The sequence below is a fragment of the Lelliottia sp. GFLA7 genome (assembly GCF_056490165.1).
Window position 1 is genome coordinate 57,040 of the sequence record NZ_JBWLAQ010000011.1, and the last position, 44,844, is coordinate 101,883.

30 protein-coding genes (1 of these 30 only partly in view) are annotated in these 44,844 nt (G+C 55.2%); 8 read left to right on the forward strand and 22 right to left on the reverse strand.

Translation table 11 applies throughout. The features are described from left to right. On the reverse strand, positions 1-1,572 hold the 5' portion of the coding sequence (locus AC07RN_RS19575; RefSeq protein WP_478337113.1) for an STY4199 family HEPN domain-containing protein. The gene continues 24 nt to the left of window position 1, outside the view; 1,572 of the gene's 1,596 nt are visible here — the first part of the coding sequence; the start codon lies at positions 1,570-1,572; its stop codon lies beyond the left edge, outside the window. 144 nt (positions 1,573-1,716) lie between these two features. Between AC07RN_RS19575 and AC07RN_RS19580 the strand changes: the two genes are divergently transcribed. Then, positions 1,717-2,256 carry a GNAT family N-acetyltransferase gene (locus AC07RN_RS19580; RefSeq protein ID WP_478337095.1) on the forward strand — a complete coding sequence of 180 codons (540 nt, stop codon included), beginning with the start codon at positions 1,717-1,719 and terminating at the stop codon, positions 2,254-2,256. Positions 2,257-2,259: 3 nt separating this feature from the next. On the opposite strand, the gene AC07RN_RS19585 is transcribed toward AC07RN_RS19580, so the two are convergent. Next, entirely contained in the window at positions 2,260-3,018 is a 759-nt protein-coding gene (locus tag AC07RN_RS19585; protein ID WP_478337096.1) for an SDR family NAD(P)-dependent oxidoreductase, read from the reverse strand. 119 nt (positions 3,019-3,137) lie between these two features. Here AC07RN_RS19585 and AC07RN_RS19590 point away from each other — a divergent pair, with 119 nt between their 5' ends. From AC07RN_RS19590 to AC07RN_RS19600, 3 genes are all read left to right on the forward strand, one after another. After that, the gene (locus AC07RN_RS19590; protein WP_015960878.1) at positions 3,138-4,037 is read left to right on the forward strand and encodes a LysR family transcriptional regulator; all 900 of its coding nucleotides are present in this window, start codon (positions 3,138-3,140) and stop codon (positions 4,035-4,037) included. 51 nt (positions 4,038-4,088) lie between these two features. Further along, complete coding sequence (gene yhjD, locus AC07RN_RS19595; RefSeq protein ID WP_407439095.1) at positions 4,089-5,114, forward strand: inner membrane protein YhjD; 1,026 nt, start codon at positions 4,089-4,091, stop codon at positions 5,112-5,114. Between the two features lie 273 nt (positions 5,115-5,387). Further along, positions 5,388-6,710, forward strand: a complete 1,323-nt coding sequence (locus AC07RN_RS19600) for an MFS transporter (RefSeq protein ID WP_407439097.1) — start codon at positions 5,388-5,390, stop codon at positions 6,708-6,710. A 435-nt stretch (positions 6,711-7,145) separates the two neighbouring features. On the opposite strand, the gene AC07RN_RS19605 is transcribed toward AC07RN_RS19600, so the two are convergent. Further along, complete coding sequence (locus AC07RN_RS19605; RefSeq protein WP_478337097.1) at positions 7,146-9,206, reverse strand: AsmA family protein; 2,061 nt, start codon at positions 9,204-9,206, stop codon at positions 7,146-7,148. Positions 9,207-9,329: 123 nt separating this feature from the next. After that, positions 9,330-10,103: a cyclic-guanylate-specific phosphodiesterase gene (gene pdeH / locus AC07RN_RS19610; protein ID WP_478337098.1), complete on the reverse strand. Its 774-nt coding sequence runs from the start codon at positions 10,101-10,103 to the stop codon at positions 9,330-9,332. A 231-nt stretch (positions 10,104-10,334) separates the two neighbouring features. Between pdeH and kdgK the strand changes: the two genes are divergently transcribed. Continuing rightward, on the forward strand, positions 10,335-11,264 hold the full coding sequence (gene kdgK, locus AC07RN_RS19615) for a 2-dehydro-3-deoxygluconokinase (RefSeq protein ID WP_478337099.1): 930 nt from the start codon (positions 10,335-10,337) through the stop codon (positions 11,262-11,264). A 77-nt stretch (positions 11,265-11,341) separates the two neighbouring features. Here the strand turns inward: kdgK and AC07RN_RS19620 are convergent, their stop codons facing one another. The 9 genes from AC07RN_RS19620 to bcsR all read right to left on the reverse strand — a co-directional run bounded on the left by AC07RN_RS19620 (position 11,342) and on the right by bcsR (position 27,218). Beyond that, on the reverse strand, positions 11,342-12,835 hold the full coding sequence (locus AC07RN_RS19620) for a M16 family metallopeptidase (RefSeq protein ID WP_235134264.1): 1,494 nt from the start codon (positions 12,833-12,835) through the stop codon (positions 11,342-11,344). Between the two features lie 224 nt (positions 12,836-13,059). Continuing rightward, positions 13,060-14,346: a dicarboxylate/amino acid:cation symporter gene (locus tag AC07RN_RS19625; protein WP_015960885.1), complete on the reverse strand. Its 1,287-nt coding sequence runs from the start codon at positions 14,344-14,346 to the stop codon at positions 13,060-13,062. Between the two features lie 159 nt (positions 14,347-14,505). Next, positions 14,506-16,512 (reverse strand): biofilm formation regulator HmsP, encoded by a 2,007-nt coding sequence (gene hmsP, locus AC07RN_RS19630; RefSeq protein ID WP_478337100.1) that lies wholly within the window; start codon positions 16,510-16,512, stop codon positions 14,506-14,508. Between the two features lie 118 nt (positions 16,513-16,630). Then, entirely contained in the window at positions 16,631-20,113 is a 3,483-nt protein-coding gene (gene bcsC / locus AC07RN_RS19635) for a cellulose synthase complex outer membrane protein BcsC (RefSeq protein ID WP_478337101.1), read from the reverse strand. Continuing rightward, the gene (gene bcsZ / locus AC07RN_RS19640; protein ID WP_478337102.1) at positions 20,095-21,201 is read right to left on the reverse strand and encodes a cellulose synthase complex periplasmic endoglucanase BcsZ; all 1,107 of its coding nucleotides are present in this window, start codon (positions 21,199-21,201) and stop codon (positions 20,095-20,097) included. The genes bcsC and bcsZ overlap by 19 nt, the downstream gene beginning before the upstream one ends. Before the next feature lie 6 nt (positions 21,202-21,207). Then, on the reverse strand, positions 21,208-23,640 hold the full coding sequence (gene bcsB / locus AC07RN_RS19645; protein WP_478337103.1) for a cellulose biosynthesis cyclic di-GMP-binding regulatory protein BcsB: 2,433 nt from the start codon (positions 23,638-23,640) through the stop codon (positions 21,208-21,210). A gap of 10 nt (positions 23,641-23,650) precedes the next feature. Next, positions 23,651-26,269, reverse strand: a complete 2,619-nt coding sequence (gene bcsA, locus AC07RN_RS19650) for a UDP-forming cellulose synthase catalytic subunit (RefSeq protein WP_015960890.1) — start codon at positions 26,267-26,269, stop codon at positions 23,651-23,653. After that, the gene (bcsQ, locus tag AC07RN_RS19655) at positions 26,266-27,018 is read right to left on the reverse strand and encodes a cellulose biosynthesis protein BcsQ (RefSeq protein WP_015960891.1); all 753 of its coding nucleotides are present in this window, start codon (positions 27,016-27,018) and stop codon (positions 26,266-26,268) included. The genes bcsA (AC07RN_RS19650) and bcsQ (AC07RN_RS19655) overlap by 4 nt, the downstream gene beginning before the upstream one ends. Positions 27,019-27,029: 11 nt before the next feature. Beyond that, the gene (bcsR, locus tag AC07RN_RS19660; protein ID WP_015960892.1) at positions 27,030-27,218 is read right to left on the reverse strand and encodes a cellulose biosynthesis protein BcsR; all 189 of its coding nucleotides are present in this window, start codon (positions 27,216-27,218) and stop codon (positions 27,030-27,032) included. Positions 27,219-27,393: 175 nt separating this feature from the next. Between bcsR and bcsE the strand changes: the two genes are divergently transcribed. The 3 genes from bcsE to bcsG are packed head-to-tail and all read left to right on the forward strand — an operon-like array spanning position 27,394 to position 30,819. Beyond that, the gene (gene bcsE, locus AC07RN_RS19665) at positions 27,394-28,956 is read left to right on the forward strand and encodes a cellulose biosynthesis c-di-GMP-binding protein BcsE (protein WP_478337104.1); all 1,563 of its coding nucleotides are present in this window, start codon (positions 27,394-27,396) and stop codon (positions 28,954-28,956) included. Continuing rightward, a complete protein-coding gene (gene bcsF, locus AC07RN_RS19670) occupies positions 28,950-29,147 on the forward strand; it encodes a cellulose biosynthesis protein BcsF (RefSeq protein WP_041689557.1) in 198 nt (65 codons plus the stop codon). Before bcsE ends, bcsF begins: the two co-directional genes overlap by 7 nt. Further along, the gene (gene bcsG / locus AC07RN_RS19675; RefSeq protein ID WP_478337105.1) at positions 29,140-30,819 is read left to right on the forward strand and encodes a cellulose biosynthesis protein BcsG; all 1,680 of its coding nucleotides are present in this window, start codon (positions 29,140-29,142) and stop codon (positions 30,817-30,819) included. The genes bcsF and bcsG overlap by 8 nt, the downstream gene beginning before the upstream one ends. A 139-nt stretch (positions 30,820-30,958) precedes the next feature. Here the strand turns inward: bcsG and AC07RN_RS19680 are convergent, their stop codons facing one another. The 9 genes from AC07RN_RS19680 to murB form a co-directional block, all read right to left on the reverse strand. After that, positions 30,959-31,951, reverse strand: coding sequence for a family 8 glycosyl hydrolase (locus AC07RN_RS19680; RefSeq protein ID WP_478337106.1), 993 nt, complete (start codon positions 31,949-31,951; stop codon positions 30,959-30,961). A 7-nt stretch (positions 31,952-31,958) separates the two neighbouring features. Next, complete coding sequence (bcsD, locus tag AC07RN_RS19685) at positions 31,959-32,438, reverse strand: cellulose biosynthesis protein BcsD (protein ID WP_015960897.1); 480 nt, start codon at positions 32,436-32,438, stop codon at positions 31,959-31,961. Then, positions 32,438-36,412, reverse strand: a complete 3,975-nt coding sequence (locus tag AC07RN_RS19690; RefSeq protein ID WP_478337107.1) for a cellulose biosynthesis protein BcsC — start codon at positions 36,410-36,412, stop codon at positions 32,438-32,440. Before AC07RN_RS19690 ends, bcsD begins: the two co-directional genes overlap by 1 nt. Further along, positions 36,409-38,691, reverse strand: coding sequence for a cellulose biosynthesis cyclic di-GMP-binding regulatory protein BcsB (gene bcsB / locus AC07RN_RS19695; RefSeq protein ID WP_478337108.1), 2,283 nt, complete (start codon positions 38,689-38,691; stop codon positions 36,409-36,411). The genes AC07RN_RS19690 and bcsB (AC07RN_RS19695) overlap by 4 nt, the downstream gene beginning before the upstream one ends. Continuing rightward, positions 38,688-40,787 (reverse strand): UDP-forming cellulose synthase catalytic subunit, encoded by a 2,100-nt coding sequence (bcsA, locus tag AC07RN_RS19700; protein WP_478337109.1) that lies wholly within the window; start codon positions 40,785-40,787, stop codon positions 38,688-38,690. Before bcsA (AC07RN_RS19700) ends, bcsB (AC07RN_RS19695) begins: the two co-directional genes overlap by 4 nt. Positions 40,788-40,805: 18 nt before the next feature. Continuing rightward, a complete protein-coding gene (gene bcsQ / locus AC07RN_RS19705) occupies positions 40,806-41,609 on the reverse strand; it encodes a cellulose biosynthesis protein BcsQ (protein ID WP_015960901.1) in 804 nt (267 codons plus the stop codon). Next, positions 41,600-42,106 carry a cellulose biosynthesis protein BcsO gene (bcsO, locus tag AC07RN_RS19710; protein ID WP_478337110.1) on the reverse strand — a complete coding sequence of 169 codons (507 nt, stop codon included), beginning with the start codon at positions 42,104-42,106 and terminating at the stop codon, positions 41,600-41,602. The genes bcsQ (AC07RN_RS19705) and bcsO overlap by 10 nt, the downstream gene beginning before the upstream one ends. A 533-nt stretch (positions 42,107-42,639) precedes the next feature. Continuing rightward, complete coding sequence (gene birA / locus AC07RN_RS19715; protein WP_478337111.1) at positions 42,640-43,602, reverse strand: bifunctional biotin--[acetyl-CoA-carboxylase] ligase/biotin operon repressor BirA; 963 nt, start codon at positions 43,600-43,602, stop codon at positions 42,640-42,642. Beyond that, on the reverse strand, positions 43,599-44,627 hold the full coding sequence (gene murB, locus AC07RN_RS19720; protein ID WP_478337112.1) for a UDP-N-acetylmuramate dehydrogenase: 1,029 nt from the start codon (positions 44,625-44,627) through the stop codon (positions 43,599-43,601). The genes birA and murB overlap by 4 nt, the downstream gene beginning before the upstream one ends. Positions 44,628-44,844: the final 217 nt, after the last annotated feature.

Sequence of the window (44,844 nt, forward strand, 5' to 3'; positions counted from 1 at the left end):
CGCCTGGATTGACTGCCAACGTTTGTTGATTTCATCCGGCTGCGCTTGTGCTCGCAGCGTCGCTTGCTCGACTTCACGTTTCTGGCGCTTCACGACCGCAGGCACGGTACAAAAAGCCGCCAGGAACTGTTTACGCACCGACGTGAGCGGTTCCCCGTTCGACATCGCATGGCTCAAGGTGCTGATGAAACGGCGGCACGGTTTTTCCTCCACCATTTTCTGCGGATAGCGCATCAGCACTTCCAGCACCTCGTCGTTTTTAGACGCCATCGCCTGCTCGGTCCACGACAGCTTCCAGTCCATGCCACTTTGCAGGAACAGCAGCGTCATACGCGTATCGTTGCGATCGATGGCGGAACGGAGGCTGTTTTCGTCCCATGTCACGCCCATACGCGTCAGTTTTTCTCGCGGCGACGGCTTGTCACGCGTCTCTGGCAACGGGGCCTGCACCTGTGCTGTCACTGTGGCCGCCGGAGCAGAAGGCATTTCACTCACCACCAGCCACACGCCGCCCGCAATAATCGCGAGAACCATCACGCCCACTGCCCCCCACAGCGTACCGGAGATCAGCTGATCGCGTTGCTCTGGCGTGCGCGGCGCGCGCTGGGTCGGCTTTTCGATGCTGTCGCGCACCTCAAAGAGATCGCCGCCGGTCTGCCTGTCCATTTTTTGCGCGTTTTCCCAGAAGCTGTGGAGCTCGCTGGCATCGACCGCCATCAGCCCCGTCGGGTTAATGCGCGTGCGCCCCTCTTCGAAAGCGCGCTGGATAGGCCGGGAGATCTGCCCATAGTAATTATCCAGCATCAGGAGTTGCGCGGAGGTTAAGGTTTGCTGAACGGTCAGGGCATTACGAATCTGGCGAATATCATCCAGGAAAATCTGCAGCGTTTTACGCGGCTCAACCAGCAGGGTGAGGTTGGTGCCATCGTTAAACAGACGCGAGTAATAGCGGCTGAACTCTTTTTTATCGACCAGCATCTGCGCCATTTCGCTGAACATCATGCCGCTAAGGATATCGTTACGCTCACCGAGTTTCAGCCAACGCCTGACGCGGTCGACATTAAATAAAGTTTTTAAATGGTTATTCAGCCGAACCTGATCGGGCCACGCCTGCATAATTAACGATCTAATGATCAGCTCAATGGCACGCACCTGCTTATGCGCCTGCAATTGCTGAGACTCATTTCCCGGCGCGAGGTCCGTGTTGTAGCTCAGCAGCGGCTGCTGCAAACGCAGATGTTCCAGCGAAGTGACAAAACGCACGGCAGCGATCAGCTGATTTTCACTCACATCCTGGCCGCTTTCATACTGCGGCACGCGCTGCTGCAAAAGCCGCAATTGCAGAGTGAAATCGGACATTTCGGCATCATTGAGATTCAGGCGCTTCGCCACCGGCCCCCATCCGCCCAGACCCAGGCGGGCCGTGTCGAGTTGTTCCAGGAACCAGCGGGGATCTTTCCCTTCAGAGACGCGTAGATCAAGTAACAGCAAGATCTCCACGGAGGCGAGCCGAATAATGCCGATGCATTGTTCAAATTGCCCACGAATGTGATGTGATGTGCTTGATGTCATCATTTACCTTAAGTACAGCAAAAAGGAGAAGTCGGCCGCAAAGGGCTAATTTTTTTAATTTATATGCCGTTAAACATAACCGAGAATATGGAGAAATAAAGTGACAATCCTATAATCATTGAAAATTGTTATAGGAGAAAGTGCATGCCGGTGATAACAACGCCCCGCCTGATTTGCTCACCTGTCGAGGAGCAAGACTGGCCGTTTTATCTGTCGCTCCAGCAGGATCCCGATGTGATGAAATTTGTTGCAAATCAGCGGCCAATTGCGGTGATCCGCGAGGCATTTGAACCGCGTCTTCAACACTGGTCGCCTGGCAGCGATCACTGGCTGTGTTTAACTGTGCGTGACGCCGTCAGCCAAAAACCGCTGGGAGCGATTGGATACATTCATAGAGAAAATGATTGCGCAGAAGTCGGGTTCTTATTCGCGCCGGAAGCTCAGGGTCAAGGCTATGGATATGAGTCGTTACGTGCGCTGTGTGATTTTGCGTTTGAGCAGGGCGGGATCCGTCGTCTGACCGCAACGGTAACGGCAGGCAACATCGCCTCCCGGCGCCTGCTGGAAAAAGCAGGCTTTGTGCTGGAAGGCGAGCTGCGAGAAAGCTTCTGGCTGTCTGGGGGCTGGCATAATGACTGGGTATTTGGCTTGCTCAAGCACGAGCATGTGGCGCAAACACGCTGAGGATTACAGGAACATTCCCCCTGACACCTCAATGCGCTGCGCATTCATCCAGCCCAGCTCATCGCTCAGCACTGCCGCGATCGCGTCACCGATATCATCCGGCAGACCGACGCGGCCCAGCGCCGTTTGCGAAGCAATCATCTGATTCAGTTGCTCATTGTCCCGCACGCGACCGCCGCCAAAATCAGTTTCGATAGCACCAGGGGCGATGACATTGACTGATATGCCGCGCGCGCCCAGCTCTTTTGCCTGATAGCGCGTGAGCACTTCCATTGCGCCTTTCATCGCCGCATACGCACTGGAACCCGGCTGGGCAAAACGCGCCAACCCGCTGGAGACGTTCAAAATGCGCCCGCCGTCTTTGATGACTGGCAACAGGCCCTGCGTCAGGAAGAAAGGTCCTTTAAAATGGATGTTCATCGCGTCATCAAATTGCGCTTCCGTGGTCTCTGCGTACGGAGCATATAAACCCGTTCCAGCATTGTTCAATAAATAATCGAACGAATCTCGTTGCCAGACATGTTTTAGCTGCGAGCGCACCTCGCTCACAAAACGTTCAAAGCTCGCGACGTCACCCACATTGAGCGGCAAAGCCACGGCCTTCACGCCTTTCTCTTCAATCTGATGGACCACATCACGCGCTTCTTTCTGGCTGCTGTGGTAAGTCAGGATGATTCCCGTTCCCTTTGCTGCCAGCTTCAACGCCGCGTTTTTACCCAGTCCGCGACTCCCACCCGTCACTAATGCGATACGTTCACTCATGGAAAACCCCGTTTCGGCTGTTATGGAGATTGAGTAAGAGCTTATTAGGTGATAGAAAATCAATAAAGATGGCAAAAAACGCTTCACTGTTTCAATGACAACAATAATGAGCGCAGCCTATGGATAAAATTCACGCAATGCAGCTCTTTATCCGCGTGGCGGAACTGGAGAGTTTTTCTCGCGCCGCGGACACGTTAGGTCTTCCTAAAGGTAGCGTATCGCGCCAGATTCAGGCGCTGGAAAACCTGCTGGGCACCCAGCTTTTACACCGCACCACGCGCCGCGTCAGCCTTACGCAAGACGGCATGGTCTATTACGAGCGGGCAAAAGATCTGCTCGCCAACCTCGACGAACTGGATGGGCTTTTCCAGAGCGACCCCACCAGCATCAGCGGACGATTGCGCGTCGATATGCCGGTTGGCGTTGCACGAAATTTAGTCATCCCGAAACTGCCCTCCTTCTTACAGCAATACCCCGGCATTGAGCTGGAATTGAGCAGCAGCGATCGGCTGGTGGATGTAATTCGTGAAGGGTTCGACTGCGTGGTGCGCGTCGGCACGCTCAAGGATTCTGGCCTGATCGCGCGCACGCTGGGCAAATTGTCGATTATTAACTGCGCCAGCCCCGATTATCTGGCGCGTTTTGGCTATCCGGAAAATCTGGACGATCTCGCATCTCACGCCGTCATTCATTACGCCGTTAATCTGGGCACGCGCCCGCAGGGTTTTGAATTTTTTAATGGTGATACAACGCTGTGGGTAAAAACCGGGGGCATTTTAACGGTCAACAGTACCGAAACGTATCACGCGGCGTGCCTGGCCGGTCTGGGTATTATTCAGGTGCCGCGCGTCGGCGTGCGCGAGGCGCTACGGGCGAAAAAAATGGTGGAGATCCTGCCGCAATATCGCGCCGAACCGATGCCCGTTTCACTGATTTATCCCCATCGCCGCAACCTCTCCCGGCGCGTTCACCTGTTCATGGAGTGGCTCACCGGCATAATGAAAGCCTACGTTGACTAGTCGCAAGCTATAATTCACTAACCTCCAGTCAAACGAATAAGGAAAATGCGCGTGACGCCGGAAAACAACCAGCAACGACCGACCCAGGAACTGGAATACGATCCCATTAAAAAAATGGAAACGGAGCCAGAAAAAAAGCCCTCTCCCGGCAAAGCGAATAAGGCACTGGAAACGGTGACCGATACGGCGCAGAAAATTCAGCGCCGCCCGATGATTGCGCACCTGATACGCGCCACCGAGCGCTTTAACGATCGCATGGGCAACCAGTTTGGTGCGGCGATCACCTATTTCTCTTTCTTATCCATGATCCCGATTATGATGGTGTCGTTTGCAGCGGCCGGTTTTATCCTCGCCTCGCATCCCACGCTGTTACAGGACATCTTCAATAAAATTCTGGTCAACGTCAGCGACCCCACGCTCGCCGCCACCCTCAAAAACACCATCAGCACAGCGGTTCAGCAACGTACCACCGTGGGAATTGTCGGGCTGCTGATTGCGCTCTATTCAGGCATTAACTGGATGGGAAACCTGCGCGAAGCCATCCGCGCGCAGTCGCGTGATGTGTGGGAGCGTACGCCGCAGGACGAAGAAAAAATCTGGATTAAATATCTCCGCGATTTCGTCTCGCTGATTGGCCTGCTGATTGCGTTGATCGTGACGCTGTCGATCACTTCCGTCGCCGGGTCCGCACAGCAGATGATTATCTCCGCGCTGTATCTCGATTACATTGAGTGGCTCAAACCGGCCTGGCGGGTCATCGGCCTGGCCATTTCTATTTTTGCCAACTATCTGCTTTTCTTCTGGATCTTCTGGCGACTACCGCGCCACCGCCCGCGCAAAAAAGCGTTGATTCGGGGGACGTTTATCGCGGCGATTGGGTTTGAAGTGATCAAAATCGTCATGACCTATACCCTTCCGACGCTGGTGAAATCGCCGTCTGGTGCAGCGTTTGGCTCGGTGTTAGGCCTGATGGCGTTCTTCTACTTCTTTGCCCGCCTGACGCTCTTCTGCGCCGCGTGGATCGCCACCGCGCAGTACAAAGACGACCCACGAATGCCGGGTAAAACGCACCGGTAAATCCGCTATCGGGCTGAATAAGCATGCATAATTTCAGCCCGATTCGGCATTTCAGCATATAAATCCAGCCTGTAACTTTTATTTAACCAAAAACCAGTTTTATCCTCTGATATATAAAAACTGTGAAGCATTTCATAGAAGATATTTCGCTGGCCTGGATATTATCCGCTTTTTGCTGCTTTTATCGCCGCCTCGCCACTTTGTTACAGATTGAAATGTCGCTTTTGCTATGCGTAATATGGCCGTTCGTTCGCCAAAAAATAAGAAAATTTTATGCAAGCCACAGCCACTACCATCGATTCCGAACCGGAAAGCACGCCGGTCAACTCGCGTAATAAAGTCGTCGTTGCCTCACTGATTGGCACCGCCATCGAATTCTTCGATTTCTACATTTACGCCACCGCTGCGGTCATCGTCTTTCCGCATATTTTCTTCCCGCAGGGCGATCCTACGGCTGCAACGCTGCAATCGCTGGCAACGTTCGCCATCGCCTTTATCGCGCGCCCGATTGGTTCGGCAGTCTTCGGCCACTTTGGCGATCGCGTTGGCCGCAAAGTCACCCTGGTGGCTTCGCTGCTGACCATGGGGATTTCCACCGTGGCGATTGGCTTGCTGCCAACCTACGAAACGATCGGCATTTTAGCCCCAATTCTGCTGGCGCTGGCGCGCTTTGGTCAGGGTTTGGGACTGGGCGGTGAGTGGGGTGGCGCTGCGTTACTGGCGACTGAAAATGCCCCGCCGCGTAAACGCGCGCTGTACGGCTCGTTCCCGCAGTTAGGCGCACCGATTGGCTTCTTCTTCGCTAACGGCACGTTCCTGCTGCTGTCGTGGCTGCTGACCGACGAGCAGTTCATGAGCTGGGGCTGGCGTATTCCGTTTATCTTCTCTGCTGTGCTGGTGTTGATTGGCCTGTACGTGCGCGTTTCTCTGCACGAAACGCCAGTTTTCGCCAAAGTCGCGGCGGCGAAAAAACAGGTCAAAATCCCGCTGGGAACGCTGCTGACCAAACACGTCCGCGTAACGGTGCTGGGCACGTTCATCATGCTGGCGACCTACACGCTGTTTTACATCATGACCGTGTATTCCATGACCTTCAGCACCGCTGCTGCGCCGGTTGGGCTGGGCCTGCCGCGTAATGAAGTGCTTTGGATGCTGATGATGGCGGTGATTGGCTTTGGCGTGATGGTGCCGATTGCGGGCCTGCTGGCGGATAAATTTGGCCGTCGCTCCAGCATGATCGTGATTACTACGCTTATCATTCTGTTCGCGCTGTTCGTCTTCCCGCCGCTGTTGGGTTCCGGCAGCCCGGCGCTGGTGATGGCATATCTGCTGATTGGTTTGAGCCTGATGGGGCTGACGTTTGGCCCGATGGGCGCGCTGCTCCCGGAGCTGTTCCCAACGGAAGTGCGCTACACCGGCGCGTCGTTCTCCTATAACGTTTCATCGATTCTGGGTGCGTCCGTTGCGCCGTATATTGCCACCTGGTTACAGGCAAATTACGGCCTGTTCTACGTGGGCGTGTATCTGGCATCGATGGCCGCGCTGACGCTGATTGCCTTGCTGTTAACGCACGAGACGCGCGATCAGTCTTTGTGATTGCTTGATGATTTGCACTCCACACTAATAGTTATCTATCAGCAAGCAATGCATCTCAGTGATGGCTGGAATAACAGCGACGCTCTGGTCCGGCTGTAAATCGCCGAGTTGTTTCCCGTAGGCCGGGGCGACGCGCATGGATGCGCGGCAAGGGCGCATTTACAGGGATGTTACAGCGCCTGTCCCCGATAGACGGAGGGAATAAAACGAGGGCACCGCGAAGCGGCGATTTTCTTGCCGGGAGCCCGGGTCGCCAGGGTGGTGGCGATTGAGCCACCCTGGCACGTTCACCGGTTCCATAACTTAAAATAAGCACATGTCTGGAAGTGAACGGAATAACCTCCTAAGCATTATTTTCCCCGACCCGACCCTCTGGAGATGGGTGAAATCGCGCAAATCTTCACGCGAGAGGCACACACCCTCCATCCCCCCACGTTATTTCTTCATCTGCGACAGAATATTGCGGCACTGATTCGCGTCACCCTCTGATGGCGAAATCAGCGCCAGCAACGCGGCCGCAGGCGTCACTAATGTTGCCAGCGCCGCAGCCACCGCACCGCGCGCAATCAGCGGACCGGGTTTGACACCGGCTTGCGGATTTTTAAACGAACCGCGCACGTAGAGCGGGGAGCGCAGCGTAATGATGCGGAAACCCTTACTCTCCGGATTAATCGTCAAATCCAGCTGTTCCGAAGCCATGCTCGCCGTGCCCGTCACGTTGATCACTGCGTTTTCCGTATCGAAGGCAAAAATCTGCGGACGCGCCACACCGTTGACCAGATCCAGATTCGCCGCCGCACAGTTCACGCGCACTTCGTCATCGCCAAAAATCTGCCCAATGATGAAGTTACCGACGTTCAGCCCCAAAATCTCCATCAGGTTGCGGCTAATCAGCCCGTCATTCATCAGCAGTTTAAGATTCCCGTTACTGCTGCCCAGCAGCGCAGCAATCGAGTTGCCCACGCCACGGATTTCCGCATCGCCGTTCATCTCACCGAGAGTTTTCTGCATCAACTCAACGTTTGGCATCAGCTCTTTCAGCTTCAGCCTGCGCGCCTGAATATCCGCCCGCCCCTGCATCGGTTTTTTGTCGCCGTCGAGATGAATATTCGACGAGATGGTGCCTCCCGCCAGCCCGAATTTGAGCGGCTGCAGGTGCAAGTCTGAATTTTTCAGGATGATATGCGTTGAAAGGTCGCTGATAGGCAACGTGCTGCCGTGCTCGATTTTGCGCCCTTTGAAGCGCACATCGGCGTCCATCACATCCCATTTGTCGGTTTCAAAGCGATCGTAGGGCAGCACTTTGTCCGCCGGCTGAATATCTTTCTCACCCTTTTTCTGCTCGGCGCTTTTTGCCTTCTGCGCACCTTTCCCGGAATCGACGCCGATCAGCGGGCCGAGATCGGCCAGCCGCAGCTGTCGGGATTCGAGATCGCCTTCCAGTTTTGGGCGCGGTTTTCCTGTCGTATAAGTGAGCGAGCCGCGAATGTCGCTGTCGCCGATACGTCCGTTGAAATTGCGATAATCAAACACCGACGATTTTTCGGTATCGATTTTTGCCACCAGACGCCCGTCCGTCTCAAACGGCGGGGTATCGGGGAGCAGCACGCCCGTTAAATCATAAAGTTCACCCAGCGAATCGCCGGAGAATTTAAGCTGCACATCGACGCCGCCCATTTTCATCGGGTCGTCGACCGTACCGACAAACGCCACGCGGGAGTTGCCGGAGCGGAAATCCGCCTGCACCGGGAACGGTGTGCCTTCGCTGCGCAGCGCCAGCACGCCGCCAATTTTGCCTGAGCCGGTTAACGGCTGGCCGTTGTAGCGCCCTGTTGCTTTCAGACCGAAAACGTAATCGCCCACTTTTTGGGTATCGTCTTTGCCTTTGCTACCGGTGACTTCGCTGAACGGCAGCGGTTTGCCCAGCGGATCGACAAAGATCTCCACATCCGCTTTGCTGACCTTGTCATCAATCGCGATCCGCCCGCGATCGAACAGAATATTATCCAGACGGAATGACCAGGACGATGGCGGTGCGTTGGGATCTTTTTCATCGCTGCTGGCCAGATTAAACGTCCAGTTGTCGTTTTTCTCGGACAGACGAATCAGCCGCGCATCGGGCTGTTGCAGTTTGATCCATGGCAGATAAACCGTTTTCGTCAGCAGCGCCAATGGCGCAAGCGTGGCTTCTACGCGTGGCAGATGAACCATGGTGACTTCAGGAATGTCCGGCGGGTTGCCGAGAACAATATCGTTGGCGTGTACGTGCGGCCAGGGAACCCAGCTGCGCCAGCCGGTTTCGTCTTTCTGACGCTCCCACACAACGCCAAGATCGCCGCGAATGGCGAAGGGTCGGTTAAGTTCGGTTGAGACTTTCTGGTTGATGGTCGGCTTGAGACGATTCCAGTCGAACGTCGCAATAATGATGATTGCTACCACAATCAACAACAAGAAAATCCCTGCCACCCAGGTGACGATCCTGGTCGTTTTTGTCATCACTGTCCCCTTTCATTGTGACTTTACCTCTCATGAATATAGTCCAGGCAAAGCGAAATGGGGATTTGCTGCTTCCGGGAATAGCGCGTTTTACTGACGCGCTATTGTGGGAAACAGCAAGTTTTACAGGGTGATAATCACGTTTTCGAGGGTATCCATGGGTACGGGGCGAGACAGGTAATAGCCCTGAGCCGCTGCCGCTGGCGAATTCTGCACATCGCGCCACTCTTCGAGCGTTTCAACGCCTTCGACAATCACGCCCTGGCAATAGCGGTTCATCAGTTGCAGTAGCAAAGTGAAGAGGTTTCGGCCTTCCGGGGTTTGACGCAGCATGATGAACAGGTCGCGCGCGACTTTGATGTAGTCGTAACGGACTTCGCTTAGCGCTGAGAAGTTCGCCATGCCCGTACCGAAGTCATCCAGCCACAGCGGGCCAAATTCGCACATCGAAGCAAACGAAGAGTCCTGCGGCAACTGCACATGTTCAACCAGTTCAAAGCGCATCCACGGCAGCGAAGCGACGAGTTTTTGCAGCCCAGGATTCTGGCGCAAGGCGATAAGCGTTGGGCCATCCACATTGACCGAAGCCAGGATGTCATTGCGCATGAAAAAGGCTTCTCTCGTCGCCAGCATTTCCAGCTGCTCTTCCAGAACATCAAGACGCTGGCGCACGCTGACCTCCGCAAAATAGCGGTCAGGGGCGATGCGTTGCGTGGGATCGGATGGATGCGTTACAACGGTTAAAATCTCAACTGCCATGAGTCTGCCGTTGATACGGTAGATAGGCTGATAAGTATAAGCACGCTCACATTGCAGCCAATAGCGATGCTCCTGCAAGCTTTCAATGCTCGCTTCTGGAGTGGTGCATAGCCGCTGGATAACCTGCTCTGACTTCATTTCAGATGTCCTGTTGAAAAATGATGACCTGTCTGGACTCGTCAAAAGGTTATCGGCTTATGGGGTGAGAACTTTATGTTCAATTGGCCGGGAAAATGAAATTAAGATGACAGAAACTTTCCGGAACACGCGCTGGCTCAAAAAAAATTATGGAACGACGTTTTAATATAGTTGACCATAAATTCCTCACAGCGCACACTCACTTTAATTTATCTGTTCAGGTTCACGACTATGTCTAAAAAAATTGCCGTGATTGGCGAATGCATGATTGAGTTGTCACAGAAAGGCGCAGAAGTTAGCCGCGGCTTTGGTGGCGACACGTTGAATACTTCGGTTTACATTGCACGCCAGGTCGCTCCTGAAGCGCTGGCCGTCAATTACGTCACTGCGCTGGGTACCGACAGCTTTAGCCAGCAGATGCTGGAAGCCTGGCAGAGTGAAAACGTGCAAACTTCGCTGATTCAGCGTATGGAAAACCGTCTGCCAGGGTTGTATTACATCGAAACCGACAGCACTGGCGAACGTACTTTCTATTACTGGCGCAACGAAGCCGCCGCCAAATTCTGGCTCGAGAGCGAAGATTCTGCGGCCATTTGTGAAGAACTGGCGACGTTTGATTATCTCTATCTGAGCGGCATTAGCCTGGCCATTTTAAGCCCGTCCAGCCGTGAAAAATTACTCTCCCTGATGCACGAATGCCGTGCAAATGGTGGCAAAGTCATTTTCGACAACAACTATCGTCCACGCTTGTGGGCCAGCTGCGAAGAGACGCAGCAGGTTTATTCGCAGATGCTGCAATGCACCGATATCGCGTTTTTAACCCTCGATGACGAAGATGCGTTATGGGGCGAAAAGCCGGTTGAAGAGGTGATTGCGCGTACCCATGCGGCAGGGGTTTCTGAAGTTGTGATTAAGCGCGGCGCGGATTCTTGTCTGGTGTCGGTGGCGGGTGAAGCCGTGATTGACGTCCCGGCGGTGAAATTAGCCAAAGACAAAGTGGTGGATACCACAGCGGCAGGTGATTCCTTCAGCGCGGGCTATTTGGCAGTGCGTTTGACGGGCGGCACACCTGAAGATGCCGCCAAACGCGGTCACCTGACGGCGAGCACCGTGATTCAATATCGCGGGGCGATTATTCCCCGCGATGCGATGCCTGACTAAATGAAAAAGCCCGATGGACATCGGGCTTTTTTGTATCTCACTCAGAACGGGGATGAAGAACTCATCCCGCATCAGATTTACTGCCTTGGTGGAATATCTGACGCATCCTGATGTAAATCATCCACCGCTGGCTGTACAGCAAGCGCAGCGTCCGGCGTCATGATCTCATTCCAGGTCGCTTGTAAATCCTTCATGTTGAATTCCGGCTCGCCTTTCGGCTGCAGCAGCACAAGCGCCATATCCTGAGACAATTGCTGACGAAGATCCTGATTAATCATCTCAACGGTCAGGCTATTCAGGAAATCCTGGCGAAGTTTCTGATACTGCTCTGGCGCGATATCCACCACCTGGTTTTGCAGGGAACGGATACGCTGACTGATCAGAACGTCAGTATCAGTGCGGGCGTAAGTGGCGAACAGTTTTTGCAGTTCGAGACTTTTCTGCGCCACCAGCGCATCAAACTCCTCTTTCGACAGACCGTCTTTACGCACTTTTGCCAGCTCTTTCGCAACGACGCTAAGATTGGCGTTCAACTTATCGCTCGGTGATTCAACGTTGATAGCGCACTGGGCACGCTGGAACAGCACGCGGCAGTCGAAGCCAATGCCGATATCTTTGGCGTTATTTTTGCTGAGCGTTTGCTGAACATGCCAGAACAGCGCTTCACGCGCTAAGTCTGCACGCCAGTAACGCAGCAGCGCCGCAGATTCACGAATCGGCTGCCATGGCGTGTCCCACATCAGCGCCAGACGATCCTGGCGCACGGCGTCGGTCATAATGCTCACAGGCTCTGGGCGCAGCGGTGACAGCGTCGGGACCGGCGCTGGCACATCACGTTTGCCTTTGAGATCGCCAAACGCTTTGCCGATCTGCTCGATAACTGAACGGCTGTCCACGTTACCCACCACGATCAGCGTCATCGCGTCCGGGGTGTACCATTTCTGATAAAACGACTTAACTTGCTCGATATCGACCGGTTGTTTCACCGGCTCTGCCGGGTCATGTCCCAGCAGCGTGGAGCCTTTCAGGCGATAGCGCCACCAGCTGTCTTTGGTGTCCGCAGGCCAGGTCGCCACCATGTCACTGTTGCTCAGCGCATAGTTAACCGTATCCGGCGTGATCGCCACTTTACCCGCGGTATCACCCAGCCAGGTCAGCGATTCTTTCAGCAGATCGTTACGGTTATTCGGCAGGCTGAGGTTAAACATGGTGTAGTCGTAAGAGACAACGGCAGGCGGAAGTGGACGCTTCGGGTCAATACCCTGCTGCCACAGTGAACGCACCTGCACGGCTTGCAAACTGCCGCTTTGAGTCAGCGCCAGTCGAGGAATAAAATGGCTAAACCCGCTCTGCTGCGAGTTTTCAGTCAGTGAACCGGTATTAACAGAAAGGCGAATTTCGATGCGATCGCTGGGACGCTGCGGCGTGGCTAAAACTTGCCACTGAAAACCATTCGCCAGTGTTCCCTGTTGCCAGGCCGGGTCGGGCTGGAGTGTATCTGCCTGCACATAACTGGCTGCTGCCATCATCAGCAAACCGCCGGTTAAGAGTCGAATTTTTGTGCCCTGCATGTAAACCCCTGATCAACATTCCTGGTTAAAAAGAGTGTCTCACTGCCTCGAGCACTCTGTAATAAACGTTCAAACACTTCGATTAGACCGCGTGAAGGGTGAAACGTCACGGCATGAAGTGAAATATACCTGAAAAAAATCTTGTCGAATTATGACAGATATGAGTCGGTATTATGCGCAGGAGCCCGCCCCCCTACAAGGGTAAGCGGGCATAAGTGCTGATTTTATGAGGATAAACCTTGGGTTTTGCTATCTGGCACGCGATTATTCAGCGTATCGTCGAGTTTTTTATGGTCCAGCTCTTTCACCCATTTCGCTACCACCACGGTGGCAACGCCGTTACCGATTAGGTTGGTCAGGGCACGGGCTTCAGACATAAAGCGGTCGATACCGAGAATCAACGCCAGACCCGCAATCGGCAGGTGCCCGACGGCCGAAATGGTGGCTGCCAGCACGATAAACCCACTGCCCGTCACACCCGCCGCCCCTTTTGATGAAAGCAGGAGCACCACCAGCAGGGTTATCTGATGGAAAATATCCATATGGGTGTTTGTCGCCTGGGCGATAAACACGGCGGCCATGGTCAGATAAATCGATGTACCGTCGAGGTTGAAGGAGTACCCGGTCGGTATCACCAGCCCCACGACCGATTTACGGCAGCCTAGTTTCTCCATCTTATCGAGCATACGCGGCAGCGCCGATTCAGAAGAGGACGTACCCAGCACGATCAGCAGCTCTTCGCGGATGTAGCGGATAAATTTGAAGATGTTGAAACCGGTCGCGCGTGCAATCGAACCGAGCACCACCACCACAAACAGAATACAGGTGATATAGAAGCAGATGATCAGCTGGCCGAGCTGAATCAGTGTCCCCACGCCATATTTACCAATCGTAAAGGCCATCGCCCCGAACGCACCAATTGGTGCCAGGCGCATGATCATATTGATGATGCCGAAAATGACCTGCGAGAAGCTTTCAATCACGTTGAAAATCAGCTGGCCTTTGCTGCCCAGGCGATGCAGGGCAAAACCAAACAGCACGGCGAAGAGCAGCACCTGCAAAATGTTGCCGCTGGCAAAGGCACCAATCACGCTGCCGGGAATCACATCCAGCAGAAACGCGACGATGCCCTGATCTTTAGCCTGTTCGGCATAAATCGCGACCGCTTTGGCATCCAGCGTGGAAGGATCAACGTTCATCCCCGCACCCGGCTGCATCACGTTCACGATAATCAGGCCGATAATCAGCGCAATAGTACTAACGACTTCGAAATACAGTAGGGCAACTGCACCGGTACGACCGACCGCCTTCATGCTTTCCATGCCAGCGATTCCGGTCACTACGGTACAGAAGATAACGGGCGCGATGATCATTTTGATGAGCTTCACGAACGCGTCGCCAAGCGGTTTCATTTGTGCGCCCAGTTCAGGATAGAAATGGCCAAGGAGAATACCAATGGCAATCGCTGTCAGAACCTGAAAGTAGAGACTTTTAAAGAGTGAGGTTTTCATAGGGTGTCCTTGGAAAGAAAAACCACAGGTTTTTTATGGGTAAGACTCACCTGCGGCTTTAAAATAACACCCGTAAAACAGGACAGAAATGAACACACGTCAAAATTGAAACAAAAATGTTAAGAAATTAGAGCTGACTCGAACAAGCCAGCAACAAACTTACACTTTTGCGGGCGTGTTTTCGGCTGTGAGATAACGTTTTTCAAATTCATCAGACGGCACGGCGCGAGCAAATAAGAAGCCCTGACCACTTTCGACACCCGCCTTCGCCAGCCAGTCGCGCTGGGCTTCCGTTTCGACACCTTCAGCAATCACATGCAAATCAAGGCTGCGCGCCATCTGAATAATGGCTTCAACCATGCTGCTGTCGTCTGGCAGACCGTCAACAAAAGTCTTGTCGATCTTCAGTACGTCGACGGGCAGCGTTTTCATGTGCTGGAGCTGGCGCAGCCCCGCGTAGCCCATGCCAAAATCATCCAGCGCAATGCGAATCCCGGCATTACGCAGCGGTTTCAGAATCGCCACCGCTTCATTTGGGTCGTCAATACGACGGCTTTCTGTGACTTCGAGGGTCAACGTGTCGGGCTTGATCCGGTAGCGATTGATCAGCTCCAGCATCTCCGACACCATCGTCGGGTGCATCAGCTGTAAAGCAGAAAGGTTGACCGACAGCGGCATCTCGATGCCGCGTTCCTGCCAGGCAGAAAGCTGACGGCACGACTCTTCCAGCACCCAATAACCCACTGTCACCATCAGCCCGCAGGATTCAATCCGCTCAATCAGCCCTTCGGGCAGCTCCCAAGAACCATCCGGCTGTTGGACGCGTAACAGCGCTTCGGCGCTCTTCACTTCGCCCGTTTCAAGATTGACCTGCGGCTGCAGCCAAAGCGCGAACTGATTATTATCCAGCGCGGTGAGAATATCGCTCTCTTCCGTCAACCGCCGCTGCGCCTTTTCCATCTGCTCCGGTTCGAAGAACTGAATCTGATTTTTGCCTTTGCGACGGGCGGTAAAGGCCGCGGAGAACGCACGTCGATACAGTTGTTCTGCCGTCAGATCGCCGTAATACATCGCCAGACCGATACTGGCGCTCGGACGCAGCTGAATGCCCTGCACCGGCAGACGCTCATTTATGACAGTGAGTACTTGCTGACCTAACGTAATGGCGTGCCACGGCTCTTTCACTCCGTGGGCGAGAATCACAAAATCGTAGCCGCTCACTTGGGTGAGGACCATTCGTGGCGCGAGCACCGATTTGATTTTTTCCACCAGCGTCAGGAGCAGCATTTCGCGCTGACTCTCTTTCAGCACGCCGGCCGTGTCCTGCAAGGTTTCACAGGCGATAGCCATCAGCGCCGTGGTCTGCTGACGCGCGACGGTTTGTTCCAGTAACGCCATCAGGAAGGCTTTGTTTGGCAGCTCAGAGACTGGGAAACGCGTGGCGTTGCTGTTCAGCTCATCCTGGTGGCGCAGCAAGCGCTGCTGGTTAATGTTGTAACTGCGCACCAGCATGCCGATTTCGTCGTCATGATGCAGGCGCGGCAGGGAAAGCTGATGTCCCACCTGGTCCTGCGGCGAGAGATTATCCAGCTCACGGGCAATTTTGCGCAGCGGATGGACAATCAAACGGTTGATACACCAGGTCAGCGCCACGCTCAGGATCAGTGTTAAAAGTAAGTAAGTAGTTACTAACGTCGAGACCCAACTCATCACGAACTTGTGCATCCGATACGCGTCCGCCTGTAGAACCAAATAGGCTAACGGCTGCGGATTGGCAGGGCGTTCAAGGGAGTAAAGCGGGAGCGAAATCTGCACCGGCAGCTCAAACATCCGCATGATCATCATCGGAACCGGACGCTCGGGAATAAAGCTCATCCGCAGCGCCTGGAATTGATTGGGTAACACCACATCCGCCCGGCTGACAATTCCTGCAGGTTGAATGCGCTGTAAAATGGTTTCTGCCTCGGGGATATCCCCTTTCAGAATGGCGGCCGAGAGCGGTAAACGAACCGAACGGGCGATACTTTCCAGTTGTGAAGCCGTGTTGTAGCGATTCTGCTGTACGGAATGAAACAGCAAAATAACGCAAAATATGAAAACAAACACCATAGTGACGGCAGACACCATCGCCATTTGTTTGATCGTTAAAGAACGGCTGACACGCAAATTGACTCTCCACAAACCCGAAGCATAGCGTAACAAAACGTTACCCTATTGCCGCCAGAGTATACCCGATTGCGACGAATTTAAGAGAGTCTAAGATTTCTATTAAGGATAATTCCGGTTACCAGTCCGCGTAAGGTGTGAGCGGTTCCGGCGGTAAGTCCATATCGCCCTGCCAGCCTGCAGCGGAGTAGCGCACGTAAAGCAGCGCATGGCTCGGGGTATAATCCTTCGCCTCCTGAATATCGACGCCCAAACCGACAAACCAGTTTGACGTTACGCGACGTTCCACAATCGCCCGCGCGGTATAGCCGGTTCCGGACGAACTGCTGCCCTCTTCCGGCTCGCTTCTGTCGCCGTATCGTCCCGGTTCATTGGTCGGGATCAGCCCCTGAATCGGGTAGCGCATCCCATCTTTGGTTTTGGAATGCGACCATGAGACAGAACCGCCCAGTTCCCATGACCAGTTTTCGGTGCGTTTACGCCAGGTCACAGGCACCGCAAAGGAGACGTACTCCTGCGGGCTGTAATAGCCGCCCTGACCCAGCGAATAGGAACTCAAATCTTTGTCGTAATGCCAGAGCATATTCGACAGCCCCACCGTCAGGCGTTCGTTGTTTTTGTTGATAATCTTGTAGTAATAGCCGGTCATCCAACGGATGCGCCAGTTATCCTCAACGTTTTTGCCCTCGAGCGCGTCCATGTTCAGACTCGACCAGATGCCGTTGGCTTCGCCTTTGTCATAACTAATGCTCGCGCCGCCACCGGTGGCACGCACGCCGCCCCATGTGGTGCCGGTGTTAGGATCTTTTTGTCCGGCAAACGCCAGCACGGAGCTGGAGATCGGCCGGCGATGGGCGTTAACGGTATAGCCAATCGGCCCTAAATCATTGCTGTAGCTCAGGCCGCCCACCACGTCGACGACGTTAAAGCCCATTGGCGTGGTGCCAATGTCCATCGCCCAGGTTTTGTTTTCCCAGCCCACCGCCACGCTCGCGCCGTTTGCGCTTTGATTGGTACTGCCGTGACATGGCGTTCCGGCGCACGTGCCCCATTTGGGATCGTAAGTCCCATCTTTGGTCTCAAACGAACCGGCGTTCATATTCACCAGATCGCTGCGGAAGAACATCCGTCCGTCGGACAGCGGCGCATCGACATGCAGCATGGTGGTGTGTGCTTTCAGATCGGAATACCCGCCGGTCCCGCTGGAGCCCCAGTAGTCATGCTGCAGCGTGACGTTGAGATCCTGCTGTTGATAGAGATCGCCCGCATCGCTGCGCACGCCGCGCTTAAGCCAATCGTCTTTTTCGTCATTTCGCGTCAGACGCGTAAAACTGTCGTTATCTTCAGGGCGCGTCGGGGTGATACCGGACGCAACCATCGCATCTTTATAGCTTTCTAGCGCCTGTTGCGGCTGGCCGTTACTGGCCTGGAAACGTGCTGCATCGCGCAGCACCAGCGCGCTGTCCATTGACGGCGGCTGCGATTTTGCCTGCGGAACCAGTTTGCTGAACGTATGCTCTGCGGCAGCTGTGTCGCCCAGCTCAGCCTGCGCCAGCGCAACGCGGCGCTGCATATTCACCGACGGCGGCTCGCTATTTTGCCCGGCGGGCAGTGTCGCCAGCTGTGCGCGTGCAGCGTCTTTATCGCCTTCAGAAAGATAGACTTCCGTCAGGCCAAGAATCGCATCAGTGTTTTGCGGTTCACGCTGCAAAACAGTGCTGTACGCGGCTTTGGCTGAGGCCCGATCGCCCCGCTGCTGCGCCCAGTCTGCCAGCGTTAAGTCGATACGCGTGGACTGCGGCTGCTGGCGTAATAGCGTTTCCGCCTCGCGCTCCTGGCCGCTATCGCGCAGGCGGTTGGCGGTTTCCAGCACCTGATCGCCTTGCAGTCGGTCAGCCAGTTCCTGAATATTGCCGTTCCATTTATCGCGTGAAAGCGTGTTGAGATGCGCCAGCGCGGCACGATCCTGATTATTGCCCGACAGATACAAACCGTAGGCATAAACCTGTTCCGGATCGCCCGGTTTTTGGCTCGCCAGCTGGCGCATCAGCGTATCCGCCTGGCTGCGCTGCCCGGCGCTGTAGAGATCGCGTGACAGACGATAGGTTATCCACACGTTGCCTGGATCGAGCGCCAGCCGACGGCGCTGAATTTCAGCCGCCTGGGCAAAACTGCCCAGGTTTTCCAGCTGTTCCGCCTGCTGCGCGAGCCGGTCGTTATCCAGACTGCGCTGGATATCATCGATGCTGCGACGCTGGCTGGCGGTAAGTGACTGGATAAACTGGTCGGCTTTTTCCGGTGATTGTGCGCGATAAATATTGGCCAGCCCGCGTACCGCGTTGCTGTTGCCGCTGTCCATGCGCAGCGCCTGACGATAAAAACGCTCGGCGGCGGCGTTATCTTTGCGTGCAACCGCCGCATCGCCCAGACCAAGCACCGCATAGCTGTCGGTATTGTCGATGTTGCGCGCCTGCTGATAATGACGTTCAGCCTGGCTAATATTATTGGCTTTCAGCGCGGCATCGCCCTGCTGAATCAGCAGCCAGTAGCGGTTGACCTTCAGCAGACTGTCCCATTTCCCGCGGTTATCGCTTTGCGGATCGAGCGCGATCGCCTTTTCAAACTGAGTGACCGCTCGCGCACGATCGCCGCGCTGGGAATACGCTTGCCCCAGCGCGCCCACGGCTTCGCTGTCGGCATGATTGGCGCTCACCGCCTGCTGTAGCTCGGCAACGGCTTTGCCGCCCTGGCCTGCTTCAACCGCTGCCAGCCCTTCGGCTTTGGCACGGAACGCGGGATCGGCTAAGCGTTTTTGCTGGTCATCCAACTGCGAGCGGGCTGCGGTGACGTTATCGCCCGTGCTGAACACCTGCAAATAATCCTGTAAGGCTTTGACGCTGGCGGCACTCACCGGCGCATCTTTGATCTGCTGATACCAGAGGTCTGAAGCGGCATCACGTCCAGCGTTGGATTTCGCCATTTGCCGCAGTACCGCAAAGCCTTCATCGCTGCGCCCGCTCTGGAACAGAAGCTGCGCCAGCGTGTTTTGCAGCTGCGTATCGCCAGGGCTGGTGAGATTAATTTTTTTGAGCTGGTTGATGGCCTCCACGCGACGTGCAGGATTCTTAGCGACAACGGTCCAGTATTCCGTCGCCAGTGCATCGTTTGGCGGATTACCAGCGAAGATTTTGTCGTAAGCGTCAATCGCTTCCTGCGTATGGCCAGTGGTCGCCAGTAAACGCGCCTGCTGTAATTCCTGACGCCCTTCTGGCGTCGAGAGCAACATGGCGTTTTGCGAAGCCTTATAAGCACTCGAACTCGGCGCGATACCCTTCAGGCGATCCAGCTCTTTTTGCGCGCCCGCATTATCGCCCTGACGCAGCAGATAGCGGAATCGCGCGGCGATCACGTCCGGATTATTCGGGTCGATCAGCTCCAGACGATAGAGCGACTGGCGTACCAGATCTTCGCGTTGCGTCGCTTCGCCCAGCCGAACCTGTTCCAGCAACTGTTTTTGCTGGGGAGAGTTGGCGGCCTGCGCCAGCGGCATCAGCGTTAAGCCAAGCGATAAACTGAGTAAACTTAATGAGAACTTGCGCATTCCTGGCCCCAGTCAGGGTGTAATTCACCCTTTGCGGTGAAGCGAAAACGATGCTGATCCCATCCTTGTCCGAACAGGGTCAGCACGTAGCTGTAATAGGCGTCATTGCCGGGAAAATGGTCGGCGACGCGCTGGCGTTGCACCGCTTGTGCATCACGGTCTTGTAAAAACGGCAGCAGCGAGGCGGAGAAACCGACCGGGCCATCGCCTGTGGGTTTACCGCTTGCGACATCAACCTTCTCCGGCGGGACGCCATTTTTTGTTGTGAGCGTCGCCATCGGTTTAAAACGTGCCAGCAGTCTGGCTTTTTGCGGATCGCGGTCGTTCATCATGCCCGTCCAGAGATACACGCGAATCGCGTCGTAACTGCCGATAAAGGTTTTTTCTGGCTGCAATTGCCAGCCTTTTTTTTGCTGATACTGCACCCAGTTGGGCGCAAATCCTTTTGGCGCGGTTTCCAGCAGCAAACGCAGATTCGTCTCGCGAAGTGTGGTCCACGGCGCGCCAAAGCGGGTGAAATAGTTCGCCAGCTGCGGCGGGAGATAGCTGGGGTTAAAGCGCCAGGCTTTCTCCTCGGTAAAACCGACGTTGCCGGGCAGGAGCATCAGCCCTAAACCCGGAACTTTGATCACTTCTTCGCTGGCGATGCGTTTTAGCAGCGCTTTGCCGGTGGCGGTGTATTGCGGCGCTTTCCACAAACGCCCTGCTTCCAGCAACGACCAGGCAATCCAGATATCCGCATCAGACGCAGAGTTTTTGTCGATCACCGCCCAGGTATCCGCATCCTTTTTTCCCCACAACCAGGCAGGCAGATGCTGACTCAGGGAGCCCTGGGCGAGATTGTCGCTCGTCCAGGTCAGCAGTAAATCGAACGCTTTGCGATCGTTGGCGGCCAGGGCAAAGAACAGCGCATAGCTTTGCCCTTCCGAAGTGCTGATTTTCCGCGCGTCACTGGGATCAATCACGCGCCCGCCATCGCTGATGTAGTCCTGTTTAAACTGCTCCCACGCGGGCCAGCTACAGGCCGCACGCGCATTCGCTGCCGCCAGAACCAGCGCGACCATCATCCACCCGCGAAGCGCGTTCATCGTCCGTTACTCGTTTTCCGAATGGAGACGACGACGGCTGATGATTCGCAGCAGACGCCACATCACCCACGCCAGCAACACCACGCTGATGGCCGCAAACACCGCCAGCAGAACCGGGTGATTGGACAGCGCATACCAGACGCGCTCAAACCACGGCAAGTGGCCGACATAGTAAACATCCCCCACGCGCAGACTGTTGACGCCAGACTCACGAATCACCGCCACGGAACCGAACATCGCCGCACGCTTGCCGCTGTCATTCATCGCCATGTTCAGCAGCTCATACCCGCGTGGGCTGTCCGCCAGCAGGGCAATGACGCTGCGCTGTTCGTTGTACGGAGACTGGAACCCGACAATCGCCGCCATTGGGCCTTCCGAGCTGACATTCGTCTGCACGCTGGCTTCGCGATCGGCGTTATCCGGCATGATGCTTGGGAACGTCGTCTGACGCAGCGGCGTGTTGACCCAGGATTCTGTCGCCTGAACCAGCAAGTCGATACGTTTGTCGTCTTTCAGTTTTTCCGGAATGTTGCCGATCACCATAATATCGGCGTCTTTGTTCTGAATCTGGCTGCCATCATCGGTCAACGTGACGTTAATGGCCGGTAAACCGGTTTGCGCACCCACTGCCGCCATGGCATCCAGCAGAGTAGCGATCTGCCCTTCGTTTGGCGTTTTAGGCATCACAACAATGGATTCTGACAGATCGGCCATGCGGCTGAACGGGAAGCTGGCGTTCGCAAACGCGCGCAGATCCGGCAGCGCAATGAAGTGATAGTACTTCGAGAAGTCGATCGTCGAATCATCGCCGATAACCACATGATTCTGCACCGGCTGGAAAGTAATACAGTTATCCACCGAGCCACCCGGCATCGGGTTCATGTACTGGAAATCAAAGCGTAGCTGGTTGACCGCGCCGAGTTTCAGCGCCGGAATCGAAACGTCCGTTTTACCGTCCAGCAGGCCTTGCAGTACCGGCAGACGCAGCAGCAGCTTGTTGGTGTCCTGGCTGCTGGTCAGCGGGAAGGATTGCAGGAACTGGTTGTTCAGGCTGATATCCATCCGCGAGCTGTCTTTGGTTGGCGGCGCGGTGTAACGATAGTTCAGCGCAATATCAATCCCGTTGCTGCGCAGCAGGTACATATCCGGCGGCAGATTCAGCGGGACGTTAATCGCTGACGGCTCAAGCCCCGTGGACTGAAGCTGCTCTTCATAGGTTTTCAGCTCGCCAAACGTCACCGCGCGGTCGGTGCGGATCCAGTTTGGCGCATCGTACGGTTTACGCGCCAGCAGCGGTTTAACATCGCCAATGGCAACGCTATTGCCACGGAACAGGACGTTGCCCTGAGCAATCCCTTTCGCGGCTTGCACTAAATCTTTATCGTCGCGGCCAAAGACCACCAGCAGTTTCACATACGGTTTGTCCGGATGATTCACCATTTCGACCACCGGGCCTTTCACATCAGGATGGTCGCGCAGGAATGATGGGCGTTTGTCGTTGGTGGCAAACACAATGGCGTTGCGATCCGGCAGTTTGTCGAACAGCACCGGGAAGCTCTGCCCGCGCCAGCCTGAACGGGAGCCAAACCACGAGGTGACGATGGTGGCCGCCTGCTGCTGGGTAATATCCGGCGAACCGGCAAAGACAACCGGCAGATTCAGCTCGCGGCTGTCACGCGGATCAAAGAACGGCACCGGGAACGCGGAGAGATCGTTTTTCACCGCCAGCGTCTGGTAAGTCATGCTCAGCGAGGAATTGCGGCTCACATCCATCCACAGCGTGCTGCTGGCCGGGTTTTCGCACACGTCGCGATAGTGACCGACAAACTCCAGACGCACGCGGTTAAAATCGGTGATAAACAGCGGATTAATCGGCACCTGCGCCAGCGTTTTTTTGCCCAGTTGCTCTTTGGTGACCGGCAACACGCCCATCAGCTCATCGTTGAGATAGACCTTAAGCTGGGACTGAACCGGCAGCAGAGACGGCGATGGCGTGTATTCGAGATTCAGCAGGGCATTCGACACCACTTCATCGCTGCGCATCCCAAACTCAACGCCGCCATTCGGGTTGATGCCGCGCAAAATCATGCTGCCCGGCGGCGGTGCGATCTGCGCAAACGTCAGCTTCACGTCACGTGACGGCGTGTTTTCAGCCACGATAGGCGCATTCGCCCCGTTAACGCCCGGCATCACCTGCCCAACCGCCTGCGCACCTGTCGGCGTTGCCGGAAGGGTGTTGCCCTCGGTTGGCTGATTTGGCACCACGTTTTCAGTTTGCATTGGCGCTGCGGTGACCACCGGATCGGTCGCTTGCGCGACGACAGGCACGGTCGGTGCAGGCGTTGCCGCCGTATTTTCAGGCGCCGCTTGAGCCATCATCGCGGGCAGCGCACTCATCCCAACCGCCACTGCACATATCCAGGAAAGTTTTCTTTTCATCGCGTTATCATCATTGTTGAGCCATAACCGGGTCCGGTTGCTGTATCGCCTCATCTCGCTCAGGACGACGAGGGATAAACGACACCACCCAGGAAACCAGCGAGGTAAGTGACCGGAAAATTATTTTCACTGACGGCGGAGCAAATTCTGCAAGATGGCGATAACCACGGAACCCCAACTTCAGAATATCCAGCAGGCTTTCCAGCGGTTTATCTTCCGGGAAGCTGTCCTGCCAGAGCGCCCACGTATCCGCGCGGGCAAACGTACACTGCACAAAATCGATATGTTGCTTCTTAGTGAGCGGCATCAATTGCAGCCCAACTTCATCCCCCAAAACGCGGACCACCTGCGTCGGGAAGACATACTCCTGCTGGCCGCGCTTGAGCAGCAATTTCACTTTTTGCCCCTCCAGCACTTTTGCCTGGCCGTTGATCTTGATGCCCAGACCGCCGTCCGAGAAGTCCTGAACGGTGCAGGAGAAAAGATGCCCATCTTCGCGGGCAATCGCTGCAGGCATGGAGATTTCGACGCGATGCGCGCGGCGCACCTGTTTACTCTCCACCGACACCGCCACTGCGCCGCCGAGGATAATCAGGTTGTAGAAGACCCACGCGAGGCTCACGATCACGGTCAGCATTTCGCTTTCCGGCCCGTAGAAATAGCGCCAAATCCCCACCAGCACCCCGACAATATTCAGCAGTACGAGGAAAATGTACGGACGGGAAATCACCCAGTCGACATACTCTTCCTCCACCAGGCCACCTTTTGCGGTAACGTTAAATTTGCCTTTGTGCGGGTTGATCAGCGCCACCAGCGTCGGCGGCGCGATGTACCACGCCAGCACCGTTTCGTAGATTTCACTCCAGAACGAATGGCGATATTTGCCCTGAATTTTTGAGTTCGTCAGGCTGGCGTGAATCATGTGCGGCAGCACGAACAGCGCGATCATCAACGCCGGGGCAAAGATGATGTACGCATGCAGCAGCAGGAACGCCAGCGGCGCGGTCAGGAAGATCAGCCGCGGAATACCGGACAAGAAGTGGAACATGGCGTTGAGATAACACAGGCGCTGCGCCATCTTCAGCCCTTTGCCAAACAGCGGGTTATCGAGGCGGAAAATCTGCACCATCCCGCGTGCCCAGCGAATACGTTGACCAATGTGCGCCGACAGCGATTCGGTCGCCAGCCCCGCAGCCTGCGGAATACGCATGTAGGCGGAGGTATAACCGCGACGGTGCAGACGCAGCGAAGTGTGCGCATCTTCGGTGACGGTTTCGACCGCGATGCCGCCGATTTCGTCCAGCGGAACGCGTCGAATCACCGCGCAGGAGCCGCAGAAGAAGGTCGCATCCCACATGTCGTTACCGTCCTGCACCAGCCCGTAGAACAGCGTCCCTTCGTTCGGCGTTTTGCGGAACCGACCCAGATTGCGTTCAAACGGATCGGGCGAGAAGAAGTGGTGCGGCGTCTGCATCATCGCCAGCTGTTTCTCTTTCAGGAACCAGCCCATCGTCATTTGCAGGAACGAGCGCGTCGGGACGTGGTCGCAGTCGAAGATAGAGACAAATTCGCCCGTGGCGTATTTCAGCGCATTGTTAATGTTCCCGGCTTTAGCGTGCTCGTGCGTGGTACGAGCGATATATTCCACCCCGACGCTCTGCGCAAACTGGCGAAACTCTTCGCGACCGCCGTCGTCGAGGAGCCAAATCTTAAGCTTGTCTTTCGGCCAGTCGATGCCCAGCGAAGCATAAATGGTGTTTTTCACCACGCTCAGATCTTCGTTATACGTCGGAACAAAAATGTCGACTGTCGGCCACACACGCGTGTCTTTCGGCAGCGGAACCGGCTGGCGATTCAGCGGCCACACGACCTGGAAATACCCCAAAATCAGGACAATCCACGCGTAAGTTTCGGCAAACAGCAGCACCAGGCCACACACCAGACTCACCGGGTCGTCCCAATTCAGCGTGGAAGTGTAGCGCCACCAGATGTAGCGGCAGGAGACGGTCAGCGACAGGACAATCAGCATCATCGCCGAGAAACGCCCCGGAATACGGCGCACCAGCAGCGCTACGCCCCACAGCAGCATCAGGAAGATAAACTGCGCGAGCGGGTTAAAGGGCTGAGTAATGCACACCAGTGCCAGAATAAGCGAGAAAACGACGATGATGCCCAGAATAAAGCGGCGTAATCCGGGATGCAGATGCCCCAGCTCTTTCTCGCTCTCAAGATGGCGGGTCTGATTTCTGACGCGGTCGGGCAGGTTTTCGAGCCACTGATGGTAGCGGCCACGCAGATTTTTAAAGCCGCCCATGCCGCGCCAGCGCGGTTCGGTTTTTTCTTTCTTAGCAGACGTGGCAATCAGCCACAGGGCCTGAATCGCGTAACGCGCAGGATCTAACGGCCTTGGCCTGTCAGGATTCAGATGCGGATACAGTTCGTGATGGCGTGCGCGAATACGCTGCCAGCGTGGGTGTTCGAGCGGGATAAAAATCCAGGCCAGGACCATCCAGAAACAGCCGAGCGCGGCGCTGAAGGGCGACGCGCCATGACGGCGGTAATTCCGGTAACGCTCGCTTAAACGGGCGCTGACCGGCGGGATGAGTAACCAGGCGGACGCGCGGCTCATGGGTGGCTCCTACCCGGTTCCGGACGTCCGGTATAGTGCAGCAGACACCAGTTGGCCAGCGTAAGGATCTCTTCGGCTGCCAGCGAGTCACCGCGATATTCACCCAGCGGTTGTTTTGATGCCAGGCATTCTGCAATCGCTTCGTCACGATGGACGATCATCGGCAGCAGACGGCGCTGGCTTTGCAGCCACACCTGATACAAATCATCCTGAATTTGGCTGCCGATACGTAAATCATTGATCAGAATATGTGCGCCCGCGGGCAGTGCCTGTTGATGCAGGCGAATATGGCAATTGGCATCGGCATTGACGATGGTCAGCATGTGGTCGCAGTGTTCGATTAACTGGCGAGTCAGCGGAGAAAAGCCGTTTGGCAGATCCAGCAAAATCCACTGGTAGTGGCTTTTTTCCTGCAACAATTGCAGGGCATCCGCAAAATATCCCAGCGTACCAAAACGGGTGTGCAGCGATTCCATCTCGCTCACGGTCAATTGACCAAACGGCAAGATATCAAGCTGCGAGGTATAACGTTGCGCGGTATCACGCCAGTCGCGGCCATCAAGCAGCGCGCGCGCCCAGCCGTCGGAGACGTCATAATCGACGTTAAAAGACATGCGCAGCAAATTATCAGGGCAGGCATCAATAACCAGGACGGATTCACCTAATACCTGTAATGACCATCCCAGCGCCGCTGCGATAGACGTCGTGCCTACACCGCCACGAATGCCCTGTAATCCGAGTATGGCCATCAATGGCTCCCTTATTGTTGACGGGCAAATTCAGCTAATAAAGGCCAGCGTTTAATCGCCGCCGCCAACTGTTCCCGTTGGGAAATATCGGTGTAATCTATTTCTGGCAATGAAAATGCCTGGCTAAGCGCCAAAAAATCGTTTTGGAATGTGTACCCCAGGCTAGAATCAACCGGCGTTGCAGGCTCATTATTATGCATTTTAGTTTCATCCCTTTATTAAAACCAAACGAACTACAGACGTAGAAAGGCTTCCTGCCAGCGAAAATTCATTTACATGCTAAATCTGATGCTCTTTAATTTCAATGTTAGGTTTATTTCTGCGCTTTCGCTAGTAAACTGAGATACAGGTAAATTAAACGCCAAGAGGGACACTGTGAACCCCATATTTTCAGTTGGTATCCAGTCATTGTGGTATGAATTGCGCCACATGCCAGCCGGCGGAGTCTGGTGGATTAGCACGGATCGCAATGACGATGCTATAAGTCTGGTGAATCAAACAATTGCAGCACAAGATAAGGGCGCAAAAGTCGCCGTTGTCACTATGGGTGAAGACCCTAAAAAAATCATCAGACTCAATGAAACGCGCGGTCCCGATAAAGTGCGTTTGTTTTCCATGCCCCATGAAGAAGATGGTCTATACTTTTTGCCCCGCGATATTCAATGCAGTATTGACCCTGAACATTATTTAGTGATCCTCAAATGCACAAATAATTTTTGGCAAAATATATCTTCAGAAAAATTGCGTCTGTGGCTGGAAAAGATCAATAAATGGGTGCGGGTTCAAAATTGTACGCTGCTGGTAATCAGCCCAGGCAGTAATAATGATAAGCAGTTCTCATTTTTAATGAGTGAATATCGATCCCTTTTTGGTCTTGCCAGCATCCGCCATCAGGCCGACAGCCATCTTTACGATATTGCTTTCTGGTGTAATGAAAAAGGCGTAAGCGCGCGGCAACAACTCACCCTTATGCATAATAATGGTGAGTGGCATGTTGCGCGGCAGGAAGAAACGGTCGTTCAGCCGCGTAATGATGAAAAACGCATTTTGAGTCACATTGCGGTATTAGAAGGTGCGCCTGCGCTTTCTGAATATTGGTCGCTGTTTGAAACCAACGAAGGTTTGTTTAACGAGGCCCGCACGACTCAGGCCGCCACGATTGTTTTTTCGCTCACTCAGAATAATCAAATTGAGGCGATTGCGCGGCAGATCCATACCTTGCGCCGTCAGCGCGGAAGCGCGTTGAAAATCGTCGTGCGTGAGAATACCACCAGCCTGCGCGCCACCGATGAGCGTCTGCTCCTGGGGTGTGGGGCAAACATGGTGATTCCGTGGAACGCGCCCCTTTCGCGCTGCTTAACATTGATCGAAAGCATTCAGGGCCAGCAGTTTAATCGCTACGTCCCGGAGGATATTTCGACGCTGCTTTCCATGACCCAGCCGATGAAACTGCGCGGCTATCAGAAGTGGGACACCTTCTGCGAAGCGGTCAGCAATATGATGAGCAACACGCTGTTGCCAGAAAATGGTAAAGGCGTGATGGTCGCGCTGCGCCCGGTTCCGGGCATTCGTATTGAACAGGCGCTGACGCTGTGTCGTCCAAACCGTACCGGCGATATCATGACCATTGGCGATAATCGTCTGGTGCTGTTTTTATCCTTCTGTCGGGTTAACGATCTGGATACCGCGCTGAACCACATATTCCCGCTGCCGACCGGCGATATCTTCTCTAACCGCATGATTTGGTTTGAAGACAACTTGATCAGCGCCGAAATCGTACAGATGCAAACGCTGGAACCTGAGCAGTGGGGCAAACCGCTGCTGATGGCGAGCGATGCGAAACCCGTTCTGAATGCTACGCATGACGGGCACGCCTGGCGCCGTACCCCTGAGCCGCTTCGTTTACTGAACGATGCGGAAGAGAGAGCTTCATCATGAATACCAGCGATATCATTCAGTTGGTGATCGTCTGCGCGATCATTTTCTTCCCGCTTGGCTACCTTGCACGCCATTCGCTGCGCCGTATTCGTGATACGACAAGATTGCTGTTTGCAAAACCCCGCTACGTCAAACCAGCAGGAACACTGAAACGGGCTACACACGTCAAGGCAAACCGAAAACATGACTAATTCTACTTATACTGCTTCGGCACCTTCGCCGCTTTGGCAATACTGGCGCGGCCTTTCCGGTTGGAACTTCTACTTTCTGGTGAAATTTGGTTTGCTGTGGGCGGGCTATCTGAATTTCCATCCGCTGTTAAACTTGGTGTTTATGGCATTTTTGCTGATGCCAATCCCCAACCTGAAGCTACACCGCCTGCGTCACTGGATAGCCATCCCGATTGGTTTTGTGCTGTTCTGGCACGACACCTGGCTGCCCGGCCCGGAAAGTATTATGAGCCAGGGTTCGCAGGTCGCGGGCTTTAGCGCGGGCTATATTCAGGATCTGGTCGAGCGGTTTATTAACTGGCAAATGATCGGCGCGATTTTCGTGCTGTTCATTGCGTGGCTTTTCCTGTCGCAATGGCTTCGCATCACGGTGTTCGTGGTGGCCATACTGATCTGGCTGAACGTGTTAACCCTGGCCGGCCCGAGCTTCTCTTTGTGGCCAGCCGGTCAAGCGACGGACACGGTCACCACCACGGGCGGTACGGCTGCGCCTACGGTCGCCACTGCCGGAGCTACGCCGGTCATTGGTGATATCCCGTCACAAACCGCGCCGCCGACCAACACCAATCTCAACGCCTGGCTTTCCAGTTTTTATAACGCAGAAGCCAAGCGCCAGACCAAATTCCCGGATGCGTTACCCGCCGATGCACAGCCGTTTGAACTGCTGGTGATTAACATTTGCTCCCTTTCGTGGGCGGACGTGGAAGCTGCCGGTTTGATGTCGCATCCGCTGTGGTCGCATTTCGATATTCAGTTCAAAGACTTCAACTCGGCCACCTCGTACAGCGGTCCGGCGGCGATTCGCCTGCTGCGCGCTAGCTGCGGTCAGCCGTCGCATAAGAATTTGTATCAGCCCGCAGCCAACCAGTGTTATCTGTTCGATAACCTCGAAAAACTGGGTTTCTCTCAGCACCTGATGCTCGGTCATAACGGTATTTTTGGCGGCTTCCTGAAAGAAGTGCGCGAAAACGGCGGCATGCATGCGCCGCTGATGGATCAAACGGGTCTTCCGGTTCCGCTGCTGGGCTTTGACGGTTCGCCAGTGTATGACGACACCGCCGTGCTACAACGCTGGCTGCAAACGGTCGACAAGGACAATAACGCGCGTAGCGCCACGTTCTACAACACGTTGCCGCTGCATGACGGGAACCACTATCCGGGCGTGAGCAAAACGGCGGATTACAAAGTGCGTGCGCAGAAATTCTTCGATGAGCTGGATGCGTTCTTTACCGAGCTGGAAAAATCTGGCCGTAAGGTGATGGTTGTGGTCGTGCCAGAACATGGCGGCGCGCTGAAAGGCGACAGAATGCAGGTGTCCGGGCTGCGCGATATTCCAAGCCCGTCGATCACCAACGTGCCTGCCGGGATTAAATTCTTTGGCATGAAAACCCCGCATCAGGGTGCGCCAATTGAGATTACCCAGCCAAGCAGCTATCTGGCGATTTCAGAACTGGTGGCGCGTGCGGTGGACGGGAAATTGTTTGTGGAGGACAGCGTGAACTGGAATCAGCTCACCAGCAGCCTGCCGCAGACGGCGGAAGTCTCCGAGAACGCCAACGCGGTAGTGATTCAGTATCAGGATAAACCGTACGTGCGGTTGAATGGCGGGGATTGGGTGCCGTATCCGCAGTAAGCGCTTTCCACTTATGGATGTAGATTGCTGCAACTTGATGATTTGCAGCATTTGCTCCCTCTCCATTTAGGGAGAGGGAGTACATTGTGCCAATCATCAATGTGTAGGGATTCCTCCACTCACGAGGAGAGGAGATCAATCATTGCTCCGCCAACCACACCAACATCTTCAGACTCGCCGAATAATAATCATCCTTCGCGGTGATATCCGGTTCGCCGGAGGATTGCCCCATCGTTAAATCACGCACTGCCAACAACCCACCTTCCATCATGTAAGGCGCGTATTCATTGGTCGTGACGTTCACCCAGGCGGGCGTTTTCTCGCGGCTGAATTGTCCAAACCAGCTGCGCCATGGCGTCAGTGACGGACTTTGCGGACTCGACCAGCGGATATACAGCGGAATACGGATCGCGTCATAGCTCATTCGCGGCGGCCAGGCGTTGGCCGGGGTCAGCTTGCCGCCCGCCGCCAGTGACATCCAGTCAGTCGGCAAATTCGCCGTGCCCGTGCCCATTTTGCCCAGCACCTTGTGCCCATCCTGAATCAGCTCGCGCCACACCTGCAAATGACTGCGATCGGCAAAGGCCTGCCAGGCAGGGAAAATAAAGTACGACGGATTCAAAATCACTTCGCTGTTGAGATTAAACCCCTGCGCGCCCGGCAGCATCACCCGGTAACCCGCATAGCGAATGACCGTGCGCGCCACCAGCGATTTGGTTATCGCATCGGATACCTGGCTGTAACGCGCGTCATGCCAGCGCGCGTCCGCTTTTAACAACGCCCAGGCGATCAGCGCGTCGCCATCGGAGGCATTATTTTTGTCAGGAATCGGGTCCGGCAGGACCGGATTGTAGCGCCAGTAAAACAGGCCGTTGCTTTTGTTTTTCAACGTACTGTCAGTCCAGTGCCAAAGCTTGTCGAACGCCGTTTTGTCATCGCTCGCCACTGCCATCAGCATGGCAAAGCCTTGCCCTTCGGTGTGCGAAACGTTGCCGTTGCCAGTGTCGACAACCCGGCCATCCGGCATCAAAAAGCGCGCTTTATAACTCTCCCAGGCCTGACCGGCCTGAGAGAACGGGGAAAATATCATAGTCATCATGACCGCCAGTGCGGCACATGCGGGCTTACGCATAATTAGCTCATTGTGGGTTGTGGTAACGGAATTGCACGTCTGAAAGGGAAAAAAGACGCTCGCGACTCACCGTCACGTGCGATTTTCCGCCCTGCCCCTGCATCCAGCGGACATAAAGCCCTTCCAGTATTGCACAGAAGGCATGACACCAGCGGCTTTGCTGATCCTCTACCCGGCTCACCGGCAGCGCCTGATGACGCAGCGTAAGATCGGTATCGCTGGTGTCGATCTCCACGCATCCCCAGCCAAAACGCGCCAGTTGCGCATTGATATTCGCTTCAAGTTCACCCACGGTTTCGGAGGCCGGGAGCGGATATTGATCGGCCAGCGCGATGCCCATCTGGCGTAGGAACGGCTGGCTTTCCAGCTCTCCCACGTTGCGTACCATGCCGTCCACGATCAGCGCCAGCAGATCAAACCAGCCTTCCGGCGTTTGCTGTCCGCGAAACCAGCCCAGCAGCGCAGGGTTTTCCAGTGTCGTTGTCATTATTTGTCTCCCAGCATGTAGCGGAAATAGAGGCCCGCCGTACTTTCGTTATAGCTGCCAAAGGTGTCATAACCCACTTTGCCGCCGATGGTCATGTCTTTGTTGACGTTGTAATCCACGCCAGCACGCATCGTATAGCCTATGCCGCTCTCAGAAGTGCCTTTGTACTGAGCCTCTTTGGTAAACCCAAGATCCGCCAGCGTTTCTAACGCTTTCTGGGCGTCAGGGCTGTCCGGGAAGTAATCGCTGCTGTCCTGGCTGTATGACTGATAGCCCACGGAGCCGCCGAGATTCAGTTTCCAGTTATCAAACTTCTGCGAATAATCGACAGGCAGCGAGACGCTAACGTAGTTTTGCGGGCTGAAATAGCCGCCCTGACCCATCGTGAACTGGCTAAGGTTTTTCGAGAAATCCATCCAGCCAATGCTGATCCCGGTTTGCACCTGACGGAAATCGTCGTGATACGGACGCACATACACACCCGCATTGGCGTTGATGCTGGTATTGCTTGCAACATTCTCGCCCAGATAGCTGTAACCACCACCGCCGACGTAAAAACCGGCATCGCCGTCATCGAAGCTCAGCTGCGCGGTGCCGCCGTTTTTGGTCACCCGTCCCCAGGTTTCGCCGGAATATTTATCCTTCATTCCCACGTAAGAAAGCAGGCTGTCGGTCACGGCTCGTCGTTCCCCCGTCAGAATGACCGACAGATAATTCGTGAGCTTCGGCGACCATTTCACGCCGCCCACCAGCGTGCTGAGATCCTGTCCCAGCGGAGTGCTGCCGATATCCAGCTTGTAGTCTTTGCCGCTCAACGCCATGTTTAGCTCAACGCCGTTGGCTTTTTGCGAGTCGGTTGACTCCGAGATCTTCTCGCCGGAATTGGGCTTATAAGTCGACTGGCTCAGCGCGGTAAGTTGCGGAGAATTCAGCAAGCGATCAAAACGCTCATAGCCAGGCTCAGTGAACGGCGTGAAATTCGACGCGTCTTGATAGGCGCTAAGATCGGTAAATGCCGGTCCATTAACGTTGTCATTGAGCGCGGCCTTCACTGCCGTACTGACGTTGCTGAGCGCATTTGCCAGCGGATTGGTACCGTAACGACGCCAGGCGTCACCGCTGGCACTGCCCGCACTCAACGTCACCGGTGTCGCGGTAAACTCGAAGCGCGATTCACCAAACGGCGAGCTGGACCAGGTCAGCGGCGCTTTGGCTTCGGTCAGTTTGCTGGTGCCCGATTCACCGTCGCGACCGCGCACCTCGACTCCACCTTGCAGCCACATGCCAGTCTGCTCATCCATCCGCTGCATCATGTCATCAACCTGGCGCAGCGTGCGGCTTTGGGCCGTCTCCTGCGGCAAATCGGTACGCGTGGTGCCCGGCAGCGTGGTGCCCGGCTCGCGTGCGGTTTGCGCCAGTTGCCACGGCAATGCGCTGTCGCTGGACGTTGTCGCGCCCACCGCCTGTGACGAACGGCTGGTGGTCATGAACGGGTTATCCGCCAGCAATAAACCGCCCATGGTCGGCGTGGCAGAGCTGTTGGTCGACTGCAGACCCAGCAGCTTGCCGCGCGCGCTGCGCAGATACGTCATCGCCTGCTGATGATTGCCCTGCGCCTCTTCCAGGCGTGCCAACAAAATCAGACGCTGCGGCGAAGTATCGCTTTGCAGGCCGTTGGCGAGATGTTTCGCTTTGACCACGTTATCTTCGGCCAGCGCCACGTCGATTGCGCCCACGCGAGCATCCTGAGTTGGCGTGTCGCGGGTCATCAGGTAGTCGTAAACCACGCCCGCTTCTTTGTTCATTTTGCCGGTCTGATACAGACGCGCCATCGCAAACATCAGATCGGTATTTTGCGGATCGCTTTGCAGGGCGCGAATCAGCTTGTCATACGCCGCCGCATAGTTGCCCTGCTCGCGGAGCTGATCCGCTTCGTTGATCACATAGCCGTTTCGCACGCCCGCAAGCTGCGTTGGCGTGCTGCGCGACAACAGTTCTGGATTCGAGAGGAAACTCTGCGCTTCGCCGTTCAGCCCGGCCTGATTCAGCACCGCCACCTGATCGGCATAATCACCCGCGTTCCCCTTCACGCCTTCACGCATATTGCTGCGCACCACCGACACCGCGGTAGTGAGGTCACCACTTTGCGCCAACATTCGCGCCAGTTTGCCCGCATCTGCCGGGCTTTCCGGCGGACGCGCCGACAGCGTTTTAAGCGTGTTCGCCGCTGCCACTGAGTTACCCTGCGCCAGATAGCGTTCAGCTGTCGCCATTTGTAGATTGGTGTTCACGCGCTGCGCCAGCTCGCGCATTTGCGGCGTCTGGCTGGCAGGAGAAACGCGCGACAGCAGGCTTTGAGATTGCTGCCATGCCCCACTTTCGCTGGCGAATAACGCTGCCGCGTACAGGGAACTTGCGCCCGCCCCCGGACGAGACGCGGGCTGCATCACCGCCGCAGCTTCGCCATCCGCGCCTGATTTTTGCAGCAAGCGTGCCAGATCGAGACGCAACCATGGGTCATCCGGTAAACGCGCTATGCCCTGACGCAGAATGCCGATCGCCTGTTCAGTATTGCCGTTGGCCGCCGCCTGCTGCGCCTGACGACGAATCGGATCGCCAGGCAAACCCGCCACCACACGCGGCTGGAGCTTCGCCTGCAAACTCTCTGGCAACGTGCGCAGCATCGCCTGTGCGTCTTCCGTTTTGTTCTGCTCTTTCAGAACGTAATAGAGATTTTCCCGCGCCGCGCCGTTTTGCGGCTGCTGGTTAATCAACTCACGCAGCGTCTGTTCGGCCTGCGGATAGTCTTTGTTATGGCGCAGCACGTCGGCGCGGAACAGTTTGGCCGCCGTTCCACGTTCGCCACTTTGCTGCACCAGCGGTGCGGAGAGCGCCAGCGCCTGGCTGACGTTGCCCTCTTTCAGCGCCTGCTGCGCCTGGGCGAGCTGACCGTAAAATGCGGCGTCGTCGGCCTGCGTTTGGCGCGCCGTTGACGCGTCTCCACCCTGGCTGGCGGCGCGACCGAGATATTGCGCAGCCGCCTGATAGTCACCGCTGCGCTGAGCGATATACCCCATTCCCGCCAGCGCGTCGGCGTCCTGCGGGTTGGTTTGCAGCACCTGCTCAAACTGACGTTTTGCCGCGTCGGTATTGCCGCTGTTCAGCGCGGTATAGCCTTCGCCTTTCGCGGCACCGCCGATGTTTTTGCGATAGTACGCCTGCACTTCGCTGTCCTGCGGATGGCGTTGCAGCCAGGTGTCGTAGAACTGCTCGTCACCCGCTTTAGGTCCCAGCCACAGCAGCGCCTGACGTAAACCGGCATCCGCGTCTTTGCTGCCGCTCGCCATTTGTTGTAACTGGATAATCCCGTCGCGGCGCGTGCTTTCCTGCCAGGTCAGCATTTTGCCCAGCGCCACGCGCGCGGCGTTGTCCTGCGGGTTTTGCGCCGCAAAGCGCTGTAATTCCGCGAGCGCCTGTGGATAGAGTGATTTATCGCTGCCCATGGTCTGGTAATACTCGGGCGCCAGACTTGCAGGTGGCGTGTCACCGCTGAACAGCGTTTTCCAGGTCGCCAGCGCGGCGGGAATATTGCCGCTCCGCGCCTGCTGACGGGCCAGGGTCAGCGTGCCCTGCGGGACTTGCGTCATCTGTTTGGCATTATCCAGCGATTGCAAACCCGCATCGCCCGGCGAGACTTTTGCCAGCCGCGCACGCCACTGCGCCGCGCCCTGCAAATCACCGTTTTGCTGCGCCCACAGCGCCATCAGATACAGCGCCTGGGTGTTGTTGGCATCAACCATCAACACCTTTTTGAGCGATTCGCTCGCCAGATCGTCATGGGATTTTTCGTGCCAGTAGTTGGCCTGGTCGAACAACGCTTTCAGCGCCGCATCGTTTTGCGCCGCATAAGCCGACGATCCAAATGCCAGCACGCCGGAGAGACAGATTGCCGATTTAATGGTTATTTTTTTCACTTTCCTGTCTCCGGATTCAAACGCTTACGCGCGCGCTTTTTCAGCCAGGCATACAGCCCCAGACCGCAAAGCGTACTCATGATCAGCCCCAGAATCGCCAGCAGCGCCGAGTGCTGGTTGGCGTACCAGACAATCATCATCTGGGTCGGCATTTCGCCGCTCGGGAACTGCGACCCCACGCGGAAGCTGCGTACGCCGTTTTCGTTGGTGATAATGGCCGCGTCACCGCGAATCCCGGCGTTGATGCGCGCAGAAGTTAAATCGTCATGCAGACGGGCTAACTGCTCGTCGTTACTGCCGAGCGCCATCACCACCAGACGATCGCTGCTCCATGGGGAACGGAAGCTGACAAACCCGCGCCAGGCTTCGTTCGAGGAGAAATAGCGGTCGGCTTCGACACCATCAGATGTCCAGTCGCCCGCCAGCCAGCGTTGCAGTTTCTGCCACGTTGACGGGGTGCGGACGCCCAGCGTGTTGTCATGGGAAGTAAACGGTGAACCGCTCAACAGTGCCTGGTTGAAGTCGTGCTGCGCCATGCCGCTGACCGCCAGAACATCCCGCGTGCGCAGCAGTTCGAGGTTACCACCCGCCGTCGGTACGCCGAGCACTACGCGGTTGTTGTACAGCGCCGTGCCGGTGGCATTGCCGGAACGCGCCGCCATATCCAGCAGCGTGGCGATTTGCGTTTCGGTCGGCTGCTCAGGTAGCAGCAGAACGGTTTGCGAATAATCGGCCAGACGCGTGAACGGGAAGGATGCGCCGACAAAATAGGAAAGATTCGGCAAGAGCGAGAAGTGGCGCGTGTGGCTCAGATCGATCCACGAATCTTCGTCAATGCGGCTCTTGATGTTGTTGTTCATCAGCACGCTACACGGCGCGTTCTCTTTCGCCGTGATGTTGAAATAGAGCGACAACTGGTTGTCACCGTAAATCATGTACGGCTCCAGCGGCATGTCGAACTTCTCCTGCCGCGCGTCGCCACCCACTTTATGCCACAGCGTTTCCAGCGCGCCCTGTTTGTTGACCGGCAGGTTGTGCAGGAATGTGTCGTTCATGGTCATGCTGAGCCAGGACTTGTTCTCGTCGATCCAACTTTCGGTCGGGAAACGGTAGCCGATATGCAGCGGAATGGTTTCGCCGTCCCACAGGAACAGATCCGGGGCCGCGCGGAATGCCACGCGCAGCGGCGCATGCCAGATCCCGGTGACGGTCAGGCTTTGATCCTTGCGGATCAGCTCTGAGAGCTTCACCGGACGATCGGTTGGGATCCAGCGCGGCGCGTCGTAAGGTTTGCTGGCCGGGATCGTCTGCGTGGGGATCGCCATGCTGGCGGTTTGCTGCGTGAAATTGCCCCGCGTCAGTCGCCATGCGGCGGTGCGCAGCGCGGCTTCATCGTTACCGACGATCAGCAGCAGTTTATAAACCGGGTTCGCCGGGTTATCGATAATCTGCAGCATCGGCTGAGAAGACTGCGGCAGCGTCAGGCCGCCGATTTTCTCGCCCGGATGGCCAATCAGAATGCCATTTTTCTCGGGTAGCGTGTCGTGCAGCGCGGCAAATGAGACGCCGCGATAATCCGCCTGAATGCCGAGCCAGGAGGAGATCGATGCCGCTGCACCGAGCGTATCGCTGCTGAGCGTGGGCCCAAAGGCGAAAGCAATCGTGGCGGGTGTCATCTGCATCGAATCAAAGAACGGGCGCGGGAAATGGCTGAGATCCGCGCCGATATCGAGCTGCTGGCCTTCCAAATCAAAGCGAGAATCCGGCAGGATGGTGACGCGGTATTTTTCCGACAGATCGCGCTGGCACTGCATCGCATCGCCATCGTTAATCTTGAAGCTCAGGCTGTTGCTGGATACCAACAGCGCAGCGGGGATATCCAGCTGGAAGCGAGACACGTCGCTGTCCGCCGCACCCAGCGGCACGGTACCGAGCGGCTGGCCGTTGAGCATCAGCTGCATAGTGGCGTTGCGCGTTGCCATTGCCGGAGAGACTTTCAGGTTTAGCGACAACTGCGCGTTGGTGATGACCTGATCCATCGGCAGAGTGAAGTTCATCCCGCCCTGTAACTGGCCGCCGCTGAGCACCAGGCCCTGCGACTGGCCCATCTGCGCCACACTGATACTGTTTACCGTGGACGGCACAAAATTGGCCAGCACTGGCGCGGTCGGCGCGGGCATTTCTACCGGCAAGAGCGCCTCAACAGAGGTTTCTTCGCCATGCAGCGGCAGCGCAAATAAGGAAGCCGCCAGCAAAGTCAGTTTTGTCAGATGCTTCATGCGTTGCCGTCCTCCTGCACCTGCGCTTGCGCGCGGCGGTTCTCCCGGCGCGTTTTCCACGTCAGCCAGAAGAGATCAAATACGCAGCGCACGATCGTCAGCAGCGAACGGAACGGATTATCCTGCGGTTTTGGCGGTTGGATCCACGCATCAGCGCGAGCCAGCACCACGCGCACCAGTTCACGGCGGCGCGCCAGCGGAATCTCTTCAAACATCAGGCGGATATACTCTTCGTCTGTGGCGACCACTTTCACCGGAATGCTGATCGCCCCCGATTGCAGCAGGAGTTCCACTTCTTCGATTTCATCCGTCAGATGGCGTTCATCCGGCAGTTCAATGCGGCAACCGCCCATCGATAAATCCGCCGTCTGGCTGCGGGAAGAGATCCCGCTGGCGTAGTGGATCAGCACCGGGATTTTGACGTCGATACGAATAGTTTTGCGCGTCTGGCGCGTTTCACGGGCGACGGCAATCGCCGCCAGCAGGAAGATCAGGCTGTAAAGCCCCCAACCGACATTGAGCGCGATAACGCTGGGATCGACGCCGTAGTAGTCGTGGGCGCATGCGCGAACAATACCGGCAATAACGCCGATGGCCAGCAGAATGGCGATCACCAGATGCGGGCGCACAACCCGGAAATCGAAGTAGCCGACGTTAAGCAGCGCGCCTTTATCCGTCACGTTGAACTTGCCGCGCTTCGGGAAAATCATGGTCACAGCGGTTGGCAATACCAGGTGGAATGCCAGCACCAGATCGTAGATTTCACCCCAGAAGCTGTAGCGATAGCGGCCGTTCATCCGCGAGTTGAGGTAAATCGCCAGGAACAGGTGCGGCAGCGCATAGGCAAACACCAGCCCCGCCGACGAGTGAATGATGTTGAGGTTGAACAGCAGATAGGCCAGCGGCGCGGTTAAGAACGCGATGCGCGGCAGTGCGAACTGATAATAGAGCATGGCGCTGAGGTAGCACAGGCGCTGCTGAATCGTCAGCCCGCGGCCTAACAGTGGGTTATCCAGACGGAAAATTTGCGTCATGCCGCGCGCCCAGCGGGTACGCTGGATGACGTGCAGAACCAGGCGTTCGGTGGCAAGACCGGCGGCCAGGGGAATATCGAGGAACGCGGATTTCCAACCGAGACGCTGCATTTTCAACGCGGTGTGCGCATCTTCGGTGACGGTTTCCACGGCGAAGCCGCCGATCTCTTCCAATGCGCTACGGCGGATAACCGCACAGGAGCCGCAGAAGAACGTGGCGTTCCAGTTGTCATTGCCCTGCTGAATCGGGCCGTAGAACAGCGTCCCTTCATTCGGGATATTTCGCCCGACGGAGAGGTTGCGTTCGAACGGATCTGGCGAATAGAAATAGTGCGGCGTTTGCACAAGCGCCAGCTTGGGATCTTTCAGGAACCCGCCCACGGTGGCTTGCAGGAAAATACGCGTGGCGACGTGGTCACAGTCAAATACCGTGATCAGCTCGCCCTGCGTCAGCTTCATCGCGTGGTTCAGGTTACCCGCTTTGGCGTGGGAGTTGTCGTTACGGGTGATATAACCCACACCAACGTCTGCCGCGAAGACGGCAAACTCACGGCGCTTCCCGTCATCGAGCAGGTAGATTTTCATTTTGTCGCGCGGGTAGTCGATACACTGCGCGGCCAGCACCGTATCACGCACCACGTCCAGCGATTCGTTATAGGTTGGGATGTAGACGTCAACCGTCGGCCATTTCGACATGTCGTCGGGCAGCGGGACAATTTCACGCTTCAGCGGCCAGACGGTTTGCAGGTAGTTGAGCAGCAAAAGCACCCAGACGTAGACTTCCGCCAGAAATAACCCCATGCCGAGTATTGTTTCAATCTCAGAATTAAAATGCAGGGTTTGCGTCAGGCGGAAATACATATAGCGGGTCGACATCAATAATGACATCACCACCATAATCACGGAAATACTGCGTCTTTTGCTAAAGCCCATTAAAAACAGAAGGCCAATACTAATAAAGCCAAAGATATATTGTTTCTGGCTGTCCATCGGCGTGATGATGATGAGCAAGGCAACAGGAATCATTGCTAAGGCCAGCAAAATAAATAGAAACTTTTTCATAGGTTGCTCTGCCTGAGTTTAGAACCCTGAATGACGCGGAAGGGTGTGAACAGTACCGTCACCCACTTTCACCCCAAGAATACCCGCGACTTTTTTGGCAATAAGCTCAATGTCGAAGGCTGCGGCGGATGCCGGACTGAAGTCAAATACGGACTGTTGGGAGGCATTTGCTTCGCCAACGCTTTCATCGCGGTGCACAACGCCCAACAATTTGTCGCCAAGTTTATTTTCGACAAAGGCCGTCACATCACGACTGATTTGTCGGCGGTTGTCGCTTTGATTGAGGATAAAATAGTGCCCGGCTTTATGATTGAGCGCGCCGCCCGTCAGGCGTTGATTCTCAATTTGTGGCAACAGAGAAAGTGAAGCGGTGTCCGCCATCAGCGTAATCAAGTGCAGATCCGCCAGGCGCGACATTGCTTTTAAGGCTGGCGACGGTCCCGGTGGGAAATCGGCAATAATAATCAGCCCCGGATAATTCAAAAGGGTGCTTAAACCGCGCGTGAGGAAATGCTCATCATGGGTGAGGCGTTCTTCAAACGCCATGCGTTGCGGTTCGGTGGCATCACCGTATGGGAGTACAAACAGGTTTCCACCGGCAGTCAGCACAAACTGACTCCAGTCGGAGGATTCTGCTGCTCTGGCAACGTAGCCACGGGTGTCGGAAAGCGGCACGCCAAAATGCAGACGCAGCGCGTTTTGCACATCGAAATCCAGCGCTAAAACCTTGCTTCCCGAGCGCGCGAGCGCATAGGCCAGATTTGCGGTCATGGTCGTCTTACCCACGCCGCCTTTTGGCGAACAAATGCAAACTAACGGCATGTGGCGATCCTTTCCAGCAGGGAATTCAGGGGCTGATTTTTTTCAGCGGTGGGCTTCGGGGTGTTCGTCGCAGGAGCGAACAGACGCGAGAAATTCACCTCAGCAGGCGCAGGCATAACGGCGCGGGTCGATTCAGGTGCAGGTGCAGGTGCAGGTGCAGGTGCAGCAGATACAGTGTCAGGCGTAACGGCAAGCTGTTCGGCAACGTCATGTAATATCGAAGGGGCATCATGAGACACCGGCTCAATCACAACCTTATCAGGCACGAAGGCAGCATCCGTCAGCGCAAATGCCTCTGGAGTGACAGGTTGAGGAACGGATAAAGAGACGTGTCCTCCGGCGGCAAGGGCATTTGTTTCCGTTGCAGGAAGAAGTTGATTAAGAATGGCCCAACTTCCTTGCTCGCTCACCTGATTTTGTCCGGAGAAGTCTTTAAAATCGAGCGCCTGATTGCGCGTTTTGTCCTTAAATCGCTGCAAATCATCATAATGATTCATAGTTATACTCATGATTTACAAATGAATAATGTACACACCACAGTTTGACTCACGTGGTCATTTACGATCGACAGACGAGTTTTATTCAGGTGTAGGTATACAGTTACGTTGCAGAGTTAACTGAACGCTTATTATGGGCATGCTTAAATTATGGTTTTAATGCCGGATTGTTTATTTACGACTTAACAGTAAACATCGACTCGACACATGCTAACTGTTTTTGATCGAAAAAAACACGGTGCGCTTATTGGCTTAACTAAAATAAATTCATGGGGTTATATTTTATATAAAACTCACAAATCCAGATTTAAATAGTGATTTAAAATGATTTGTTAGATTTAATATCTACTTACGGTGACCATTGATTTAATAAAAAGTTACCCTGTGAAATATTTAGAAATACTTTTTCGTCGTTAGTTTTTACCGATTTTCGTTAACTCCTTATTCTTACTAATATTCTTTCCAGGCCTACTACTTTAGGGGGGCTTAATATACGCGCACGCAAAAAAAAGGGAGCCAGTGGCTCCCTCTGGTTATTCTGCGCTTCGCAGTGAAATTTCGCCACCAACCCACGGCTTCACAATACCGTCCTGTTCGAGCAGGAGAGCACCTTGAGCATTGATACCACGAGAGGTGCCAAAGATTTCCTTATCACCAATAATCAGTTTCACCGGGCGGTTGATAAAATTATCCAGTTTTTCCCAACGACTCAGGAACGGTGACAGCCCGTCTTGCTCAAAGAGGGTTAACGCCTCACGTAATTCTTTAATAAGGCGAACAGCGAGGGTATTACGATCAATAGTTACGCCCGCTTCCTGCAGCGTGATCCAGCCCTGATTGACCACATCCGTCTGCACGTTCCGCATGACCATATTAAGACCCGCACCGATCACGATCTGCGCAGCATCCCCGGTTTTCCCCGTCATTTCGACCAAAATACCTGCAAGTTTCCGATCGTTCAGATAGAGGTCGTTAGGCCATTTTACGCGGACTTTATCAGCGCCCAAGTCGTGAAGCACTTCAGCAATCACAATACCGATCACCAGACTTAAACCGATGGCGGCAGCCGGACCTTGCTCAAGACGCCAGAACATTGAGAGATAGAGATTTGCGCCAAACGGTGAGAACCACTTGCGCCCTCGACGTCCCCGACCGGCCTGCTGGTACTCAGCAACGCAGCTGTCACCAGAGTTCAGTTCATTGATACGTTCTAGTAAATACTGGTTTGTGGAATCAATAACGGGCAGAACGGTCACTTTTCCCTGCTTCAACTGGCTGCGAATGACGTCCTCATCCAGTAGCTGAATAGGTTCCGGTAAGCTATAGCCTTTTCCGGGTACCGTGAAAACATCAACTCCCCAGTCGCGCAGGGTCTGAATGTGTTTATTGATCGCCGCACGACTCATGCCCAGGCGCTCGCCCAGTTGCTCGCCCGAGTGAAATTCACCATCAGCAAGAATGCTGATCAGCGTTAATGGAACGGTATTATCTCTCACGCAATCGTCTCCACGGCATTCACTTCACCAGTACGCCCGATAAAACGGACCTCTGGCTCAAGCCAAACCCCGAATTTATCGCCAACGCATTGGCGAACATAATGGGCCAAAGCAACGACATCTTCGCTGGTCGCATTATTTTCATTGATCAGTACCAGCGCTTGCTGGCGATGGACCGCAGCACCACCTTTTACCGAACCTTTGAGCTGACATTGATCGATTAGCCATCCAGCGGCGAGCTTCACGTATCCATCTGCTTGCGGATAATGCGGCGCGTTAGGCCATTCAGCGAGCAATTTTTCTGCCGTTTCGGAGCTAATAACAGGGTTTTTAAAGAAACTACCGGCATTTCCATTCACTTTGGGATCAGGAAGTTTCGTCATTCGCATATGACATACCGCGTCGAAAACTTCACGTGCAGTGACTTTTAGCGGATCGAGACGGGTTAAATCACCGTAAGTTAATACCGGCTGCCAACGTTTTGCGAGGCGCAAACCCACGTACACGATGACATAACGATCCTGATATTCGTGTTTGAAAATACTGTCCCGGTAACCAAAGCGGCACTGTTCCGCAGTCAGGCGACTCGTTTTGCCTGTCGCCAGTTCGATGCAGTCGACATAGTCACAAACATGTTTAAGTTCAATGCCATAAGCACCGATGTTCTGAATGGGGGATGAGCCTACACAACCCGGGATCAGCGCCAGATTTTCCAGGCCAGCCATCCCATTTTCAAGCGTGAATTGCACCAGTTTATGCCAGTTTTCGCCCGCGCCTACATGCAGGTGCCAGCTATCATCCGTTTCACTAACCTCAATGCCCATAATGCGGTTAATAATGACTGTACCGGCAAAATCTTCAAGAAAGAGGACGTTACTTCCCTCACCGAGAATCAGAACGGGTTGATGATTTTCAGTCGCCATGTTCCACGCATCAAGAAGTTGATGAGTATTGTCGGCACGTACGATGTTATCGGCAATTCGTTGAATACCAAAGGTATTCCAGGGCTTAAGGTTATGGTTCATAGACGCTATCCTGATGCAATTTCTGCGATAGTTTACCGTATATGTGAGTCGATAGGGGATTAGTTTGACAGGAGGGAGTCTGCGATCTTACACAAAAACACAAGCAAAAAACCCCGGACCTTGCGGACCGGGGTTCTTCTTTATTGATGCCTGGCAGTTCCCTACTCTCACATGGGGAGACCCCACACTACCATCGGCGCTACGGCGTTTCACTTCT

Excerpts from the sequence above, each read along its gene's own strand:
- bcsQ (WP_015960891.1), bottom strand. The coding sequence starts at position 27,018 with ATGGCCATACTCGGATTACAGGGCATTCGTGGCGGTGTAGGCACGACG.
- kdgK (WP_478337099.1), top strand. The coding sequence starts at position 10,335 with ATGTCTAAAAAAATTGCCGTGATTGGCGAATGCATGATTGAGTTGTCA.
- AC07RN_RS19590 (WP_015960878.1), top strand. The coding sequence starts at position 3,138 with ATGGATAAAATTCACGCAATGCAGCTCTTTATCCGCGTGGCGGAACTG.
- bcsG (WP_478337105.1), top strand. The coding sequence starts at position 29,140 with ATGACTAATTCTACTTATACTGCTTCGGCACCTTCGCCGCTTTGGCAA.
- AC07RN_RS19680 (WP_478337106.1), bottom strand. The coding sequence starts at position 31,951 with ATGCGTAAGCCCGCATGTGCCGCACTGGCGGTCATGATGACTATGATA.
- bcsZ (WP_478337102.1), bottom strand. The coding sequence starts at position 21,201 with ATGAACGCGCTTCGCGGGTGGATGATGGTCGCGCTGGTTCTGGCGGCA.
- bcsD (WP_015960897.1), bottom strand. The coding sequence starts at position 32,438 with ATGACAACGACACTGGAAAACCCTGCGCTGCTGGGCTGGTTTCGCGGA.
- AC07RN_RS19585 (WP_478337096.1), bottom strand. The coding sequence starts at position 3,018 with ATGAGTGAACGTATCGCATTAGTGACGGGTGGGAGTCGCGGACTGGGT.
- bcsA (WP_478337109.1), bottom strand. The coding sequence starts at position 40,787 with ATGAAAAAGTTTCTATTTATTTTGCTGGCCTTAGCAATGATTCCTGTT.
- AC07RN_RS19580 (WP_478337095.1), top strand. The coding sequence starts at position 1,717 with ATGCCGGTGATAACAACGCCCCGCCTGATTTGCTCACCTGTCGAGGAG.
- AC07RN_RS19600 (WP_407439097.1), top strand. The coding sequence starts at position 5,388 with ATGCAAGCCACAGCCACTACCATCGATTCCGAACCGGAAAGCACGCCG.
- bcsB (WP_478337103.1), bottom strand. The coding sequence starts at position 23,640 with ATGAAAAGAAAACTTTCCTGGATATGTGCAGTGGCGGTTGGGATGAGT.
- bcsR (WP_015960892.1), bottom strand. The coding sequence starts at position 27,218 with ATGCATAATAATGAGCCTGCAACGCCGGTTGATTCTAGCCTGGGGTAC.
- pdeH (WP_478337098.1), bottom strand. The coding sequence starts at position 10,103 with ATGAAGTCAGAGCAGGTTATCCAGCGGCTATGCACCACTCCAGAAGCG.
- bcsC (WP_478337101.1), bottom strand. The coding sequence starts at position 20,113 with ATGCGCAAGTTCTCATTAAGTTTACTCAGTTTATCGCTTGGCTTAACG.
- AC07RN_RS19620 (WP_235134264.1), bottom strand. The coding sequence starts at position 12,835 with ATGCAGGGCACAAAAATTCGACTCTTAACCGGCGGTTTGCTGATGATG.
- bcsQ (WP_015960901.1), bottom strand. The coding sequence starts at position 41,609 with ATGCCGTTAGTTTGCATTTGTTCGCCAAAAGGCGGCGTGGGTAAGACG.
- AC07RN_RS19625 (WP_015960885.1), bottom strand. The coding sequence starts at position 14,346 with ATGAAAACCTCACTCTTTAAAAGTCTCTACTTTCAGGTTCTGACAGCG.
- AC07RN_RS19605 (WP_478337097.1), bottom strand. The coding sequence starts at position 9,206 with ATGACAAAAACGACCAGGATCGTCACCTGGGTGGCAGGGATTTTCTTG.
- murB (WP_478337112.1), bottom strand. The coding sequence starts at position 44,627 with ATGAACCATAACCTTAAGCCCTGGAATACCTTTGGTATTCAACGAATT.
- bcsA (WP_015960890.1), bottom strand. The coding sequence starts at position 26,269 with ATGAGCCGCGCGTCCGCCTGGTTACTCATCCCGCCGGTCAGCGCCCGT.
- bcsB (WP_478337108.1), bottom strand. The coding sequence starts at position 38,691 with ATGAAGCATCTGACAAAACTGACTTTGCTGGCGGCTTCCTTATTTGCG.
- bcsO (WP_478337110.1), bottom strand. The coding sequence starts at position 42,106 with ATGAATCATTATGATGATTTGCAGCGATTTAAGGACAAAACGCGCAAT.